This is a genomic window from Nocardia sp. NPDC059691, assembly GCF_042733915.1.
GTDB classification, from domain to species: Bacteria; Actinomycetota; Actinomycetes; order Mycobacteriales; family Mycobacteriaceae; genus Nocardia; species Nocardia sichangensis.
Map to the genome: position 1 here is coordinate 57,672 of NZ_JBHWFB010000010.1, position 52,916 is coordinate 110,587.

Annotated in this window: 48 protein-coding genes and 2 pseudogenes (1 of these 50 only partly in view); 29 read left to right on the forward strand and 21 right to left on the reverse strand. The window is 67.4% G+C overall.

Going from position 1 to position 52,916, the window contains the following annotated elements; translation table 11 throughout:
- From ACFV2O_RS22180 to ACFV2O_RS22230, 11 genes are all read left to right on the forward strand, one after another.
- Positions 1-1,036: the 3' portion of an ABC transporter substrate-binding protein gene (locus tag ACFV2O_RS22180; protein ID WP_379253430.1), read on the forward strand. The gene continues 620 nt to the left of window position 1, outside the view; the window shows 1,036 of its 1,656 coding nt (coding positions 621-1,656); the start codon falls outside the window, past its left edge; its stop codon occupies positions 1,034-1,036.
- A gap of 3 nt (positions 1,037-1,039) precedes the next feature.
- Positions 1,040-2,044, forward strand: a complete 1,005-nt coding sequence (locus tag ACFV2O_RS22185; protein ID WP_356967601.1) for an ABC transporter permease — start codon at positions 1,040-1,042, stop codon at positions 2,042-2,044.
- A complete protein-coding gene (locus ACFV2O_RS22190) occupies positions 2,041-2,892 on the forward strand; it encodes an ABC transporter permease (RefSeq protein ID WP_355074376.1) in 852 nt (283 codons plus the stop codon). The genes ACFV2O_RS22185 and ACFV2O_RS22190 overlap by 4 nt, the downstream gene beginning before the upstream one ends.
- The gene (locus ACFV2O_RS22195) at positions 2,892-4,541 is read left to right on the forward strand and encodes a dipeptide ABC transporter ATP-binding protein (RefSeq protein ID WP_379253433.1); all 1,650 of its coding nucleotides are present in this window, start codon (positions 2,892-2,894) and stop codon (positions 4,539-4,541) included. The genes ACFV2O_RS22190 and ACFV2O_RS22195 overlap by 1 nt, the downstream gene beginning before the upstream one ends.
- Positions 4,542-4,635: 94 nt before the next feature.
- On the forward strand, positions 4,636-5,541 hold the full coding sequence (locus tag ACFV2O_RS22200; RefSeq protein WP_356967595.1) for a LysR substrate-binding domain-containing protein: 906 nt from the start codon (positions 4,636-4,638) through the stop codon (positions 5,539-5,541).
- Between the two features lie 287 nt (positions 5,542-5,828).
- Positions 5,829-7,025 (forward strand): acyl-CoA dehydrogenase family protein, encoded by a 1,197-nt coding sequence (locus tag ACFV2O_RS22205; protein ID WP_379253435.1) that lies wholly within the window; start codon positions 5,829-5,831, stop codon positions 7,023-7,025.
- Positions 7,022-8,362: an LLM class flavin-dependent oxidoreductase gene (locus tag ACFV2O_RS22210; protein WP_355074368.1), complete on the forward strand. Its 1,341-nt coding sequence runs from the start codon at positions 7,022-7,024 to the stop codon at positions 8,360-8,362. Before ACFV2O_RS22205 ends, ACFV2O_RS22210 begins: the two co-directional genes overlap by 4 nt.
- Positions 8,362-9,711, forward strand: coding sequence for an NtaA/DmoA family FMN-dependent monooxygenase (locus tag ACFV2O_RS22215; RefSeq protein ID WP_379253437.1), 1,350 nt, complete (start codon positions 8,362-8,364; stop codon positions 9,709-9,711). Before ACFV2O_RS22210 ends, ACFV2O_RS22215 begins: the two co-directional genes overlap by 1 nt.
- Positions 9,708-10,748 (forward strand): aldo/keto reductase, encoded by a 1,041-nt coding sequence (locus ACFV2O_RS22220; protein WP_355074364.1) that lies wholly within the window; start codon positions 9,708-9,710, stop codon positions 10,746-10,748. The genes ACFV2O_RS22215 and ACFV2O_RS22220 overlap by 4 nt, the downstream gene beginning before the upstream one ends.
- A complete protein-coding gene (locus ACFV2O_RS22225; protein WP_379253439.1) occupies positions 10,745-11,782 on the forward strand; it encodes an aldo/keto reductase in 1,038 nt (345 codons plus the stop codon). The genes ACFV2O_RS22220 and ACFV2O_RS22225 overlap by 4 nt, the downstream gene beginning before the upstream one ends.
- 61 nt (positions 11,783-11,843) lie before the next feature.
- Positions 11,844-13,064, forward strand: coding sequence for an acyl-CoA dehydrogenase family protein (locus ACFV2O_RS22230; RefSeq protein WP_379253441.1), 1,221 nt, complete (start codon positions 11,844-11,846; stop codon positions 13,062-13,064).
- A 231-nt stretch (positions 13,065-13,295) separates the two neighbouring features.
- Here ACFV2O_RS22230 and ACFV2O_RS22235 read toward each other — a convergent pair whose 3' ends face one another.
- Entirely contained in the window at positions 13,296-13,853 is a 558-nt protein-coding gene (locus ACFV2O_RS22235; RefSeq protein WP_356967581.1) for a WHG domain-containing protein, read from the reverse strand.
- A gap of 55 nt (positions 13,854-13,908) precedes the next feature.
- Complete coding sequence (locus ACFV2O_RS22240; RefSeq protein WP_379253442.1) at positions 13,909-14,706, reverse strand: alpha/beta fold hydrolase; 798 nt, start codon at positions 14,704-14,706, stop codon at positions 13,909-13,911.
- Between the two features lie 194 nt (positions 14,707-14,900).
- Here ACFV2O_RS22240 and ACFV2O_RS22245 point away from each other — a divergent pair, with 194 nt between their 5' ends.
- The 3 genes from ACFV2O_RS22245 (at position 14,901) to ACFV2O_RS22255 (ending at position 17,467) form a co-directional block, all read left to right on the forward strand.
- A complete protein-coding gene (locus ACFV2O_RS22245; protein ID WP_379253443.1) occupies positions 14,901-15,050 on the forward strand; it encodes a hypothetical protein in 150 nt (49 codons plus the stop codon).
- A gap of 1,161 nt (positions 15,051-16,211) precedes the next feature.
- Complete coding sequence (locus tag ACFV2O_RS22250; protein WP_379253444.1) at positions 16,212-17,018, forward strand: alpha/beta fold hydrolase; 807 nt, start codon at positions 16,212-16,214, stop codon at positions 17,016-17,018.
- Positions 17,019-17,068: 50 nt separating this feature from the next.
- Positions 17,069-17,467 carry a nuclear transport factor 2 family protein gene (locus ACFV2O_RS22255; RefSeq protein WP_355074351.1) on the forward strand — a complete coding sequence of 133 codons (399 nt, stop codon included), beginning with the start codon at positions 17,069-17,071 and terminating at the stop codon, positions 17,465-17,467.
- A 276-nt stretch (positions 17,468-17,743) separates the two neighbouring features.
- Here the strand turns inward: ACFV2O_RS22255 and ACFV2O_RS22260 are convergent, their stop codons facing one another.
- Complete coding sequence (locus ACFV2O_RS22260; protein ID WP_355074349.1) at positions 17,744-18,316, reverse strand: NADPH-dependent FMN reductase; 573 nt, start codon at positions 18,314-18,316, stop codon at positions 17,744-17,746.
- A 274-nt stretch (positions 18,317-18,590) separates the two neighbouring features.
- A complete protein-coding gene (locus ACFV2O_RS22265) occupies positions 18,591-19,625 on the reverse strand; it encodes a zinc-dependent alcohol dehydrogenase family protein (RefSeq protein WP_379253445.1) in 1,035 nt (344 codons plus the stop codon).
- A gap of 239 nt (positions 19,626-19,864) precedes the next feature.
- Between ACFV2O_RS22265 and ACFV2O_RS22270 the strand changes: the two genes are divergently transcribed.
- Together ACFV2O_RS22270 and ACFV2O_RS22275 are read left to right on the forward strand one after the other, a co-directional pair.
- A complete protein-coding gene (locus tag ACFV2O_RS22270) occupies positions 19,865-20,014 on the forward strand; it encodes a hypothetical protein (protein WP_379253446.1) in 150 nt (49 codons plus the stop codon).
- Positions 20,015-20,311: 297 nt separating this feature from the next.
- Positions 20,312-20,707: a hypothetical protein gene (locus ACFV2O_RS22275; RefSeq protein WP_379253447.1), complete on the forward strand. Its 396-nt coding sequence runs from the start codon at positions 20,312-20,314 to the stop codon at positions 20,705-20,707.
- On the opposite strand, the gene ACFV2O_RS22280 is transcribed toward ACFV2O_RS22275, so the two are convergent.
- On the reverse strand, positions 20,669-21,076 hold the full coding sequence (locus ACFV2O_RS22280; protein ID WP_379253448.1) for a hypothetical protein: 408 nt from the start codon (positions 21,074-21,076) through the stop codon (positions 20,669-20,671). The two genes, ACFV2O_RS22275 and ACFV2O_RS22280, sit on opposite strands and share 39 nt — an antisense overlap.
- Before the next feature lie 55 nt (positions 21,077-21,131).
- Here ACFV2O_RS22280 and ACFV2O_RS22285 point away from each other — a divergent pair.
- Positions 21,132-21,218, forward strand: a pseudogene (locus ACFV2O_RS22285) (IS5/IS1182 family transposase); the annotation flags it as partial.
- 114 nt (positions 21,219-21,332) lie between these two features.
- Here ACFV2O_RS22285 and ACFV2O_RS22290 read toward each other — a convergent pair.
- Positions 21,333-21,872 (reverse strand): hypothetical protein, encoded by a 540-nt coding sequence (locus tag ACFV2O_RS22290; RefSeq protein ID WP_379253449.1) that lies wholly within the window; start codon positions 21,870-21,872, stop codon positions 21,333-21,335.
- A gap of 936 nt (positions 21,873-22,808) precedes the next feature.
- Between ACFV2O_RS22290 and ACFV2O_RS22295 the strand changes: the two genes are divergently transcribed.
- The gene (locus ACFV2O_RS22295) at positions 22,809-23,012 is read left to right on the forward strand and encodes a hypothetical protein (protein ID WP_039798023.1); all 204 of its coding nucleotides are present in this window, start codon (positions 22,809-22,811) and stop codon (positions 23,010-23,012) included.
- Between the two features lie 112 nt (positions 23,013-23,124).
- Here ACFV2O_RS22295 and ACFV2O_RS22300 read toward each other — a convergent pair whose 3' ends face one another.
- Positions 23,125-25,269: a hypothetical protein gene (locus ACFV2O_RS22300; protein WP_379253450.1), complete on the reverse strand. Its 2,145-nt coding sequence runs from the start codon at positions 25,267-25,269 to the stop codon at positions 23,125-23,127.
- Positions 25,270-25,682: 413 nt separating this feature from the next.
- On the opposite strand from ACFV2O_RS22300, the gene ACFV2O_RS22305 reads away from it, so the two are divergent.
- Genes ACFV2O_RS22305 through ACFV2O_RS22315 form a run of 3 tightly spaced genes read left to right on the forward strand, consistent with a single transcriptional unit; the run spans position 25,683 to position 27,009 of the window.
- Positions 25,683-26,348, forward strand: a complete 666-nt coding sequence (locus ACFV2O_RS22305; RefSeq protein WP_379253451.1) for an FAD-dependent monooxygenase — start codon at positions 25,683-25,685, stop codon at positions 26,346-26,348.
- A complete protein-coding gene (locus tag ACFV2O_RS22310) occupies positions 26,345-26,845 on the forward strand; it encodes a hypothetical protein (protein ID WP_379253452.1) in 501 nt (166 codons plus the stop codon). Before ACFV2O_RS22305 ends, ACFV2O_RS22310 begins: the two co-directional genes overlap by 4 nt.
- A gap of 14 nt (positions 26,846-26,859) precedes the next feature.
- Positions 26,860-27,009: a hypothetical protein gene (locus ACFV2O_RS22315; protein ID WP_355074340.1), complete on the forward strand. Its 150-nt coding sequence runs from the start codon at positions 26,860-26,862 to the stop codon at positions 27,007-27,009.
- A gap of 154 nt (positions 27,010-27,163) precedes the next feature.
- On the opposite strand, the gene ACFV2O_RS22320 is transcribed toward ACFV2O_RS22315, so the two are convergent.
- Positions 27,164-27,841, reverse strand: a complete 678-nt coding sequence (locus tag ACFV2O_RS22320; protein ID WP_379253453.1) for a TetR/AcrR family transcriptional regulator — start codon at positions 27,839-27,841, stop codon at positions 27,164-27,166.
- A 113-nt stretch (positions 27,842-27,954) separates the two neighbouring features.
- Between ACFV2O_RS22320 and ACFV2O_RS22325 the strand changes: the two genes are divergently transcribed.
- Both ACFV2O_RS22325 and ACFV2O_RS22330 read left to right on the forward strand, forming a co-directional pair.
- Complete coding sequence (locus ACFV2O_RS22325) at positions 27,955-29,544, forward strand: MFS transporter (RefSeq protein ID WP_355074338.1); 1,590 nt, start codon at positions 27,955-27,957, stop codon at positions 29,542-29,544.
- 38 nt (positions 29,545-29,582) lie between these two features.
- Entirely contained in the window at positions 29,583-29,978 is a 396-nt protein-coding gene (locus ACFV2O_RS22330) for a transposase (protein ID WP_379253657.1), read from the forward strand.
- A 102-nt stretch (positions 29,979-30,080) separates the two neighbouring features.
- Here ACFV2O_RS22330 and ACFV2O_RS22335 read toward each other — a convergent pair whose 3' ends face one another.
- The 4 genes from ACFV2O_RS22335 to ACFV2O_RS22350 all read right to left on the reverse strand — a co-directional run bounded on the left by ACFV2O_RS22335 (position 30,081) and on the right by ACFV2O_RS22350 (position 34,607).
- Entirely contained in the window at positions 30,081-31,247 is a 1,167-nt protein-coding gene (locus ACFV2O_RS22335; protein ID WP_379253454.1) for an FxsB family cyclophane-forming radical SAM/SPASM peptide maturase, read from the reverse strand.
- Positions 31,248-31,338: 91 nt separating this feature from the next.
- Complete coding sequence (locus tag ACFV2O_RS22340) at positions 31,339-33,132, reverse strand: HEXXH motif domain-containing protein (RefSeq protein ID WP_379253455.1); 1,794 nt, start codon at positions 33,130-33,132, stop codon at positions 31,339-31,341.
- A 15-nt stretch (positions 33,133-33,147) separates the two neighbouring features.
- On the reverse strand, positions 33,148-34,386 hold the full coding sequence (locus tag ACFV2O_RS22345; RefSeq protein ID WP_379253456.1) for an FxsB family cyclophane-forming radical SAM/SPASM peptide maturase: 1,239 nt from the start codon (positions 34,384-34,386) through the stop codon (positions 33,148-33,150).
- Between the two features lie 68 nt (positions 34,387-34,454).
- Complete coding sequence (locus tag ACFV2O_RS22350) at positions 34,455-34,607, reverse strand: hypothetical protein (RefSeq protein WP_354957206.1); 153 nt, start codon at positions 34,605-34,607, stop codon at positions 34,455-34,457.
- 1,465 nt (positions 34,608-36,072) lie between these two features.
- Here ACFV2O_RS22350 and ACFV2O_RS22355 point away from each other — a divergent pair.
- Together ACFV2O_RS22355 and ACFV2O_RS22360 are read left to right on the forward strand one after the other, a co-directional pair.
- Positions 36,073-37,863, forward strand: coding sequence for an HEXXH motif domain-containing protein (locus ACFV2O_RS22355; RefSeq protein WP_379253457.1), 1,791 nt, complete (start codon positions 36,073-36,075; stop codon positions 37,861-37,863).
- Positions 37,856-39,094, forward strand: a complete 1,239-nt coding sequence (locus tag ACFV2O_RS22360; protein WP_379253458.1) for an MFS transporter — start codon at positions 37,856-37,858, stop codon at positions 39,092-39,094. The genes ACFV2O_RS22355 and ACFV2O_RS22360 overlap by 8 nt, the downstream gene beginning before the upstream one ends.
- A 627-nt stretch (positions 39,095-39,721) precedes the next feature.
- Here ACFV2O_RS22360 and ACFV2O_RS22365 read toward each other — a convergent pair.
- Together ACFV2O_RS22365 and ACFV2O_RS22370 are read right to left on the reverse strand one after the other, a co-directional pair.
- A complete protein-coding gene (locus tag ACFV2O_RS22365; RefSeq protein WP_379253459.1) occupies positions 39,722-40,777 on the reverse strand; it encodes an alpha/beta fold hydrolase in 1,056 nt (351 codons plus the stop codon).
- 587 nt (positions 40,778-41,364) lie between these two features.
- Positions 41,365-42,231, reverse strand: coding sequence for a LysR substrate-binding domain-containing protein (locus ACFV2O_RS22370; RefSeq protein ID WP_379253460.1), 867 nt, complete (start codon positions 42,229-42,231; stop codon positions 41,365-41,367).
- A gap of 80 nt (positions 42,232-42,311) precedes the next feature.
- On the opposite strand from ACFV2O_RS22370, the gene ACFV2O_RS22375 reads away from it, so the two are divergent.
- A complete protein-coding gene (locus ACFV2O_RS22375) occupies positions 42,312-42,794 on the forward strand; it encodes a cupin domain-containing protein (protein ID WP_379253461.1) in 483 nt (160 codons plus the stop codon).
- Between the two features lie 196 nt (positions 42,795-42,990).
- On the opposite strand, the gene ACFV2O_RS22380 is transcribed toward ACFV2O_RS22375, so the two are convergent.
- The 4 genes from ACFV2O_RS22380 to ACFV2O_RS22395 form a co-directional block, all read right to left on the reverse strand.
- Positions 42,991-44,415: a wax ester/triacylglycerol synthase family O-acyltransferase gene (locus tag ACFV2O_RS22380; RefSeq protein ID WP_379253462.1), complete on the reverse strand. Its 1,425-nt coding sequence runs from the start codon at positions 44,413-44,415 to the stop codon at positions 42,991-42,993.
- A 2-nt stretch (positions 44,416-44,417) separates the two neighbouring features.
- On the reverse strand, positions 44,418-44,888 hold the full coding sequence (locus tag ACFV2O_RS22385) for a CoA-binding protein (RefSeq protein ID WP_379253463.1): 471 nt from the start codon (positions 44,886-44,888) through the stop codon (positions 44,418-44,420).
- Between the two features lie 440 nt (positions 44,889-45,328).
- A complete protein-coding gene (locus tag ACFV2O_RS22390) occupies positions 45,329-46,855 on the reverse strand; it encodes an amidase (RefSeq protein ID WP_379253464.1) in 1,527 nt (508 codons plus the stop codon).
- 270 nt (positions 46,856-47,125) lie between these two features.
- Positions 47,126-47,794: a TetR/AcrR family transcriptional regulator gene (locus tag ACFV2O_RS22395; RefSeq protein ID WP_379253465.1), complete on the reverse strand. Its 669-nt coding sequence runs from the start codon at positions 47,792-47,794 to the stop codon at positions 47,126-47,128.
- A 97-nt stretch (positions 47,795-47,891) separates the two neighbouring features.
- Between ACFV2O_RS22395 and ACFV2O_RS22400 the strand changes: the two genes are divergently transcribed.
- Both ACFV2O_RS22400 and ACFV2O_RS22405 read left to right on the forward strand, forming a co-directional pair.
- The gene (locus ACFV2O_RS22400) at positions 47,892-49,331 is read left to right on the forward strand and encodes an MDR family MFS transporter (protein ID WP_379253466.1); all 1,440 of its coding nucleotides are present in this window, start codon (positions 47,892-47,894) and stop codon (positions 49,329-49,331) included.
- 59 nt (positions 49,332-49,390) lie between these two features.
- Positions 49,391-49,477 (forward strand): annotated as a pseudogene (locus ACFV2O_RS22405) (FAD-dependent monooxygenase); the annotation flags it as partial.
- 182 nt (positions 49,478-49,659) lie between these two features.
- On the opposite strand, the gene ACFV2O_RS22410 reads toward ACFV2O_RS22405, so the two are convergent.
- Positions 49,660-50,316, reverse strand: coding sequence for a helix-turn-helix domain-containing protein (locus ACFV2O_RS22410; RefSeq protein WP_355074313.1), 657 nt, complete (start codon positions 50,314-50,316; stop codon positions 49,660-49,662).
- Positions 50,317-50,528: 212 nt separating this feature from the next.
- The gene (locus ACFV2O_RS22415) at positions 50,529-51,656 is read right to left on the reverse strand and encodes an NADH:flavin oxidoreductase (RefSeq protein WP_379253467.1); all 1,128 of its coding nucleotides are present in this window, start codon (positions 51,654-51,656) and stop codon (positions 50,529-50,531) included.
- Between the two features lie 111 nt (positions 51,657-51,767).
- Here ACFV2O_RS22415 and ACFV2O_RS22420 point away from each other — a divergent pair, with 111 nt between their 5' ends.
- Entirely contained in the window at positions 51,768-52,235 is a 468-nt protein-coding gene (locus ACFV2O_RS22420) for a MarR family winged helix-turn-helix transcriptional regulator (protein WP_379253468.1), read from the forward strand.
- A gap of 323 nt (positions 52,236-52,558) precedes the next feature.
- Here the strand turns inward: ACFV2O_RS22420 and ACFV2O_RS22425 are convergent.
- Positions 52,559-52,916: tachylectin-related carbohydrate-binding protein (locus tag ACFV2O_RS22425; RefSeq protein ID WP_379253469.1), on the reverse strand; the 358-nt coding region annotated here is incomplete at its 5' end.

Consider the following 52,916-nt stretch of genomic DNA (forward strand, 5'->3'; position numbering starts at 1 on the left):
CACCGGGCCTTTCACCGTCACCGAGCACGTCTACCAGCAGAAGACGGTGCTGAAGAAGCGTTCCGGGTACAACTGGGCGCCTGCCAGCCGTAAACACAACGGCGAGGCGTATCTGGACGCGGTGGAGATTTCGGTGATCCCGGAGGCCGGTGTGCGCACCGGAGCGCTACGAGCGGGCCGGGTGGACGCGATCCTGGATGTGAACAACACCGACGAGGCGCCGCTGACCCGCGAGGGCTACCGGATCGTGCCGCAGCTCATTCCCGGTCGCGACATCGCCTTCGACTTCAAGACCGACCTGTTCCCCACCAACGACCGCGCGGTGCGCGAAGCGGTCAAGCTGGCCTGGAATCGTGACGCGCTGAGCAAGACCGTGCTCACTTCGAGCTACAAGGTGTCCAGTTCGGTGCTGTCCGAACGGGTGCCGGGCTACGTCGACTTCTCCGGCACACTGAAGCAGGACCAGCGTAGGGCCGAGCAGATCCTGGAGGACGCGGGCTGGCGCAGGGGCGCCGACGGCATCCGCGTCGACCGCGACGGCCGCAGGCTGGAACTGGCGCTGATCGGCATCAACAACCTGGTGAACAACAAGCCTGCCTACGAGCTGATCCAGCAGGACCTGCGCAAGATCGGCGTCGACCTGAAGCTGAACGTGCTGCCGATCCCGGACTACCAGGCCGCCATCACCCAGCCGCAGCGCTGGAACATCCAGGTGGCCAACCAGAGCCGCGCGGACGTCGCGGTGCTCGAACAGGTGTACTCGCCGCAGTTCGGCAACATGGCCAAGCTGGCCCAGGGCGATCCGGTCTACCAGCAGGCGATCGACACGCTCGGCGCGGTCAGCAAGACCATCGACCCGCAGCGGCGGGCGGCCGCGGCCCAGGCGGCGCAACGGTTCCTGTTGGAGGACCAGGTGCTCACCGTGCCGGTGTACAACCCGGCCCAGGTCACCGCGGCGAATCCGAGGGTGCACAACGTGGGCTACGAGGCGCAGTCGCGCAACGTCTTCTACGACACCTGGATCGAGCCGAGGTAACCGATGTTCCGCTATGTGCTGGCCAAACTCGGCCAAGCGGTGTTCGTGGTGTGGGGCGCGTACACCGTGACGTTCGTGCTGCTTTACGTGCTGCCTTACGACGCGGTGGATCTGTTGTTCGACCCCACCCAGGGTGACCTCGTCACCGAGCAGGACAAGCAGAACGCGAGGGAGTACTACGGACTCGACCACGATCTGCTCGGCCAATACCTGAACCGGCTGTTCGCGGCCGCCCGCGGTGACTTCGGGGCATCCACCCGCACCGGCGAGCAGGTGTGGCCGCTGATCATGTCGGTGCTGCCGCAGACCGCGCTGCTCGCCGCCTGCGCGCTGGTCCTGGCGGTGCTGCTGGCGCTCGCGGTCACGTTGATCTCCGCCTACACGCGCGTGCGGTGGCTGAGCGGCCTGTTCGCCGCGCTGCCCGCGGCGGGTGTGTCGGTGCCGGTGTTCCTGGTGGGATCGGCGATCCTGCAGGTGTTCTCGTTCCAGCTCGGCTGGTTCCCGCCCATCGGCAACGACGGCTTCGCGGCGCTGGTGCTGCCAGCGGTGACCCTCGCCATCCCCGTCGCGGCGCCGATCGCCCAATTGCTGCTGGAGAACGTCACCGGCGGCCTGCGCTCCGGTTACGTGACCGTGTCGGTGGCCAAGGGCGCGACGCGGCTGTGGGTGCTGGTGCGCGATGTGCTGCGGAACGCGGCACTGCCCGCGCTGACCATCGCGGGCGTGACCTTCGGCAATCTGCTCGCGGGCGCGGTGATCGTCGAGACGGTGTTCTCCCGCTCCGGTCTCGGCAGGCTCACCGAGACCGCGGTGCGCACCCAGGACGTGCCGCTGGTGCAGGCGGTGGTGGTGTTCGCGGCGCTGGTATTCGTCGCGGTCAACTTCGTGGTGGATTTGCTGTATCCGCTGCTGGACCCGCGCCTGCGCAGCCGGTTGCGCCCGGCGGCGCGCAGGGCGCAGGCCCCGGCGTCCACCGCGCGGCCGAACGGGCAGGAGGTGACCGCATGAGCGCGCCGACCGCAACGGCTCGCACCGTGACCCGGTGGCCGCGGCGGCTGCTGCTGGCCGCCGCGGCCGCCCCCGGGCTGACGCTGGCCTGGCTGGTCGTCGGCGTGGTGCTGGCCTGGGCGGTGCTGCCGTCCTGGTTCACCGGGCACGACCCCCTCGAGGGCGACTCGTCGGTCAGCTTCGCCCCACCCGGCCCGGCCCATCCGTTCGGCACCGACCGGCTCGGACGCGATCTGCTGGCCCGCGCGATCTACGGCACCTCCACCACGGTGAGCGCGACGCTGCTCGCCGTCGCGCTCGGTTTCCTCATCGGCGCCGCGATCGGCCTGTTCAGCGGCTTCGTCGGCGGCCGGATCGACGCGGTGATCATGCGCTGCGTCGACGTGCTGCTGGCCATCCCCGGCCTGCTGCTGGCCATGACGGTGGTCACCGCGCTCGGCTACGGCACAGTGAACATCGCCGTCGCCGTGGGTGTTTCGGCGATCGCGGCGTTCGCCAGGGTGATGCGGGCGCAGGTGCTGAAGGTCGCCGCCTCCGACTATGTCGAGGCCGCCTACGGGTCCGGTGCGGGTTTCGGGCGGGTGGTGCTGCGGCACGTGCTGCCGAACTCGGTATCGGCGGTGCTCGCGCTGGCCGCGCTGGAGTGCGGCTCCGCCGTGCTGGCCGTGGCCGCGCTCGGTTTCCTTGGCTACGGCGCGCCGCCACCGCAGCCGGAGTGGGGTCTCGCGGTGGCCGAGGGCCGCGACTACCTGGCCACCTATCCGTGGATTTCGATCCTGCCCGGCGTGCTCATCGCCGTGGTCGTGTTGTCGGCCAACAGGATCGGCCGATCGTTGGGAGAATCGTGATGGGCACGAACGAACCGCTGCTGCGCGTCGACGACCTGCGGGTGCGCTACCGGTCCGCGCACGGCTACGCCGTCGACGGGGTGTCCTTGGCCGTGCGCCCCGGCGAATTCGTCTCCATCGTGGGCGAATCCGGCTCGGGCAAGAGCACCACCGTGCACGCCGCGCTGCGGCTGCTGCCGGACTCGGCCCTGGTTCGAGCGCGGGCGCTGGAACTCGACGGCCAGGACGTCGCGCGGTGGCGGGAACGCAGGCTGGCGCGGCTGCGCGGCCCGTTCGTCGGATTCGTCCCGCAGGACCCGGGCACCTCGCTGAACCCGGTCAAGCGGGTGGGGACCCAGGTCGGCGAGGCGCTGCGGCTGCATCGGCGCGTCGACGGCGCCGCGGCCCGCGAGCTGGCCGTCGCGAAGCTGGAACTCGCGGGATTGTCCGATCCCGAGCGGGTGTACCGACAGTATCCGCACGAGCTGTCCGGCGGCATGAAGCAGCGGGTGCTGATCGCGATCGCCCTCGCCAACGACCCCGCCCTGCTGGTGGCCGACGAACCGACCTCGGCACTGGATGTGACGGTGCAGCAGGTCATCCTGGACCATCTGGCGCGATTGCGCGCCACACTCGGGCTCGGGGTGCTGCTGGTCACCCACGACCTGGGCGTGGCCGCCGAGCGCTCGGACCGGTTGATCGTGATGCGCGATGGGCGCATCGTCGAGGAGGGCGCGACCGCGGGCATCCTCGCCGCGCCGAGCACCGCGTACACCCGCGAGCTGGTCGCCGCAGCGCCCTCCCGGCACAGCGAACCGCTCACGCCGACCGGCGCCACGGCCCGCAGGACACCCGACCGCGGCTCGGTCGTGCTCCAGGTGCGCGCGGTGGCCAAGACCTTCGGCGGGCAGGTCCGCGCGGTGGACGACATCTCCCTGGACGTCGTCGCTGGATCGACCCACGCGGTGGTCGGCGAGTCCGGCGCGGGCAAGTCCACGCTGGCCCGGATCGCGGTGGGACTGACCGCACCGGACACCGGGGAGGTCCTGTTGCACGGCGAGCGGATCAGCGGATTGTCCCGCAGGCGGTCGCGGCCGATCCGGCGCGAGATCCAGTTCGTCTACCAGAACCCGTATTCCTCCCTGGATCCCAAGTTCGACGTCGAGACGATCATCGCGGAGCCGCTGGTATCGCTCGGGCTGCTGTCCGACCGTGCCCGGCGACGACAGCGCGTGGCCGAACTGCTGGACGCGGTGGCGCTGGACCGCTCGCACCTGCGTCGCAGGCCCGCCGAACTGTCCGGCGGGCAGCGGCAACGGGTGGCGATCGCCCGTGCCCTGGCCGCCGGACCGCGGATGCTGGTGCTGGACGAGGCGGTCTCGGCGCTGGACGTGTCGGTGCAGGCGCAGATCCTGCAATTGCTGGTCGATCTACAGCATGAGCAACGGCTCACCTACCTGTTCATCACCCACGATCTCGGCGTGGTGCGGCTGATCGCCGACGACGTCACGGTGATGCGTGGCGGGCGAATCGTGGAAACGGGTCCGGTGGCGGCCGTTTTCGCCGAGCCGTCGGCGGAATACACGCGGCTGCTGCTGGCGGCGGTCCCCGGGGCGCCCGCGCGTAAGCCGGAAACCCCTTTGCCCGTGGGCGCGCTGTCACCGACTTGATCCCGCACAGAATCGTTCTGATCGTAAGCATTTCCTCCACCGTTGCCGAGGCCGATGATCATGATCCGGAACAGGCAGCGAAAGCGAGGCAGTCGTGTACGACATCCGGCGTCTTATCCTGTTGCGGGATCTGGCCGAACGCACGACCATGACCGCGGTATCGGAGCTGCACGGCATCACGACCTCGGCGGTGTCGCAGCAGTTGCGCATCCTCGAGGACGAAGTGGGCACCGTGCTGACCCGCAGGGAGGGCCGGGTGCTGCGCCTGACCCCGGCGGGCCGGGTGCTGGTCGACCACACCTCGCGGATCATCGCCGCGCTGGAGGAGGCCGAGAGCGCGGTGGCGGCCACCGCCGAGAAGGTCACCGGGGTACTGACCCTCGCGACGTTCCGCACCGCGCAGTCGCGGCTGGCGCTGCCCGCGGCGGCGCAGTTGCGCGCGGAGTACCCGAATCTGCGGGTGCGGGTGGTGGACCTGATGCCGGTGGACTCGGTGCCCGCGGTGCGGCTGCAGGAGGTGGATCTGGCCATCACCTACGCCTATTCCTTCCGCGCCCGCGACCTGCCGCTCGGCCTGAGCTCGGAATTCCTGTTCGGCGACCCGCTGGTGCTACTGGCGCCGGACGGAGTACGGGAGCGGGTCCGCCAGCACGGACTCGCGGCGGTCCGGGACGCGGACTGGATCGCCGCGCGCGACGGCGCACCGTCGATCGTCTCGGTGCTCTACGCCTGCCGCGAGGCCGGTTTCGCACCCCGCATCGAGCACCGCAGCGGCAGCTTCGCCGGAATGGCCGAGATGGTCGAGTACGGGCTGGGCGTCACGATCGTGCCGGAGATGTCGGTCGACGACGAGCACCGCCACCTGATCGCCTGCACGGTGGCCAACGGGACACGGCAGATCGGGGTCACCTACCGGCAGGCGTCGCTGGAACGTCCCGCGGTCGCGGCCGCCATCCGCGCCCTGCGCACCCTCGCCAGCCCGCAGCGATTGGCGTCGTGAACCGCGTCCGGACCGTCGAGAAAAACTAAACAATTCTCGTAGGACGACTGCCTTGTTCGCCGGTTTCACGCTTCCGATACTGGGATCGCAGGCGGCGCGAACGAAAGGAGTCCCCGTGACAAAGTATGAAACACGTTGGGGCACAAAACGTTCAATGCCGTTCCGCTGTCGCCGGTGACGCCGGAATTCCGTCACCGTATTCCATTCCTGGCCCTTGCGGCCACGCCTTGCGAACGAGTTTGCCGAGAAATCATGAATTGTGTGCCACCGCGCGCCGCGAGCGCGTCATGACCGAAATATTGCCAACGACCGCCGATACCACGCCGACCGGCCTGGACGAGCACGCGCTGACCGGCGTGCTGGCCACGATCGCCGCGCGCGCCGAGGAACACGACCGGGCCGGGACCTTCCCGTTCGCGGCGTTCGAGGCGCTGCACGCCATCGGCGCGCCCGCCTTGACCGTCCCGGTCGCCTACGGCGGGCGCGGCGCGGGCATCGCCGAAGCGGTCGAACTCATCGAACGGGTCGGCGCCGCCGACCCCTCGGTCGGTCTGATTCTGCAGTGGAACTTCACGAACCACCTCGGCATGCTCCACCCGGACAGCCCGTGGCCGGAGGAGTTGAAGGAGCTGGTGCTGCGGTCGGCCGCCGCCGACGGCGCGCTGATCAACGGTCTCGCGGTGGAGCGCGAACTCGGCAGCCTGGCGCGCGGCGGCGTGCCCGCGACCACCGCGACCCGGCTGCCGTCGGGCGACTGGCGCATCGACGGCGAGAAAGCCTACGCCACCGGCATTTCCGGTCTGACTTGGTTCACCGTGACGACCAGCACCGCGGAGCCGCAGCCGCGCATCGCGACCTTCCTGCTGGACCGGTCGGTGACCGGCTGGCGAGTGGAGCGCACGTGGAACCACCTCGGCCTGCGGGCCTCCGACACCCAGTCGGTGATCTTCGATGCTGCCGTTGTGCCGCAGGCCCGGCTCGTCGACCTGCGCGATCCCTCCACCGGCACGGCGAAGGTGCGCCGCGCGGGCCGCCAGGCGCTGCCGCTGCTGCTGGCCGCCAACTACAACGGCGTCGCGGTCGCCACCCGCGACTGGCTGGTGCGCTACCTGCACACCAGGGTGCCGACCGCGCTGGGCGCCTCCCTGGCCACCGTGCCGCGCTTCCACGACCGCGTCGGGGAGATCGAGGCGTGGATCCAGACCAGCCGGGCGCTGCTGCGCCACGCGGTCGCCAGCCTGGCCTGCGAACCGGCGGGCGCGCTGCCCGCGCTGGCCAAACATGTCGCGACCACTACCGCCATCCGGGTCACCGAGTCCGCGCTCGACTTGACCGGAAACCCGGGGCTGGATCGCCGCAACCCCCTCGAACGCCACCACCGCGACGCCCTGGTGGGGCGAATCCATTTCCCGCAGAGCGATTTCGTGTTGGCCGACCTGGGTCGCACGGCGCTGGCGGCGGGCCGAGCAGTGGAGCGACCATGAGCCGACGGCAAGTGCACCTGAACGTCAATATCCTCAACGCCGGCGTCTTCGGCGGCTCCTGGCGTTTCCCGGGGACGGACCCGGTGGCGAGCTTCGGGCTCGACCATTACGTGCGGATCGCCCGGCGGGCCGAGGAGGCCCGGTTCGACGCCGTCTTCCTCGCCGACGGCCCTGCCATCCGGGAGGACATCCGGTACCGGCCGTTCAACAGCTTGGAGCCCTCGGTGATCCTGGCCGCGGTGGCCGCGGCCACCAGCCGCATCGGGTTGATCGCCACGCTCTCCTCGAGCTACAACCACCCCTACGACGTGGCCCGCCGCTTCGCTTCGCTCGACCTGCTCAGCGGGGGCCGCTCCGGCTGGAACGTGGTGACCACCGCGGGAGCGGACGCCGCCCGCAACTTCGGGTTCGACGAGGAACCCGAGCACGGGGCCCGCTACCAGCGCGCCGCGGAGTTCGTCGCCGTGGTGCGCGCGTTGTGGAACAGCTGGGAGCCCGGCGCTTTGGTCGGCGACAAGTCCGCGCACCGCTTCGCCGATCCGGACAAGATCCATCCCGTCGATCATCGCGGCACGCATTTCCGGGTGGCCGGTCCGCTCAACGTGCCGCGGTCCCCGCAGGGCGAACCCGTGGTGGTGCAGGCGGGCGCGTCCAGCGACGGCCGCGGGCTGGCCGCCAGGGTCGGCGAGGTGATCTTCACGGCGGCGCAGACCGAGGAGGAGGCCGGTGAGTACTACCGCGACGTGAAATCGCGCGCGGTGGCGCTGGGCCGCCGCGCGGAGGACGTGCTGATCCTGCCGGGTCTGTCGACGGTGCTCGGCTCGACCGAGCGGGAGGCCGCGCAGCGACGGGAGCTGCTCGACGAACTGGTACCGCCGGACTACGCGCTGAACCGGCTGGCCGCCCAGCTCGGCGTGGACCGCGAGGCGCTACGGCTGGACGCGCCGCTGCCGTGGCATCTGCTGCCCGAACCGGACCGGGCCGGCGGCTCGCAGACCTTCTACAAGATCGCGCTCGGGCTGGCTCGCCGGGACAACCTCACCGTGCGCCAATTGCTGCGCGAGCTCGGCGGCGGCGCGGGCCACCGCATCGTCACCGGCACACCGGAACAGATCGCCGACGCGATTGTCGACTGGGTGGACAAAGGCATCGCCGACGGCTTCAACCTGATGCCCGACGTGCTGCCGGACGGATTCGACGATTTCGTCGACGGCGTGGTGCCCATTCTGCGGCGGCGCGGCGTGCTGCGCACCGAGTACGAGACCACCACACTGCGTGGGCATCTCGGGTTGCCCGTCCCCGGACACACCCGCCCCCACGCGGAAGGAGCCGCCTGATGACCCGCACCCTGCACTTCTTCGTCAACGTCGGCAGCTCCGGTTACCACCCCGCGGCTTGGCGCGAGCCCGGCCTGCCCGCCGACGCGTTCATCCGGCTCGAGCACTATCAGCACGTGGCCGCCGTCGCCGAGCGCGGCGCGCTGGACGGACTGCTGTTCCCGGACATTCCCGTGCAGCAGCCGGGCATCGCCCGCGCCCCCGCCGCGACGCTCGACCCGATCCTGGTGACCTCGGCGCTGGCCGTGTCGACCGAACGGATCGGGCTGATCCCGACGGCGACCACATCGCTGAACCTGCCCTACAACCTCGCCAGGCGCATCCTCTCGCTCGACCACGCCAGCGGCGGACGGGCGGGCTGGAACGTCGTCACCACGTTCGAACCGAACGCCGCCCGCAATTTCGGCATCGAGTCCCTGCCCGAGCGCGACGAGCGTTACCGGCGGGCCGCGGAATTCGTGGAGTTGACCCAGAAGCTCTGGGACAGCTGGGAAGCCGACGCCGTCATCGGGGATCAGGCGGGTGGCCGCTTCGCCGACCCGGACAAGGTGCACGCGGTGGACCACCGCGGCGAGTTCTACGCCGTCGCCGGTCCGCTGAACGTCACCAGGTCGCCGCAAGGACGTCCGGTGCTGGTGCAGGCCGGCGCGTCGCCGCAGGGCAAGGCGTTCGCGGCCGCGCACGCCGAGGCGATCTACACGACCCAGTTGAGCGCGACCGCGGCCAGGGAATTCGTCACCGGGGTACGGAGCGCTGCCGCTGCCGCGGGCCGGGACCCGCGGGCCATCCGGATTCTCCCGGGACTGGTGCCGGTGCTCGGCGCGACCGAAGCGCAGGCACGCGAACGCTTCGACGCGCTGCAAGAGCGGTTGCCCGCGGACAGCGCGCCGGTACGCGCACTGGCCCGCTGGCTCGGCTACCCCGACGAAGAGCTGGATCTGGACGCGCCGCTGCCCGCGCGGCTGACCGCGCTGCCCGATGGCCGCATCGGCCCGCAGGGCTTCTTCGAATCGCTGACCCGCTACGCCACCGAGACCGGTCACACGGTGCGCAGGTTGCTGACCGAGTTCCTCGGCGGGCACCGGGTGGTCGCGGGCACCCCCGTCGCGGTGGCCGACCACATCGAGCGGTGGTTCCGCGAGACCGGCGTCGACGGTTTCACCATCATCCCGGCCGTGCTGCCGAGCTATCTGGAGGAGTTCGTCGATCAGGTGATCCCGGAACTGCGCGCCCGTGGCCTGTTCCGGGAGGGCTACGAGCACACCACCTTGCGCGGTCATCTCGGCCTCGCCGAACCGGCGAATTCCTTCGGCCGTACGCACTACGAGAAAGTGACCACCCCACGATGACACTCCGCTATCTCGGCCGCACCGGTGTGCTGGTCAGCCCGCTCACCCTGGGCGCCATGAATTTCGGCGCGTGGGCCAACCGCGACCACGACGACGCCGCGCGCATCATCCACCGCGCGCTCGACGCGGGCATCAACGTCGTCGACACCGCCGACGTCTACTCCCAGGGCGAAAACGAGGAGATCGTCGGCAAGGCCCTCGCGGGCCGCCGCGACGAAGTCGTGCTCGCCAGTAAATTCCACGGGCAGATCGGCGCCGACCCGAACTCGCGCGGCAACTCCCGCCGCTGGATCATCCGCGCCGTCGAGGACAGCCTGCGCCGGTTGAACACCGACCATCTCGACCTCTACCAGGTGCACCGCCCCGACCCGGACGTGCCGCTGGAGGAGACGCTGCGCGCCCTGCACGACTTGGTCGCCGCGGGCAAGATCCGCTACTACGGCACCACCACCTTCGAACCGCACCAACTGGTGGAGGTGCAGTGGGTGGCCGAGGACCGCAATCTGACCCGCCCGGTCAGCGAACAGCCGCCGTATTCGATCCTGGCGCGCGCGGCGGAGCGGGCCACGCTGCCGATCGCTCAGAAGTACGGGCTCGGGGTGCTCACCTGGAGCCCGCTGGCCGGTGGCTGGCTGTCGGGGCGATACCGGCCTGGGACGGACGCGCAGCCGTCGAGCAGGCTCACCAGGCAACCGCATCGGCACGATCCCGCGCTGGCGGCCAACCAGCGCAAGCGCGCAGCCGCCGAGGAACTGGCGAAGCTGGCCGACGACGCGGGACTCTCACTGGTGCACGTGGCGCTGGCGTTCGTCCTCCAGCATCCCGCGGTGAGCAGCGTCATCATCGGGCCGCGCACCCTCGAGCAGTTGGAGGGACAGCTCGGCGCGGTGGACGTCCGGCTCGACGCCGCGGTGCTCGACCGCATCGACGAGATCGTCGCACCCGGCCTGACCATCAGCCCCGCCGACGAAGGCTATCTGCCGCCTTCGCTCACCGACTCCGCCACCCGCCGCATCGTCCGAGGAGCCCACTCATGAGCCTGTCCGATCTGCGTGTCCTCGGCCGCACCGGGGTGCGGGTCAGCCCGTTGGCCCTCGGCGCCATGAACTTCGGCGCCCGCGGCCGCACCACGCACGAGGAGGCGATCGCGGTGATCCACCGCGCGCTGGACGCGGGCATCAACATCGTCGACACCGCCGACACCTACTCGCGCGGCGAATCGGAGACCATCGTCGGCAAAGCGCTGCGCGGCCGGCGCGACGAGGTGATCCTGGCCAGTAAGTTCCACAACGCCGTCGACGACGACCTCACCCACCGCGGCAACTCGCGGCGCTGGATCGCCCGCGCCGTCGAGGACTCGCTGCGCAGACTCGGCACCGATCATCTCGACCTCTATCAGGTGCACCGGCCCGAATCGGTCACCGCGATCGAGGAAACCGTCGCAGCGCTGGATGATCTGGTCCGCGCCGGCAAGATCCGCTACTACGGCACCTCCGTGTTCTCGCCCGGCGAGTTGATCGAGACCCAGTGGGCGGCCGATCGGCGCAAGCTGAATCGGCCTGCCACCGAGCAGGTTCCGTATTCGCTGCTGGTGCGCGGCATCGAACGCGAGACGCTGCCGATCGCGCGTCGGTACCGGCTCGGCGTGCTCACCTACGGTCCGCTGGCGGCGGGCTGGCTGTCCGGCAAGTACCGCGCGGGCGCGGCGCAACCCGAGTCCTACCGCGCCGACCTGATCCCGGGTCGTTTCGACATCGCCGCCCCGGCCAACGCCGCCAAGCTCGCCGCGGCCGAAGCGCTGGCGGTGCTGGCCGAGGAATCCGGGCTCACCCTGGTGCAACTCGCGGTGGGCTTCGTCCTGTCGCACCCGGATGTCAGCGCCGCGATCATCGGCCCGCGCACCGCCGAGCACCTCGACGCCTACCTCGGCGCGGCCGCGGTGACGCTGAGCGCGGACGTGCTCGATCGCATCGATGAGATCGTCGCTCCCGGAATTGTTTTCAGCGATCGCGACACCGGAGTGATCCCGCCCGCGCTGGCCGACCCGGCGTTGCGGCGCAGCGTCGCCTGAGCGCCCCGCGCCGAATCCGTCCTTCGCCGGTGGCGCACCGGCCCCTACTCCAGGAGTTCCGATGACCAGCATCGATACCGCCGCGGCCACCATCGCGCGCCCCGGTTCCCCCGAGATCGCTGCCTTCGTCGCCGAGGTGGCCGCGGACGCGGCGCGCCGACGCGCCGAGGGCGGCGACGAGCCACCGCACGCGGCGATCGCGGCGGCCAAACGGCTGCGTCTCGGCGCGGTCCGGGTACCCGCCGATCTGGGCGGCGGGGGCTGGCGGATCTCGGAGCTGTTCGATCTGCTGATCGACCTGGCCGAGGCGGACCCCGACGTCCCGCACATCCTGCGCATCCACTTCGGCTTCGTGGAGGAATTGTTCCGGTTGCCCCGCACCGGCAAGAAGGCGGCCTGGATCCCGGAAGTGCTGGCGGGCAAGCTCTTCGGCGGAGCGCTAACCGAATTGAGCAATCGTTCCGCGGGCAGCTGGACCTACGACAGCACTTTGACGCCAGCACCCGGCGGGGGCTACCTGCTCAACGGGCGCAAGTTCTACAGCACGGGCGCGTTGTATTCCGACTACGTGCGCATCAGCGCCGAGGTGCCCGGACAAGGCCTGCTCACCGCCGTGGTCCCCGCCGACCGGGCCGGCGTCGCCCATCTCGACGACTGGGACGGCATCGGCCAGCGGCACACCGGCAGCGGCACCACGGTGCTCACCGACGTGGCGGTGGCCGAGTCGGAGACGCTGCCGTGGCGCGGTTCGGATTCCGGCGTGCCGCCGCGTCAGGCGTTCCCGCAGTTGTACCTGCACGCCATAGCCGCGGGCATCCTGCGGTCCGCGGCCGCCGACGCCGCCGAGCTGGTGCGCACCCGCAGGCGGAACTTCGTGTTCGCCAATACCGAAGAGCCCCGCCACGATCCGCAACTGCTCGAGATCATCGGCACGATCTCCGCCACGGCCTTCGCCGCCGAATCGCTGGTGCGCGCCGCCGCGCTGGCGCAGGATCGCGCCTTCGACGTCGCCCGCGCCACCGGGATCGACGCGGACCTCGAACACGACGCGGCGGTGCTGGCCGCCAAAGCCAAGGTCGCCATCGAGGAGCCCGCACTGCGGGCGGCGGGGCGCATCTTCGATGTCGGCGGCGCCTCGGCCACCCGCGCCTCCGCACAGTACGACCGGCACTGGCGCAACCTGCGCACCCTGTTCTCCCACAACCCCGCGGTGTACAAGGCCCGCGCGCTGGGCGACCTCCTGGTCAACGACACCCCGCTGCCCGAAGCGGGTCACTTCTGAGGCCGGAGTCATCGCTCGGAAACATCAATACGGCATGCAACGCCGAAGCTGCGCGCGACGGCTGGGTGCACACGGGTGACATCGGCAGGCTCGACGAGCACGGCTTCCGCTGCGTCGTCGACCGTAAGACGAACTGATCGTCAGCGGTGGCTCACTGTGTTCCCCCGTCAGGTGGAGGACGTGCCCGGCGACAGCGACGCGAGCAGCCTCGCGCGGTCCGCGGTTTCGGGTTCACCGTGACGGCAGCGCGCTGAGCACCATGCGGGTCAGGGTGGCGAAGGATGTCTCGATGTCGTCGGCGAGCTGGAAGCCTCCTTGGGACTCCAGGGTGGCGAAGCCATGTCCGGCGGCGCGGATGCAGCGGGTGAGGTGCACTGCGTCTGCGCCGGTGACGCCGCAACCGGTCAGGACAGCGAAGATGGTGTCCATCAGGCGGTGGCTGGCGGTGTCCCAGCCTGGTGTCGCGCGCGGGTTCTGGGGCAGCATCGCGTACCGGTGGGGGTGTTCGACGGCGTAGTTGCGGTAGGCGCGCAACAGAGCGCCCACCGCTTCGGGGCCGCCGAGCCCGACTACCGATCGGGTCACCCGTTCGGTGAGTTCGTCGAGGACGCGCACGCCGACGAGGTCCACCAGTTCGTCCAGGTTCTTGACGTGCTTGTACAGCGACGGGGTGGCCACGTCGGCGCGGGTGGCCACCGCGGCGAGGGTCAGGGCGCGGGGCCCGCCCTCGTCGACGACGGCGACGGCGACGTCCACCACCGCGGTGGGGGAGAGTCCTGCGCGTGGCATCACGGCTCCTTCGCGGCGGAGGTCGAGGCGACGGGGAGGTGTCCCACGTGGGGCATCACAGCTCCTTCAGGAACGTCGCGAGGGTGTGCGCGACGAATTCCGGGTTGTCGGCGTGCGGGTAGTGCCCCGATCCGTCCACCATCGCGACCCGGGACGGTCCGGAGACCTCGTTCGCGATCCGCTGCGCCTCGGCGGCTGGGTCGGCGAAATCGCCGTCCTTGGTTCCCATGACGATCAAGGTCGGGGCGGTGATGTCCGACAGGTCCAGGGCCGGGTCGGCGGGCAGCGAATCGGTGAGGGCGCTCAAGGCTGCGAGGTGTCCCTTGCGGCGCAGCATCGCCTTGTTCGCGGCCAGATATTCGGCGAAGTCGGCGGGCTTGGTGCCCGGGTACAGCGTCTTCAGGAACATTGTCCACAGCGAAGCATTGCCGGTGACGAGTCTGGCGGCCAGCCCCATGACGAAGCCGGGCTTCTCGTGCCGCACCGCGGCACCCACGAGCACCAGCCCGCGCACCAACTCGGGTTCGCGGACGGCGACCTGCCCGGCGGACTTCGCTGCGAACGAGTGGCCGACGATCACGGCCGGCCCGCCGAGATGACCGATCACGGCGGCGATGTCGTGTCCGACGGCGGTGGGATCGTACTGCGGCCAGTCGGCGCTGGAGTCGCCGTGACCCCGGATATCCATGACAGCCACCCGGTTTCCGGCTTCGGCCAGCGTCGGGGCCACGAACCGGAAATCGGCGCGGTTGACGCCGACGCCGGGGACACACACCACCAGAGGCCCATCGGAGGGGCCGATGAGCTCGTAGGCGATGGTGCCGTCGGAAAGCGAGAGGTACTGAGTGGTCATGCCGATGCACCACCTCGTCCCGGCGACCGCCGCGACACCAACCACGACAGCACATTCCGTCGGCAGATCACCGACACAAGTGGCGCGACTTTTCCTGGTCGTCCGCAATCCCGATGCCGGGATCCGCGTCGGCACGCACGAGCCGCTTGTCATGGCCGTCCTCAGTTACCACCCGGGCCGTCCGAGCGCTCCTGGTGCAGCTGCGCCATGTCGCGGCGCTGCTGCGCGGAGTGCACGACGACATCGACGCCGAGGATCCCTCGACGGCCTATCTGCTACAAGACATCATTTGCCGCGTCGAGAAACACGCGTGGACGCTACGCGCGCAGATGCTTCCGGCATAGACCACGCCGCAGTCGGGCTCCCCGATCAGACCGGGTGCCCACATTCACGGTACGGACAGCTGCCATCGGTGCGGTCTCGCGTTCGGACCGCACTCTCCGGCGCCGGGTGTTCCGCACGACAGACGTTCGCGCCGCAGCACTTCCGATGGTTCGTGTGAAACGCCTACGCGAACGACTGAGCCGGTCGGACCCCCGCGAGATACTGCGGGAGGAAAGCCGTTGGTTCCACGGCACCGAACCCACCTGGACGCGCGTCGAAGCGCGCGGTGTCGCCTCCGTCGGCCGAATCCGGGTCACCCGCACGTGGACCGACGCACACCAGTAACGCCATCTCGACCTCGAGCCGGTCGTCTATCGGTCGACCCCGCCGCTCGATCGCTCGCGGTGGCTCGTACTTCACGGAATTGAAATGGCTCGGGCCATGTCACCACCCAGCAGCGCGGCACCGCTTTACCACCGCAGCGAGGCCCGGTTGACGATCGTCACCCGGATCACCGGGGGACAACCAGGCCAGGCGGCACTCGCTGCGCGGCGGGCTATCCACGTGCCAATGGGCAGCAGGTCGATCACGATTGAGCTCATCCATCCAACCGGCGAATATTGACACGGTTACGCTGCAGGTTGAAGCTGAAGACCGGTGTGAGCAGTAGTCTCGTACAGCGGGGAGGGCCGCTGTGCACCACGACGGACCATCGGCAGCGTAGAGGCGATGGTTACGTGTCGGGATATCTTTCCCCGCTCGGTTCATGCGATGCGAAGCCTTGAACGCAGGTTCGGCTCCCCACCGATCGTTCTGATCCACGGGCTTCGGATGACGCCCGCAACTGCAACCGCTGGGCGGAGCGCTACGCTCTCGCATCGGCGACGAGCCCCGCGGGCGCGTGGGCAGGGCCGACCAGCGACCTACCTACAAGGTGGTCGTCGCGGATGTCCCGAGTTCCATGGAACTGAGCGGCGGCTCCGGTCGGCGCCGGGCTTCGTTCAGGTGATGACGAGTTGCTGCCCAGCGCGGGCACGAGCCTCGCACAGACGCGATTTTCGGAGTGGCTGACCCGCCGGGTGCCCCAGTCGTGCGGGCGGCAGCGTGCCGCCCGCACCGAACACAGGCCGCTGTCGGTCCGGATCCGGCCTGAGACGTCCTGCACAGCGAAGGAGCACACCATGAGCTTTGTTCGATTCGCCCGAACCGTGCTCGTCACGATCGCCCTCGTCGCCGCCTCGGCCGCGACGCTGGCCGGCCCGGCCGCTGCCCGAGGATTGCCCACAGTCGTCTTGGTGCACGGCGCCTTCGCCGACACCACCAGTTGGGACCCGGTCGCCGCCGAGTTGCGCGGCCGCGGCTACACCGTCGCCGTCCCCGACAACCCCCTGCGCGGACCCGGCTACGACGCGGCCACCGTCGAGAAGACCCTCGCCGGGATCTCCGGGCCCGTTGTGCTCGTGGGCCACTCCTACGGCGGCGCGGTCATCAGCAACATCCACAACCCGAACGTGCAGGCCCTTGTCTATGTCGCCGCGTTCGCGCCGGCAGAGGGGGAGCCCGTCCAGCTGGGACTGGATCCGATCCGATTCCCCGGTAGTCAGCTGCTCCCGCCCGTCTTGCAGGTCAAGCTCGTCGACGACGCGCACGCGATCGGCGGCAGGAACCTCGACGGCTACATTGCCTCGGACGCGTTCCACCGGGTGTTCGCGCCGGATGTCAGCGATGCGACGGCCGCGGCCATGCTGGCTCACCAGCACTCGATCGCGCTGTGGGCCAACCTGGAGCCGTCCGGGCCGACGTCCTGGTCGAACACTCCGAGTTGGTCGCTGATCCCCACTGGCGACAACATCATCCCGCCCGCTTCGCAGCGCTTCATGGCCGGCCGCATCGGGGCGCACACCACCGAGATCGCCGCCTCACACGCCGTGCTCGTATCCCAGCCCGTCGCCGTCGCCGACGTCATCGTCACCGCCGCGGGCAGCTGACCGGGGGCAGGTCGAACTACAGCCACCCGCATGAACGGAAAGGAATCGCGATGACCAGTTCCCCCGCCGACCTTATGCGACGCAATCTTCTGGACGTCTTCAACGAACCCGACCCGGCTCGCCGGGCCGCGGCCATCGCCGAGACCTATGCCGAGGACGTGATCTGGCACGAACCGGACCGAATTCTGCGCGGACGCAAGGACCTCGAGCGCCGGGCCGAGGAGTTGCGTGCCGAAAACCCGGACTGGACCTTCCGGCCCTTCGGTCCGGTGTCGGAACTCGACGACATCGGCCACCTCGGCTTCCAGTACGGCCCCGTCGACCGACCTCCGGTGATCAGCGGCATGGATATCGCTCGTACCGAGGACGGCGTCATCATCGAGCTCTACACCATCGTCACCGAGACTACGGCGGCGACGGTGCTGACGGCCAACCTGTACCGCGGCTGACCGTTCTCGAGCGCTGGTCCGACGGCACCATTCGGCTGTACTGGGCAAGCGAACTCATGTTCGTACCGCCAGATGATTCCGGGCAGGATCCCGGGCGCCCCGATAACGGTGGAGACGCCTGGGCACTGTTCGATCTGGCCACTACGCCGCCGTTCCGGCGATGGCGAGTTCGACACTCGCCCGCGAACTGGTGACGACGCTGACGGAGTTCGCGGACACTGTGGCGATTCGGCGCCGGCGGAGGCGACCCACGTGCCACGGGCCGGGAAGATCGGGTCAGCCGAGTTGGGGGACCACGCTGTGCACGCGGGTGATGAAAGTGGCGAAATCCGCCATGAACCGGGTGAGGAATCGCTTCGTCGAGTCGTCGAGGACATCGCCATCAGGGGTGAAGACGTCCGGGTGGAATTGGATGTAGGCCTCAGGGGAATTCATCTGCGGGGAATTGCAATAGCCGAGCACGCTGCGCAGACTGAGCTGAGCGAGCGCGGTGCCGAGTTTGCCCGGCGAGGCGCCGATGACGGCGGACGGCTTGAGCGCGAACGAGTTGTCGCCCCATGGGCGGCTGGCCCAGTCGATGGCGTTCTTCAGCGCTCCCGGGATCGAGCGGTTGTATTCCGGCGTCACGAACAGCACAGCGTCGACAGCGGCGATGGCCGCCTTGAGTGCGCGGCCCTCCGGCGGGTAGTCGACGTCGTAGTCGCGGTTGTACAGCGGCAGATCCTTGATCGGAATCTCGGTGAACGACAACTGGGTCGGCGCCAGCCGGATCAGAGCCTTGGACAGGATCCGGTTGGCGGATTCCCTGGAAAGACTGCCGACGATGTAGCCGACCGTGTAGGTACTCACGCGTTGCCTCCTGACCAGAGAGGTGCCCGGTGCTGTACGAAGCGCCGAGCGTCGTCGACGCGCGGCGGTTTCACGAGACTGCACGGACAACGTAGCACTTCACAGCGGTCGCGGCGCCCGAGAAACGGACGCCGCCGGTCGGCGGCGGTGTCGCGGTAGTGGATGGACCGTCTGTGGCTGAGCCGTTTGCTGAAGTGAGTGCGGTCCAGCTTCATCTAGTGCGGTCGTTGCTCATCGGATTGATCAATGGCCTCGGCCGATCTCGGCTTGAAAGTCATGGAACGCCCCCCTCTTCGAATACGAAAAGGGGTTTGCCCCCGTGTGCGGGTGTTTCGGCGAGCGAGACGGCTTCGGTGAAGTGTTCGAGCGGGAATGGCTGACCTGGGGGAATGTTCAGCACTTCGTCAGCGACGAGATCGCGAACCTCGGACAGCGCGCGCAGCGCATCCTGAGGTGAGGTAGTGCCGAGCCAGTGGTAGAGCCAGAAGCCACGGACCACTTTGGTTTCGTAGATGATCGAGCGTGCCAGCAGCGGGATCGTCAGCGCTGCCGGGTCGGCTTGGCGGTGGGTGGAGAGTGCGCCGTAGACCACGACCTCTCCGCCCGGAGCCAATGCCTGGGATACCCGGGCACCTACCTCGCCCGCGACACAGTCGATGGCCTTGCGCACCCCGGGCGGTCCTGCGATTTCGGTGACACGCTGCAATAGGTCCTCATCCGCGGTGCAGATGACCTCCTCCCCTCCGAGCGTCTTGATCTCCTCGACGGCATCGCGTCTCCGCACGACGTTGATCGTCCGAATACCCAAATGTCTGGCCAGTTGGATGACGAGCCGGCCGACAGTGGAGCCCGCGGCCGTCTGCAACATCCATTCACCCGGCCGTACGTCGAGTTCGTGAGTCACCAGTAACAGCGCGGTCAACGGATTGACCGCGAGCTGGCAGGCACTGGAATCGCTCAGATCATCGGGGACCGGCAGAAGCCTTCCTGTATCGGCGACGATGTATTCCTGCCACGTGCCGGTTACACCGACGGTCACCACGCGCTCGCCGATCCGCAGTCCCTCGGTATCCGGACCGAGCGCCTCGATTCGGCCCACGCATTCCATACCCACCACGGTGGGAAACTCGGGGGAGAAACCGTAGCGGCCACGCAGCATGTGCAGATCGCTGGCGTGGATCGGTGTCGCTTGCACGCGGATCAACGCCTGACCGGCTTCCGGCGTGGGAACGGGCCGTGATTCCAGCCGCAGGACGTCGGTTGGCTCGCCGATTTTTCCGGCTACGAGCGCGCGCATGGATTGTGGCATGAGCGAACTTTCGGCTCTCGGCGCCCGACCAACTCGGGCGTTCTGGACAGGAACACGCCGGTGTCGACGTCGGCGACTGGGCTCCGGACCTTTCTTTTCGATGGAGCAAGACCCATGCGCACGTTGCCGTCGGCGTCCGGTCAATGCAGGCCGATGATCACCCGCTCACACCGGCCGATTACCGGCCGTTTCGCCTCTACAGCCCCAGGTATGACGCCAGAAGTTACCCCACAGCAACTGTGCTGGACGGTCGACTCGCCGATCCGATGCCCAGCTACCGGGTGAGCGAGGTACTCGGCGATCTGGCCATCGACAACGACAACGAGAAGCGGCTGCGGGCGACATCGCGGATTTCCCTGCGCACCGGATCGAGCGGGGACGACCGATAGACGACGACCGCGCTAGAGGTCGAGATAGCGTTGCTGGTGTGGCGAGTGGTACGGGGCGCCGCGTTGCGCCGGGACCCGCCGCAGCTCTTGTCGTCGTGACAAACGTCCGGTGAGACTTCGTACTCTCGGGACGATGGCGCGATCTGCGCGCCGATCTACTGTTTCGGCGTCGATCTCGAGCGAACCGCACAGCAGCGCGGCGGACCCATCCAGGAGAAAGATTTGATTGTGTTCATTCCGACCGAAGAACCATCGTCACGATCGGATACTCCGGCCGCCAACGATGCCCACTCGGCGATGAACAGCGCCGAGAATTCTCTCTCGCCGAATACCGAGCACGCATCCGACGATATTCTCCCGCTCGGACCGCCCGCACTGGTTCTGGGCATCGTGCTGCTCGGCGTCGGGTTCGCCGCGCTGCTACCGGCTCGGAGTTGGTCACGCGACTACGGCTCGCTGGTCCTCCCCGCCTATGTTCTTTACATCAGTCTCGCCGGTTCGCTGAGCGTCTGGGGTCTCCGGCTGGCCCACCGGCAGCACGTCCGAGCGCTTCGCAGCGCGACCGACCAGCGGAACTCCGCGGCGAGTTCCGTCGCGCAACGCGCTCGCCCGAGCGCCGAAACCCATCCCACGTTCGTGCGGCAAACGCAGCGATCAGACGCCGGGATCGGTGGCCGCGCGCAGGACCGGTAAGGCCCCCATCGCTAGGGTCTGCGTGACGATGGGCGCGATGACAGGCACGAGCGCGCGCAGCGCAGTGGGCATGTTGCGCATCTGGAACGCTTGCACTATGACTGCTCGAATCCCGAGCGTGTCGTCATGACGACCATCGACTCGAACGTATGGGGCGGCCATTCCGGTCACACCTACACCTTCGAGCGCAGGCCCGGCGGGAAGACCGATGTGGATGTCGTCATCGTGCGCGAGGGCAAGAACCTCAAGGGACGGGTCCTCGAAGTCATGGTCGGGACTGTCGGCAAACGCGTCCTGCGCCAGGCCCTCGACAAGACGGTCAAGGCTATCGAGACCCGCGACAACGACGGGGAACGGCGAAACAGTCATGATGAGACTTGTTCGTCGATGTTTGGTTGTGGAGGATGCGTTGTCGCTGCGGCTGGTGCCGGACGCATTATGTGAGCTGGCCGAGCCGTTGTTGCCGAAGTTCACGCCGCGGCCGCAGGGTGGCGGTGCCGCGCCAGCGGACCACTGTCAGCCCGATGGGGAAGTGGGCGGAGTATCCGGCTGTGTTGGCGGTGGTGTTTCCGAGTCCTTCGAACGACCGCGCTGGCCCGTGTTGTAGCCGGTGCGCTGGTTGCGGTCAGTTCAGCGCGTGAGCGAACCAGCCGCCGGGTGCGAGATCCGGCCGCGGGGAGGACGGCGGGCTCCATGTAGAGGTGGGTTGTTCCGGCCACAGGACCTGTGCCCGTTCGGCGGCGCTGCGGAAGGGTTCTGCGTCGAGTTCTACGCGGTGCTCGCCGATTCCGGCGGCGGGCCAGGCGACGATTATCGACAAACGTCCAGGTGGCGGGACGGGTGTCAGGTAGTAGGTGTAGCTGCTGAAGTCGGGGCTGCCACCACCCCCACCCGACATCAATACCGCCGTGGTGCTGTTGTCATCCGCGGCGGAGTCGTCGATGTTTGTCGCGGTGCGGCCGTCGGCGAACTCGACGCCGAGCAGATACTGGTCGCTACCGCCTCCGTGAGGTCCTGCCATAGCCCCGATCGCCGACACAGAGCCGGGCTGGCGAACGTGCAACCGGAAAAACAATTCGATTCCCTGGGTGTAGGCGCGTGCACCGCTGAGCGCGATCGCGATGTCGTCGGTGCGCACGAGTGCAGCATCAATGCCCACGGTCACGGGAAGCTCGTTCGACGGTCTGGTACGCCTCCGAAAGCCGGACGCCTGTTGCCCAGTGGCGGAGAGCCTTTCGTCCAATGATGCCTCCTTCGTCTTATCGCCCGTTTCGGTGCAGGCGCGTATCAGGCAACGGTAGCGTTCCCTCCGACAGCCTTGGTGGCGCTGGCTCTACGCAATGGGGCTTTCTGACATAAGCGGAGGGGCCAGAACTGCCCGGCGTTCAGCCGCCGGAATGGTCGTGTGCGGAAACCAGCCGACTACACGTGGTGGTTGCACTGGTCCAGTACGGCCGCATGGTCTCCACCGGAAGAGTATCCTCATCGAGCCTCGGAATCCGCTCTGTGTCAGGTTCTGGCTCATCTCTCCGATCAGGTGTTTCGTGGTCGGGGTGGTTACCCGCAGCGGGCGCCGATCGGCAAGCACCAAAGCCCGTAGTACAGGGCCAGCTCGATGCTGCTTGTTCTGGTCTATGAACCGCATTCGGTCCTCCGAGTCCATCGGCAGGCTTGGGCACGCGACGACCGAGTGCCCTGGCGGACGCATCGCGGCCTTTGGCGATGAGGTGGACGAACCGGGCGAGATAGGTTTGAGGGCGCGGCCGCCCACTGCGCTCGTCGTGCGAGCCGGTCCGATCACCAGGCTCCGGCCGCGTACACGATGCCACCACGCCGATCGAGGTGTACCGGAGGCGCCTCCAGCAAGTTTGGCAGCAATGACCTTCAGAATCAATGCGTGTCTGCGGTATTCGGCTCAGCACGTCTAGCGTGTGCTGGTGAGTCGCAGCTGGTCGCAGCGAGTTTCTGGTGTGGATGCCTTTGGTACCGGGTGCCGAGACGAGGGGGCCGGCCGTTTACAGCGGCGCGGTGGTGCTATTCGGTGAAGGACACGACATAGTGCCTCGACAACGGCTTCGACAACACGATCAAGGAGGTTCACGTGGCCGAGAAGAGCTACCGCTCCGCCGATACCGGCGAATACGTGAGCGAGGAGACCGCAGCGGAGAACCCGAAGACCACCCTCGGTGAGGATGAGCCTCACGACGGGGACAACCGGCGCGACCGCTCAGCAATTACTGGACATTTCGTCAAGCCTGACACCAGCCGCCGTCACCCCGACACCACCGTGACCGAGAACGGATGACGCATCGAGTCGCGCCACCGTTTCGAGGCGGCGGCCAGTCCGGCATTCGATGGGAACTGCTCCGCGACAACGGCGGTTCGGTGTTTTTCGGTCACCCGGTGTTCGGGCGTGTTCAGCAGGGCGGCCGATAGGGACGGCCGTGTAGGTAGAGTCCCCAGTCGCCTTCCCAGAGCGGCCCGCTGACCTGCGCGCAGATGCGGGGGATGAGTTCGTCTGGCGTGGCGTCCCACGATATAGGTGGGTGATCGTCGTATTGGGCGTGCACCCGTCCGCGCTCGTCGAACCGAAGCGCGCGCAGGTGGACGGACAGCTCGGCGGGTAGGGACCAGGCGAACAGTTCCTGCGGTGCGGAGCGGTCGCGCAGGTCGAACAGTCGAACCGAACGATTGTCGCCCACTGCGAGCACGGTCGCGTCCGAGGACAGGCCAATGGCATACGTCGAGAGACCTGACGGGCTGCCGATGGATGCGGTCAGCCGCGCCTTGTCCGGATGTGTCAGATCGAATACCCGTATTCGGCCGTCCTCGTCGCCGAATACAAGCACACGACCGTCGCGGCTGAGGGTCGTCGCGGAGACCCGGTTCTTCTTGTCCGGGTACGTGGCGACGATCCGGGGAGTTCGCGGGTCGGTGGCGTCTACGATCGACATGCTGCCGTCGCCACCGGCGATGAGAATCAAACCCCGTTCGACGGCCTCCACCCGGCTTATTCGGAACTCGCTGTCGAGCGTGCCCAAGGGCACCGGATGGGTTCTGTCACCGACATCAAAGATCTCGAGTCCGTCGGGTACGCCAATCGCCAGTTCGGTACCTGTTGGGTCGAACGACAGCGCTGCACTGAGCGCGGTCATACTGTTGCATATGTTCACGGTCCCGACTTGCACCGGGGCAGCCGGATCGCCTACATCCCAGAGGAACACGGAGGTGTCGTAGCCGCCGACGGCCAACGTGCGCCCATCAGGGCTGAACGCCAGTGCCACGCCGGTAGCAACAGGCAGGACGGCGGTCACCACTGGTCGGTCGACATCGACGAGATCCCGGAGCACCACCTCTTGGCTGCTGCCGGATGCCAGCAGCCGTCCGTCCGGACGCACCGCGATCGCGGCGGCCTGGTCCGTCAGATCGGTGAGCGCGGGGCCGTAAAGACGCCAGGTACGGACCCGCCCGCCGAAGGAAGCGGTCACGACATCGCGGCCGTCGGCGGTGCAAACGGCCCCTGACACCATGTTCACGCCGTCGTCCAGAACCTTCTCGATATGAATCCTCGCCAGGTCCGCGGTGTTCCACAATCTGGCGCTGTCGCGGCTCGCGGTGACCAAGTGGTGACCATCGCGACCGAAGACCGCAGTGCATACAGGACTCTCGTGCTTCTTCACTATCGCAGGGGCGGCAGGACCCGCGAAATTCCATACCGCCACCCGGCCGTCGTTACCGCCAGCCACCAGGGACCGTCCATCCGGTCCGAAATCCGCGACGCACACTCCTTCCGGACGGCCTGACAGAACCGCGCCCGGCGCCGGGGAGAGGGGGTCGGCCACGTTCCACAGGCGGATCGCGCCGTCGGGAGCTTCGACGGCCAGCATGCGCCCATCCGGGCTGAAGGGGATCGACAGAACACCGGATACACCGTCGGTGATGCTGCCGGCCCGGCTCGGATGCGCGGGATCAGCGATCGACCATAGGTCAACCCGCCAGCCCTCGCGCCGGATCTGCCCGCCGACCGCCAATGTGCGGCCGTCTGGACTGAATCGAAGTGATACGACAGGCGGGCCGACGAACTGCGCGACAGCAATTGGGTCGGCCGGATTCGTAATGTCCCACAGACCAACGGTGCCGTCGAGACTGCCGGTGGCCAGCAGCCGGCCGTCCGGGCTGAAAGTCACCGAATAGGTGAATCGAAGGGCCAGCCTGCTCAACGCGTTGGACCTGTCCGCAGCGGTCAGATCCCACAGTGTGACGGTTTGTGACTCGCCTGCGGTAGCCAGCAGCATCCGGCCGGAATTGATCGCCGCCACGGAATCGGTGAAACCGAGGTAGGTCTCCCGTGGGGTGGCGACCGCGGCCAGCAGTCCGGACCACGCTTGGGAGGTCGGCGCGTACCGGTAGGCCAGAATGTTCAACTGCCTGGCGAGGTTCTGCTGCGTCGGTCGAACCCCCGCGGCATCCGCCGCGAGCCGACGCGAAAGCGCAATATCGCCCTGGTTTCTGGCTTCCAGCAGCTGCTGTCCCGCGAAGACCACAGCCACCACCGTCGCCACGGTCGAAAAAACGACGATGACGAGGGCCGCTCGGCGCAGCCTCAACCCTCTGCGATCCGCACTGTCGAGGTCGTCCGGGCTCCTGTCGTGCACGGGTGCGGCCAGTTTGCATATCGCGGACCGAAATGGACTGTTGCGCGACGTGAGCCGACGGGAATCGAGGTCGCGCAGGTCGACCCACAGCGGCTCACCGCGGAACCATCCGTCGAGCTGCGGTGGTAGCGCCGTGGTGCGCGATCGATCGAAGTCGCCGAGCCGCTCGTCCCAGTGGATCTCACCGGCGGCTACGACTATCAGGAATTTCTCCGGCGTGCCGATCTGCTTCCAGAACTCCACCTCCCGCCGCACCCCCTTGGACGCGGCGGCCTGCGGGGAGGCCAGCAGAATGAAGAACTCGGACTCTCTACCCGGGCGTGACACTGCGGGGCGGCGCGGAGGTCACCGCTGTTAGGGAGAGAATCGGCTGCGTCGAAGTGGATTTCGACGACAAGACCACCGGGAGGGCCGAGTCCGTTCGAGCGCGGTACGTCCGGGGTTGCGACGGGGCGAACAGTCTGGTGCGCGGTGCGATCGGCAGACGCATGCAGGATCTGCGATTCGACCAGCGGTGGCTGGTGGCCGACATTGCCACGACGGCCGACCTGGGTCATTGGGAGGGCGTACAACAGATCTGCGATCCGTCGCGAGCGGCCACCTTCATGCGCGTCGGAAGAACTCGATACCGGTGGGAATTCCGATTGCACCCGGCTGAGACCGCGACCGACTATCGGGATCTCCTCCAGCTTCGGCCGTTTCTCGCCCCGTGGCTCGACGAAGCAGCCTACGAGCGATCCGAACTGGTGCGGGTCGCGGAGTACACCTTTCGTGCTCAGCTCGCCGACCGGTGGCGCAGTGGGCGAGTGTTCCTGCTCGGGGACGCCGCCCATCTCACCCCGCCATTCATCGGGCAGGGGATGGGTGCGGGTTTGCGTGATGCCGCCAACCTCAGCTGGAGTTGGCCGGAGTGCTGCGCGGTGAGCTGTCCGAGGGGGTGCTCGATACCTACGAAGCCGAACGAAAACCACATGCACGGGCCATGATACGGCTGGCCAAGTTCACCGGCCTGACGATGACCGAAGGCGGAGAACTGGGTAACCGCCTGCGTAACCTCATCGCACCGCGACTGCGCGTCGTGCCCGGCCTCACCGGCATGGTCACCAGCGGAGAGTCCCCGCCCCTCCGCCGTTCCTCGCTGGTGGAGGCGCCGCGGATGCGTAGAGGTCTGACCGGCCGGCTCGTCCCGAACGACCGCTTGGCCGATGGGCGGCGCGTGGACGACGTCGTTATAGGGCGATACGCCATCATCACCACGGCCGAATTATCGCCAGGTGATCAGGCGATCGTGAAACAACGCGGCGGTGTCGTGCTGCGCCCCGAGCCGCATACGGATCTGTACCGCTGGATTCGCCGCGGCCACGTGAGCGCGCTCCTGGTCCGGCCGGACGGCATCGTGCAGAGCTGCCGGGGAAGCCTGCCTGCTCTGTGCGCGTCGCTCCCGCGGTTCGCGCCGAGTATTCCGCGGACACGTGCGAGCTGAACGTCGCGGCCAAGGTGACCGAGCAGCAGGTGACCGGCCAGATCGAGCAGGTGATGTCCGGACTGAAGGGGTTGTCACAGGTCGCCGCCATCGTGGATCCATACAACTGTGGTCTAGGGCTCGCCGAGCGTCGTCCGATCACGCTTTCGTCATCCTCGAAGTAGCCACCGGTTTCCACCGCCTCGCGCCGCACTCTGATCAGTGCCCGATGCCGCTCGTTGCGCCGAAACCTTGCTCGGTGTCTAGCGCATCGGCGGCGATATCGACCCGTTCGATTCGCGATCCAGCCGTGCGGTGATTTCGGGGTCGGTCGATGCTCTACCGCACGTCATCGGCGACATCAGGCGCCGATGACGAGTGAGCGTTCTCCAAACCGGCTGCGATGACGGCGATTTCGCCCGCCTGTCCCGGTGGCACGCCGAGTGCGACCAGGCAGGCGCGGGCAGCCGCCACGTCGGGGTCGGCCTCGGTCCAGCTTCCGTCGGTGCGCGCCTCGAGCAGTGCCAGAACCAGCCCGGCGAGCGCGCGGGACAGCGCTTGGGCGGGGAGGTGATCGGAGTACACGCCGAGCTGCTGGCCGTGGCGCAGCATGGCCGCGCCGTGCTCGTGCACAGGCGCCAGCCGCGCCTCGATCCGCGCGCCCAGGTTCGTCTCGGTCAGCTTGAACAGCAGGCGGTATTTGTCGCCGACCCGCCAGAGGGCGATCGTGCACCGGGCCGAGGTCACCGTCACCGGCTCGTCCGGGTCGAGCGAGCGCAGCGTGTGTGCGATGTCCTCTGACGCCAGGTCGAGGAGGCCGTCGATCAGTGCCTCCCTGGTCGGGAAGTGGCCGTAGAGAGTTCTGCGAACGACGCCTGCGGCCGAGGCGATCTCCTCCATGCTCGCCGCGGGATTGCGGGCCAGTTCGGCTGCCGCGATATCGAGGATCCGCTTCCGATTGGCCCGCGCTCGTGTGCCCGGGGTCGTCGAGGAAGTCGTGCTCCTGGTCGCTGTCATGTGAGTCCCTTCACGTCGAAGCCTTCCACAGTTGCGCATCGTTGTGCAAATTCTATACATTGCACAGCAATGTGCAAATGCACAGTGGTGTGCAGATAGTGAGAGGAACGGATGTGTCTCTGCTAGTCACCTCACCGGTGGAACCGGGTGCCGTATACAGCCGCCGCTGGGCCGCGCTCGCCGTGTTGTGCCTGAGCGTGCTGATCGGCGTCATGACGAATACGTCGCTGATCGTGGCCGCTCCCGATATGACCCTCGACCTAGGTTTGTCCAGCCAGGACCTGCAGTGGGTCGTCGACGCCTACACCATCCCGTATGCCGCCTTGATGCTGCTCATGGGTGCGATCGGCGACAAGTACAGCCGCCGCGGCATGCTGATCCTGGGTCTGGCCGTCTTCGCGGCCGGCGCGGTGCTGGGCTCGACCGTCGACAGCGCCGACTGGGTGATCGCCGCGCGGGCGATCATGGGGACCGGGGCGGCGATGATCATGCCCGCGACGTTGTCTTTGCTCGTGGCGACCTTCCCGAAGCGGGAACGCGCCGTGGCCATCACGATCTGGACCGCTACCACCGGCCTCGCGATCGCGGTCGGTCCGTTGGTAGCGGGCTGGCTGCTCACCGACCACGGCTGGGCGTCGACCTTCCTGATCAACGTTCCCATCGCGGTCATATCGATAGTCGCGGCGCTGATAGTGGTCCCGCCGTCGCGGGCGCACACGACACAGCGATTGGACCTCATGGGCGGCGCACTGTCGGTCGTTGCGGTCGCGGCGCTGGTGTACATGATCATCGAAGGTCCGCGCAACGGCTGGCACACCTCCGCGGTGCTCGCCGGTGTGGTGGCCGCTTTCGCCGCGGCGGGGTTCATCGCCTGGGAACTGCGGCATCCCAACCCGATGCTCGATATCCGCAAATTCCGCGATCGTGCGTTCGCGGGTGCGAATCTCGCTGTGCTGCTGTTCTTCCTGGCCGCATTCGGCGCGATCTACTACGTCACGCAGCATCTGCAGTTCGTGCTCGGATACGACGCCCTCGCCACCGGCGTGCGGCTGCTGCCGCTGGCGGGCGCGGTCTTCGTCGGCTCGGCGATCACCGGCGTGCTGACGCCGCGCCTCGGGCTTCGGGCGATGGTGGTGGCGGGCATGCTGCTCGGCATCCTCGCCTTGGCGGCGTTGACCCAGGTCGACGCCGAGTCCGGCTACTCGGCGTTCGCCGGGCCACTGGTGCTGATGGGCCTGGCTATCGGACTGAGTGTCTCCCCCGCCACCGACACGATCATGGATGCCTTCCCGGAACGGCTGCTCGGCGTGGGTGGCGCGGTGAACGACACCTCGGTGGAACTGGGCGGCACGCTCGGCATCGCGATCCTCGGCTCACTTCTCGGCACCGCCTACGGCGACGAGATCGCACCGATCGTCACCGGCCGCATGCCCGCGGAAGCCGCCGGCGCGGTACAGGACTCCATCGGCGGCGCGCTCGTTGTGGCCCAGCGGCTCGACGAAGCCGGGATGCACCAACAGGCAGCCCAGTTGGTGTCCGCCGCCGATGCCGCCTTCGCCCACGCCGTGTCACACACCAGCCTGATCGCGGCGATCGTGCTGGCGGTCGGCACCCTCGCCGTCGCCGCACTGCTGCCCGGCGGGCGCAAGAAGGGGTCCGTCGCCGCTTCGAGTGCGGTCAAGGAAGAGATCACGGTCGGCTGACGCGGTCTGCGCTCCAACCGCACAGCGTGGGCACGCAGATGCGTGCCCACGCTTGCGCTGTCGGTGGAGAGGGCGTCTCTGTAATCGGTTCTCACAGCTGTCGGGGATTGCATGTGTCGATCTCCGATCCGGCGACGTGGAACGACCTCAGGTCGGGTGTCGGTGACCAGGATGGTGGCGGTGAAGTGCGGCGATCAGCGTGTCCGGCGAACCCCAGCCCCGGTTGGTGCCGTCCAGCGCTTCGGCTCGGTCGGGTCGGGTGGTCCGACGCGTTGGATTGGCTGTCGTCGGGCACGAGCAGCGCATCGCGATGTGTCACAGATGAAGGTCGTCGGGTTGCCGACGTCGCCCGCGCCCCAGGAGTCACCGAGGCCACCCTGTACCGCTGGAAGCGGCAGGCCCTGGTCGACCGTGGTCGCGCACCCAGCGGATGAGCGTATCCGTGGGTGTGACCGGCGCGGTTTCCAGACGTTCGGCAAGGTCTGCGTGACGCTCGCACCCAGCCTCCGACGATGATCCATGCGCCCTGGCAGTGGTCACCCGTGGAGTGCCGTGGCGACGTCGGCGCGCATTCGCGATTCGATGTGGCGAATCAATTTGGCCAGGTCGGCGCAATACACCGAGGGATTACGGAAGCCGTCGCCCTCACGGTATCGCGTGACGTAGTGACCACCGCCGCACACGGTGTGTATCGAGCAGGCGCGGCAGGTGTCGCTGAGCGCGTCCGCGCCGATCTGGCGCGCCACGATCTCGGGTACCAGCATCGCCTGGTCGAGCGGATTGCGTTGGCCGGAAGGCAGTTTGGTCGCACCCGAGAAGGTCGCCTTCAAGTCGTCGATCTGCGCTACACTTCCGTCGGTTTCGATCACCGCTATGCGGGTGGGGCCGAGGCCCCATACCTCTGATTCCACGGTCCCGCCCAGTATCAGGTCCATGATGTTCTCGAACATTCGGATCCGCGTGTCCAATTGCGGCGCGCCATACCAGCGGTCGAAGATCGGGATCAGCCAGTCCGCATACGGAGTGGCTCCGGGATCTGCGGATAACCCAGGCGGCGGCGTCGTCCAATTGCCCAGTGGAATCTCGAAATTGACTTTCGGGGGCTGAAACGCGAGTAATCCTTCGTAGGCCTGCAAGGGGTCGTTTGCGAGGTCGATGACGCAGAGCAGACCGTTGAGCAGATGCCGCCGATCGCCGATCCTCAATTTCTCGAGGGCGGCAGCGACCCGGGAGTAGCTGCCCGCGCCGCGGCGGTCCCGGCGATGGCGGTCGTGACTGCGCTCATCGCCGTCGAGACTGACGGTGATGCCGATGTCCCAGTCGTCGCAGATCCTGAGGAACTCGTCGTCGAGCAGCACGCCGTTGGTCTGCAGAGTGAGGTTGACAGCGGTAATCGGCTCCAGCGCCGCCCGCGTCTGCGATGCGAAATACTCGAGATCGGCATGACCCGCCATGAGCGGTTCGCCGCCGAAGAAGACGAGACTCACCGCGGGTGGGCCGAACCTGCGAACGTGATCGGCGATTGTTCGCAGCGCGTCGTCGAAAACCTCCCGGCGCATAGCCTTCGGCTGCTCCCGCCAACTCTGGTCGGCCATTTCGTAGATGTAGCAGTAATCGCACGCCAGATTGCATCGACTGTGAATCTTGAGGAGAAACTCCGTAAACGGAAGCGGCTCGAATCCGTTGCGCTGCAATTCGGCCACGTCGAGTCCCGTCTCGGGCCATGACTTCCGCACTGTGGGCAGCCCCAGTGCCACCGATGTCGGTTCCATTGTGTGCTCTCGATTCCTGGTTTCAGATATCGGTGCGTGGGCGGTCGGACAACCACCGCACCAGCTCGACGACGTCGGTCTCGGTGCCGTCGGACAGCAGCCGCTGGTACAGGCGCGCCGCCACCTCGGCCCGATCGTTGAGAACGCCGAAGTCGGCGTCGGGAAACAGTTCCGGCAGGCTCGAGGCCAGACCAGCCCAGAGCTGCGGGAGCAGCGGGTCGACGCGCAGATCCAGGGCGTACAACTCGACGGCCTCGGCAGGCTCGCCGGCCAGGTAGGCGCGAGTGCCGCGGGGCAGTTCCGCGGGCGCGACGCTCGAAGCGGCGGCCGGGTCGTGCATCCTCAGCCGTACCGGAATATGCAGATCGCGGTGGCGATCCGGGATCGTCTCCTGATCCACGTACCGTATGGACGGCAGTTCCGCGGGAGGTTCCGCTCGCGCGACCCACAGCTCCGCCAGCTCGGCCAGCTCGGCGTCGTCGGATGTACGATTGCGCACCTGCCAAGAAGTGCGATGTGCCACCAGAATCTCGGCCACCGCGTCGCGAGCCTCCGCCGGCACGTCCTCGTCGGCCCACGGCCGGACGCCTGCGGTCAGCGCGCTCAGGAACTCCTCTCCACTCTCGGTCAGCAGGCCAGAACCGGATGCCTGCTCCATCGCGGTCGCCAGTTGTGTACGCCCGCGCTCGAATTCGATGTGCGCACGCATCGATCGGTGGCAATCGGCATGCCGGTGTACCCGCCAGAAGTCGGTGACCCCGAAGAAGGCGTAGATCCCGTGCAGCAGACCGAGGATCGGCCGTGGATCATCGCGCCACGGCGCGTAGAAGCGACACGTCGGGTCGGGATCCACGATCAGCACCTGATCGGCGAGCATGGCGAGTTTGCTGTGCTGGATTTCGTGAATCAGCGACACCGCCATTTCGCAGGAGTCCTTCGGGGCTGTGGTGTACACACAGCCGGTCCCGCTGAAGGCGGTGTGGCCGACGGTCGCCGCCACCGGTCGCGCGGTGAGCGGCGTCAGTAGCCGCAGGCAGGCACGCATCGGCGTCAGATAGCCGGGGAAGTCTCGTTGCAGGACGTGCCAGGCCTGCGCGAAATCCTCTCGCCAAGTGTGGAATTCGTCGGTCGTCAGCCGCGGTGCCGTACCCGAGGGCAGGTCGCGGAACGGGTCGAGATCATCGAGGACGACCTCCGGTTCGCCGTTTCCGCCGTGCAACCGCCGCAGCGGCAGCCACGCCGGGTCGGACTCGTCCGCAGGCGACGCCACCGAGATCGGGGCGCTGTCGTCAGCGACGATGCGTATCGCGCCATCCCCCCAGTTCAGCATGCAGTGGCCGTAGTCGCCCGCGGATCCAACCCGCGCCATCCCGATCCCGGGCAGCATGACTTCGCCGTTGCGTACGACAACCCGCATCGACCCGCTGGGCAGATTGGTGACCACGGCGGCCGCTGCCAACCAGCCGAGGTAGCCGCAGTCGGCCCACAACGGAGTTGGTTCCCGATCGTCCGAGGCGTTGCGCAAGCGCTGGAGCACGCGGCCGAGCCACACCCCGGTGTGCGGGTAGGCCAGCAGTGCCTCGACCGCGCCCGGATGTGACTCCTCCAGCTCGGTCAGGACCCGATAGGCATCGGAAAGGCCGGCGGCGTCGTCGATTTCCGGGTGGTGAGCGGTGACTTCGGTGATGAGCGCGCGTAGTAGTACGAGTCGTATGGTCAGCATGTCCGAAGTCATCCGGACGACGGCTGCCTCCGTGCCGTAACCGGTGAACAGCTCGGCCGCTGCATGGTCGATACCGATGGTCGGGGCGGACATGGTGCACTCCTGTCGTCAGTGATCTGCGGCGGCGGCGAGGTCGGTGCGGACCCGCGCTCCGATGTGGTGGATCAGCTTCGTCAGGTCCGCGCAATACACGGAGGGATTGCGGAAGCCGTTATCGGCGCGATACCGGTGCACGTAGTGCCCGCCGCCGCAGACGCTGTGGATCGAACATGCCCGGCAGGTTTCACTCAGGGCATCCGCGCCGATCTGACGAGCGACGATCGCGGGTTCCAGCAGTGCGAGGTCGAGCGGATTGCCCACGTTCGCGGTGCGCAACTTGGTGGCCCCAGCGAAGGCCGACTTCAACTCGTCGACCTGCTCCAGAGTGCCGTCGGTTTCGATCACGGCCAGCTGTATGGGGGCCAGCCCGAGTAATTCGGATGTCACGGAGCCGCCCAGCAGCAGGTCGATGATGTCGTCGAAGATCCTGACCCGGGTCTCCAGCTCCGGAGCCCGGAACCAGCGATCGAACACCGAAATGAGCCAGTCGGCGTAGGGGGTAGCGGTGTGGTCGGCGGTCCGCGCCGGTGGTGGCGTCGTCCAAGTGCCGTGCGGAAGCAGAAAATCGACCGCCGGGGGTCGACAGGCCAGCAGCGCTTCGTAGGTCCGCACCGGGTCGTTGGCCACATCGATGGTGCAGAGCAGGCCGGCGAACAGGTGCCGGTTCTCGTCCGCAGTCAGTTGCGTGATCCCGGCCGCGACGCGCGTGTAGCTCCCGGCGCCCCGCCGATCCCGGCGATGTCTGTCGTTACCGCTCTCGTCGCCGTCGAGGCTGACTCCTACGCGAACATTCCAGCGCGCGCAGATGCGCAAGAACTCCAGGTCGAGCAGCACGCCATTGGTCTGCACGCCCAGCCGCACCTCGGTGATCGGCTCCAGTGATTCGCGCGCCGACCGGGCGAAGTATTCGAGATCGCGATGTCCGACCAGCAGCGGTTCGCCACCGTGGAACACAAGATCCACCGCGGGCAGCTGGAAGCGGCGAGCATGATCGGCGATCATCTGAAGGGCCTCGTCGAAAACCCTGCGGCTCATGGTCTTCGGTTGATCGCGCCAGCTCTGATCGGCCATCTCGTAGACGTAGCAGTAGTCGCAGGCCAGGTTGCAACGGCTGTGGATCTTGACAACGAATTCCGTGAACGGCAGCGGCTCCCAGCCACGGCGGCGCAGCCCGTCGACATCCAATCCAATTGCGGGCCAGGACGGTTGCACCACGGGTACGCCCAACGGCACCGGGCCGGACTCCATATTCGCTCCCCTCGAGCTGCGGGAACGGCCACGGGCGCGCTGCTACCGAGTCGCCCGTGGCCGCGTGATCACTTGGTGGGGTTGATGAACGACTTGAATCCGCCGGGGGCCCTGTCCTGCGAACCCTTGGCGTAGCGCTCGAGGGCGGCTCGCATGGCCGGAGTGCAGTGGGTGGCCAGCTCTTCCGTGTTGAGTGCCGCGAGTTCATCGAGTCTTCCCATTTACGGGACCTCCTTTTCTGTATTCCCGTAACGGCGCAGCAAATGCCAGGCGTTGCAAGAATTGATCGGCTCGACAATGCCGACAAGTGAACGGGATATCTACCAATGGGTGACGATTGTCGTCCCGAGAGTGATCTTAATCGCGCGGAACGTACGATCGCTCACGCCTGTCCCCGTTGTTGGGAAGGACATCTCGCACTCGCGCAACAGCTATTCACGGCGATGGGCGAGTGCGAGGTCGTATGGAGCTCGGATTTGCAGGGGGCCGTTGGGTCAGCTCTTGATGTCGCTTTCAACTCGAACCCGCTTCGCTGCAAAGATGCGTGCAAGCGTGAACCGGCCCAGTTCGACAGAAAGTCACATACCGCCCATTACGGACAATTCGCCAACTGGCGGCAATTCCTGCCGAATGCCCGCGCAGCGGCACGGTGTGCAGGTTGATGGGTAGCCGTCAATTCTGTGGGGCGAAGTCCGCGAGTGCGCCCCCGATCATCTCGCGCAACCAAATCCGCCGGTTCCACCTCGAAGGTCGCGGTCTGCTCCATGGCGCTGCACAACTTTCGTGTCACCGTGGCCAAGGCGGCTCCGAAAGTCGCCGATAACACCGAAATAGCAACCGACGCGGCCGTCACAGTGACGTAACTCGCTGCCATGGCGGGCAAGGTCTGGCAACTCCGCGACCCTGGCCGTCACGGTCGCACTCGCCGCGATGTCCAGCGCCTTCGCCACGCCCGGTTCAGGTCCGCCATATGCGGGCGTCTATGCCGCGACCAATTGCTCGTGCGAATGTCCTAGCAGACTCCACTCATATCCTTGATCGCACCGGTCACCGTGCCGCAGCCGGATCCCTTCCCTTGGATCAGGGCACTCGCTGCCGTGCCGCGTTCGCCGATGCTCTCCGGATACTCCCGATTCCCAGCCATGGGAGTTGCGATCGCCAGGAATCCCATTGTCTTGCAATAGACTTCAGTCAACGGGGCCGATAGCCTATGGCCCAGCGAAGGTAATCTCCCAGGACGGTCGATTGTCCGACTGCGCGATCGGCAATTTCACTATCCGTACACGGGAGTGAAAGAAGGAGGTATCTCGTGGAGCATCTTGCCGAACCCGCCCGACAGGAGCGGCGCAGTTGATGGTAAGTAGTCCGGCGATATAGAAATCGACCACGGGTGGTCTGGTGCAATGCTACCCGTGGTCGTTCACGCAGGTGGACAGAGCAAGAGATTTGCCGTTGCCTGTATCGATAGGACATTTCCGGGAGCAACCCTTCTGGTCCGCGGCGGGATTGGATGCCACCCGGCTATCTTGGAAACCGGCGTGTGATTCTTCGGTGACCTCATCGATCTTCTGCTCGGCGGACATCCGACATCGGAATCCGCTGGACTCACGCCCATCTGATTTGCCGTGATCTCGTGTCGGTACGGACCCCGACTCTGCCATCGACACCTAGCGACGGGACACCCATATGCCAACGACAGTCACCGGGATCGACGATGTCACGGCCAGCTCGAGTCCCGGCTACGGAACCGAGCCTGCTATCGCGACGCTGACCGAAGGCGCGCTATTGATGCGGCTGATCCTGCTGCGAACTCTCATCGCCGAAACCACGTCGCGGCCGGAAATCGCCGACGCCGCAGGCCTTTCCCTTGCCTACCAGACGCTGGCCGAATTGCAACGATCCCATCCGGCCGAGGTCGCTACGCTGTTGTCGTACCCGCACGTCGGCCCGTGGCTCGCCCAGGTCCTGCAGCGCCTCCATGCCGAGCCCGACGACGCGCCGACCCCACTGTGGGCCGACTGTGGCTACCTGGGCTGGCTCGCCGCGGCAGGCGCCATCGCCTGTCTGCCCGAAGGTTCCATCAACCTCGTAGTGCGGAACGGCGTGGTGATGTTGCCCGGGATCGGCAGGGCCGAGCTCGGCCCTGCCGAGGACAACGGGCACTGCGAACTGCACTGGACACGGGACGGCGCGCTGCGCTTCACCCGGGGAGCCAGCACAGTTCTCGTCCCGTCCCAGCATGACGAGTCCGATCCCGCCTGGCTGCCGCTGCGGCGATTGCGGGGGGCGGATGCGGAACGGGAGGTGTTCCTGGACGACCTGGACCCGTTCCGATACTTGCTGGACGGTCAGCAGCCACCGCGGCTCACGACCGCCCAAGCCGGCACATGGCAACAGGATTTCGCGGCGGCCTGGGAACTACTGCGCCGAGACTTCGACCGGTACCTCGTGCCGATGCGCAGTTGCTTGCAGTCTTTGGCGCCGCTGAGTGCACAACCACTCGCGGCGAGCACGAGCCACACCGCATTCAACGGAGTCGGCTGCGTCTATACCACGGCCCCCGCGGACCCATGCCAGCTGGCGCTCACGCTGATCCATGAGGTCCAGCACACGAAGTTCACGCTGCTGACCGATCAGATCGTGCTGTTCGATCCCGACTCGGTGTGCCGCTTCTACGCGCCGTGGCGCGACGACCCGCGTCCGATCATGGGCCTGCTGCACGGGATCTACGCATTCTTCGGAGTCACCGACTTCTGGCGAATACATCGTCACGCCGACTGCCACCGATCGATGGAAGCGAATGTCGATTTCGAATTGTGGCGTCTACAGGTGGAAGGTGCCGTGGCGCAGGCATCGACCTCGAGTCTGCTCACGGAGGCGGGTTCGCAATTCCTGAACGCGCTCAGCGCTGAAATGCGCCCGTGGGGAGAGGAGGACGTGCCCACGGCGGTCAGGGTCGCCGCGTCCGAGATGGCGATAGCGCATCGGACGTTTTGGCAGGTGCGGAACCTGACACCGGACGTCGCCGGCATCGCCGAGCTGGCCGTGCGCTGGATCGCGCGGGCGCCACGGCCCGACGGCCTGCCGCCCGCGGATCAGGTGGACCAGAGCACCGTGCCGAACGATCATCGCCGCCTGCACCTTCCAGCGCAGCTGAAGCTGCTGGACCACGCCGCGGCCGAAGCTCTGTCGATCCCCGAGCAGCCGCGCGGCGACCGGGCCTATCTGGCGGGTGACATGGCTGCGGCGGTCGCGCTGTACACCGAGGAGCTGCGCGTCGACCCGCTCCGGCCACAGTTGTGGGCGGGCTTGGCGCTGGCGTTGCCGAAGCTCCACCCGGACGATGACTTCAGCGTTCTCGATGACAGGGCCGAGGTCGCCGCCCACCTGTGCCAGGTGCTGCTGGCGGATGCCGAAGGTGTCGAGATCGTCGATCTGGTGCGGTGGTTGTCGAGGTATCCGCGCACTCATGGGTAGATCGGGAATTCACGCCAACCGGAACTTCCTGCTGCTGTGGTCCGGAAACGCGACATCGCTGGTGGGCTTCCACGGCGTCCGAATCGCCTATCCGATGCTGGTTCTCGCGGTGACCGGCTCGCCCGCCGCGGCGGGATGGGTCGGTTTCGCGTTGAACCTGCCGAGTCTGATCTTCCAGATCCCGGCAGGCATCGTCGCGGACTATTCCAACCGGATCCGGACCCTGGTGATATGCCAGATCACCGGGTTGATCGCGGCCTGCCTGGCTGCCGGAGCGGTCGCTGCCGAGCTCTCGAGCCTCGCGCTGATAGTCGGTGTCACGGCGTTCATCGAGGGCAGTGTCTACGTCTTCGTCGGCCTCAGTGAGCTGGGCGCGATCCGCGACGTGGTGTCACATGCGCAGCGACCCGCCGCGTTCTCGTTCCTCGAGGCCGAGCAACCGATCGCCATCCTGGTCGGACGGGCCGCAGGTGCGGCGGTCTACGGCGTGGCCCGCTGGCTGCCGTTCATCGCCGACGCCGTGTCGTATCTCTACTGCCTCGTCGCACTGTTGCTGATCCGTCCGGACTCGACAGCACCGCGGAAAGCCGCCGAGCCCGAGCGTCATTCGGTCCGGCGTACGATCGCCGATGGCTTCCGTGTCGTTTGGACCGAACCTTTCCTGCGGACGTCGACGGCGATGATCGGACTGTCGAATATCGTCATTCAGCTCGTCTTGCTGCTGATACTGGTGGAACTGAAGAACGGCGGCGGTCCCGCGTGGACCGTCGGCGTGGTGCTCGGCGCCGCGGGCGTCGGCGGAGTAGTCGGCGCCGCCGCGGCAGCGCGGCTCACCACTCGCTTCCCTCCTCGGAGTGTCTATCGGGGCGCGCTGTGGGCATGGACGGCGCTGCTCGTTCCGATGGCGCTCAGCGCCGAACCGTTTGTGCTGGCCGCGTGTTGGTGTGGCATCGGCGGCGTGGGGGTCGTCAGCAACGTCGCGTTGACGATATCCCGGCTCGATGTGATCCCCGAACAGACGCTCGGTCGCGCGGTCGCGACGATGGCACTGTTCTGCGACGGCGCGGTCGCGCTCGGCGCGCTCGGGGCGGGCTATCTGTTGTCCACAGTTGGCGCCGTCGCCACGCGATGGTTGGCACTCACGGCCATGTTCACACTCGCCGCATACGCAAGTACTCGCACCACCCGCTCTCGCGATCTACCGCTTGCGCTGACATCACCCGATTCCTGAGGCGCGAGCCTGCTCGTCCCAGCGGGGCAACAGTGCCGCGCTCGGGCAGCGCGATCCATGATGAATTTCTGCTGTCTGCCCTCCATACCGGCAGCCCGCCACGGTGGCGGACACCGACTTCCGGGGTTGTGTCGCAGGCCTCGGCCTACGACACAGCACGGCCTCGGCGCTGCTCGTGTACTGGCCGTCGCATGTTCCGTCGGCGCCTTCCTGCTCTGCAACTACGGCCTACGCCGGATGGCCTCGAGCGTCGCGGTGAACATCCTCAACCTGGTGCCGGTGTTCGGTGGCTCGGTGCCGTGGTGATCAATGCGGAGACGGTCCGGCCGGCGCAAGTCTTCGGTGGGGTCATCATCATCGCCGGGGTGACACTCGGATCGGTCGAGCACCGCTCGCCCGCCGGGAAAGTCGCAGTTCCCCGAACCGACCCGGCCACCGAGTGCGTGCGAACGAGTTCGTCCTGCAGGGTTGCGGTCGAGTCGTCGTCGGATTCGGCCCCGTCAGTGATCGACGAGAGGATGCGCCTGAATCGGCAGGGCAGTGGGCTTCAAGATCACGATCGCGTTTGCTCGGTCGACTGTGCCCGAATGTCCGTGGCTCCCTGCCTCGTCGGACCTCGACGCCGAGCTACCGAGTGAACCGAGCGATGTCCTCGGCAACGCGCTCTGGTGCTTCGAAGGGGAACGCGTGACCGAGCCCGGGGTAGATCAGCAATTTCGAATTGTTGATGTAGCGATGTAGCACGATGGAGTTGGCGGCGGGTTCTTGCTCGTCGTTCTCCGCGCCCAAGATGAGGGTGGGCAGCTGCAGGGCCGGCAAGCTGCTGATGACGTTGGTGGTGGGGTTGATGAGCCAGTCGGTCATCGCGGCGCGTTGACGGTTGAGGCCGGTGAGGTTCGTCCCGATCCTGTTGAGGCGCAACCCTGTTCGTCGACGCCACGCTGACAGAGCGTCGGGGTGGCCGCTGAAATACAGTGGAATGACCTGGTCGGCAGGCGCAAGCGGGTCGAACGCGGGCAGGCCTCGGACCAGACTGGGCAGATCGGGCAGCACCTGCTGTGTTCCGCCGGGGCCGGTTCCCATCAGGACCAGGGCGCCGACGTCATCGGGATGGTCCACGGCCATGCGTTGCGCGACGAATCCGCCGAGGGAGAAGCCCACCACGGTGGGGCGGTCCACGTGGAGTGCCTGGATGAGGGCTGAAGCCTGATCGGAGAGCTGAGGGACAGTCGAGATGGCCGAAGAGCCGGCCGGGGTTCGTCCCACGCCGTCGGAGTCGAAGATGACGACGTGATTGGTCATGGCGAGGCGGTCGAGCAGTGCCGGATCCCAGTCGTCCATGCTGAGTCCGAGACATGGGGTCAGCAGCAAGGTTGGTCCATGTCCGAAGCTGCGGTAGGCGATCGGCAGCCCCGCGACGGTGACGACGTGCGTGGGTGCCGTCAGCGACGGCGACCGGTCGAAGTGATCGGCCGTTGTCGACTCGATGTCGGTATGGGCAGGCGGGCGGGCCGTAGGGGCGGCGTCAGCGGCGGTGGGCGCGACCAGCAGCATGCTGGTTGCCAGTGCGGCCACGACGGCCGAGGCGGGCGCCGAGCGTCGCGAGACGGGTCGCCCACGGTGGGGCATCGGCCCGCTGCCGGGTGTTGCCGGAGTTGGCTGCAGTGGATGGTGGGCGGACATGCGGGCTCCTTACGGTTGCGGGATGGACTGTGTGGATGTGCTGTGATGGGCGTAGGCGTGCTGTTCGGACATACGTCCACTGCCTCTTCGGGTCTGAATGGGCGTCCCCGCGTATAGGAGATGCCGGGGGCCCGAAAGGATTCACAGCTGTCATCTGCCAAGAGGCGAAGCGGCGACCACGAGATCGTCACCGATACACCGCGTCATCGGCGACAATCCGAGTCGGCCGGCGTACTCCGGTGCGACACCTGCGAGGCAAGGGCAATTTCGTCGCGCTGCTTCTCACATTCGATGCGCCACGTTCTGCGACATTCTGCCGGTTATGAGCAGCGCGGCGCGGCCGCGCCAGGACAGCGTCCCAGATTGCCTGGGCTGGGTGCGCGCCGTATTGAGAATTCCCTGATCCCACGGGTGAGTCTTTACGCCCGAGTTCGGAAAACGACGGCGCACCCCCTCGAACGCACTGAGATGCCGCCGGTCGATCGATTGACTCGGTGATCGGCTGTGGCGCAGGACATCCGCTCGAGTAACCGATTCCAGTGCGTCTCGAGCCGAGCTTTAGTTCCGGCTCGTGGACCGAGTCGCCTTCACGGCCGAGGTGGGGGATCGAGGTATGCGATCGTGGCTATCTGCACGAACGATCGGATCAGGGGGTTGGTGTCACCCTCGTTCCAGGCGACCACCACTCTGCTCGGTGCCATGTCGATCAGTGGGACCGTGCCCAGTCCCTCTGGCACACTGTGCCCGAGCGGGGTGATGCCGACGGTGCCGTTCCAGAGCACGGCCTGCACACATTCCTGAACGACCCGCACTACCGGACCTCCGCGTGTCCGGCCTCCGTTCCAATATGTCTGCCAGGTGGGATCGGTACCGTCGGGGAACTGGAACCAGCGGTGGCCGGCCAGGTCGGCCAGCGTCAGGTGGTCGCGGCGGGCCAGTGGATCGTCGGCGCGCAAGACGGCCCCGACCGGGTCGGCACGCAGTTCATGCACGGTCAGGGCGGTGTCGTCGAACGGGGCCCGGGTCACGGCGACGTCGACCAGGCCCGCCCGCAGTCCGCAGGTGGGGTCGGTGAGATCGGTGTCGCGGATGCGGATGTCGACCTCGGGATGCTTGTGGCGGTAGGCCGCGGCAAGCCTGGTGACACCGGGGTCGGTGCCGTCCCCCAGGATGCCGACGGTGAGATTCGCGGTTCCGGCCGCGGCGGCGACCCGCACGGTGGCGCGCTCGGCCTGATCGAGCAGGGCGCGCGCCTCGTCGAGCAGCACCGTCCCGACCCGAGTGAGGCCGACACCGGTGGGCGACCTGTCGAACAGGGCCGCACCGACTTCCGACTCCAGTTGCCGGATGGCGCGGCTCAGCGGCGGCTGGCTCATGTGCAGCCGGGCGGCGGCGCGACCGAAATGGCGCTCCTCGGCAACAGCTACGAAGTAGCGCAGCATACGCAGCTCCACGCTGGCACGATACCCGTCCGGTATCGGCATCGCAGAACAGGTCTTGGACGCGCACGACAACTCGGCGGTGCAATCGAAACATGTCAGACGACAAAAACGACTCCGGCACAACCGTTTCGGTGGTGGGCCCGGGCGAGGGAGAGCTGATCATCCTGGGCGCCACGCGAATGCGCGTCCTCGAGGACGGCAGCAACACCGCGCACCGCCTCGGACTCGCCGAATCCATCATTCCCCCACACACTCCCGGACCACCGCAGCACCGGCACGCCCAGCACGACGAAGGGTTCTACATCATCTCCGGCGCGCTGCGGTTCACCGTCGGCAACACCGACTACGACGTGACAGCGGGCACGCTGGTGATGGTCCCGCCCGGCGCCCCGCACACCTTCGCCAACATCACCGATCGACCAGCCGTCATGCTCAGCACCTTCACCCCCGACCTGTACGTGCAGTACTTCCGCGACCTCCAGGACATGGCCGCCGACAGCCGGGGACTGACACCGCAGGTGAACATCGAGGTGATGAGCCGCTACGCCACCGAGCCCGCCACCGACTTCGCCTGAACCCCGGGTGCGCCCGCGGCCCGGGGCGGCGCAGTCGGAGTGCCGGTGCCGCGGTTCTCCATGGCCGCGCGGCGGGTGTACTTCTGGCCCGGACGATGGGCGCGGCGCTGGTCCGCACGGCGGCAAGCCGGGATCCGGGGGGCCTGTGCTGGTGAGCAACCTGCTTCGGCTGATCAACCTACGGGCCGTGGCCATATCACGCTGATGCCGGGCTGGCACCGGCCCGATCGCCCGTCTCGGACCCCAGGATCGGTTGCGCGAGGTCATCGAGTGCATCGCGTATCCCGCGGGCGAACACCTCCACGTCCGGGCAGTTGTCCTGGTCCGCGGCGGCAGTGAAGTTGAGCTGGCCGGCGTACGACAGGGCGGCGACGACAAGTGGCAGGTTGCCCATGGGCGGCAGCACCGGAAACACCTCCAACAGCGGCGCGCCGGCGAGATACAGCCGCATCGGCGGACCCGGGACGTTGCTCACGACCAGGTTCACTGACCGCTGTCGCGGAAACAGCCGGTACCAGAGGCGCTGGCCGGCAACGAATCTGAAGATTCCGCTGCCCGCCTCGGGGCGAGGCTTGTCCCTCAGTGCGCTTGTCTCTGCGGCGATCGATGTGAGCCGGCACAACGAGTCCGGCTCACCGACCGGCAGCGGCACCATCATCCATCCGGGCGTGTTGCCTTGCGCTTCCCCGGGACGCGCTTCGTGGTGGGAGATCGTTACCATCGCGCGCTGGACGAGCCCGTGGACATCCTCGCCGCGGCTTGCCAGCAGTCGGCGCAGGCCACCGGCAACCGCGGTCAGCACGACGTCGTTGACGGTGGCGTGATGGTCATGGGCGACATGTTTGATGGCGTCGAGGCGGCCGCGGACGATGGCCAGTCGGCGCTCGGCGCCTACAGGGTGGTTGAGGCTGGTTCGTGGGGCGGGCTTTTCTGTAAGCACCTCCCGCCAGGCCGGCAACGCACGGCGCGCGAGACGCAGTGTTCTGCTCGGATGGACAAGACCCGACCACCCGAGCCGTAGTTGGTGTCGGCGGCCTCGCAGGTTGTCGCGGAGCAGTTCACCGGTGGACGGGGCGGGTGTCGGACTCCACGGCGGTGCAGACCCGACCGGCGCGTCGGCGGTCCGGTCGAGCAGCGCCCCGAAGGCGGCCATCGCGGCCGGGCCATCGGCGAGGACGTGATGCAGCTTCAAGAACGCGCCGACCCGTTGTTCCGGCAGGCCGGGTAGCAGCCACAGCTCCCACAGCGGCCGGTCGGGATCGAACGGTCGCCGGGCCAGTTGCTGGCATATCTGCAACAACTGGTCCTGGTCGCCGGGCGCGGGAAGCGCATGGACGTGGATGTGCTCAGCGAGGTCGAAGTAGGGCGCGTCGATCCACAGCGGCCAGCCAAGCCCGAGCCGCGGCCGGCGCAGCAGTTGCCTGAAGCGAGGCACCGAATGCATTCTCGGCTCGAGGTGTCGCCGGACTGCGTCGAGCCGGACGCTGCCGTCCACGTCGAGCAGGCTAGTGCCGTCGAGGATGGCGAGCCCGCCGATGTCGGTGGACCAGCCGTAGTCCTCCCAGAGCAGCAGGAACAGGTCCGAAGCGGTCACCCGTTGCAGCAGACGGGTCTCGGTCATGACTACACGCTCTTCGGAACGTGACTCCGGTAGACCACACGCATGACCTTGTGGCCGAGGTCGGCGGTCGGTTCGAACATCAGCGGGCACCCTCCGTCGATCACAGTGATGCCGTGCCCACGCCCATAGTCCGTGGCCGTGTCGCTGACGCTGCCCACGCCGTAAGACCGATGCATCCATACGTGTTTGATCCCAAGTTCGACGCACTCGCGCATCGCGCTGTCGGCCTTGTCGGGCGCGGTGGCGATGACGACGGCGTCGACCCCTCCGGGGATGCTCTTCAAGTCGTGATAGCTGCGCTCGCCCTCGACCTCGTCGGTATTGGGATTGACCGCGAACACCTCGTACCCGCGGTCGCGCAGACGCTTGTAAACGACGTTGGATCCGTGCTCCTTGGGTTTCCGCGATACACCCGTCACCGCGATTCGCTTGTTCGCGAGGAACGCAGAAGCCGCTTCCTTTATCGTCGGCATCATCCACCTCCAGTCACTGCCCGCAATACCTACGCCGGCGCGGTGATCCGGTCTTCGTCGAGCCGGGAGTCTTTCGTTCGACTTCGATCGAGTAATCCGCGGCGAGCGCTCCGATTGCGGCCACCGTGAGTACCCCTCTTTTCTTCACATCGTCGTCTTCGGGACTACCTCGCGGCAGGGCCGAAGGTCCATCGCTCACCGAGCCGAACCGCCTTACTGCCCACACCCGATTCGCGACCCGTTGAGTGGTCCGGACCCGAGGCGACCGTCGCCGCCATCGAGGCGCCCGCATGCCCTCCGTGCCCATCCTCTACTCCCAGCTGCGCCGCGGGCGTGCATTATCGGCACTGTTTCGCCGTCCCGGTCGGTCCGACCGCGGGTGCCGCCAGGGGCCGGCCTGTGCGTTCGTCATCCGCTCGACCGGCACCCGGTAGCGCACCCTACTTCGGTGCCTGGAAGCCGCCGATCTTCTGCTCGAGCAGTTCGGCCAGCCGCAGCGGGGTGCGGTCCTCGAACATCGGACCGATGAGCTGCACTCCCACCGGCAGGCCCTCGGGTGAGCGGCCCGCGGGTATGGCGGTGGCGGGCAGGCCGGGCATGGTGGCCATACCGGCCCAGACGAGCTGGTCGAAGTACGGGTACTCGACGCCGTCGATGTCGATGTGCCGGTCCTCCAGACCTCCGTCGTGGTCGTGCGGGAACGCGGGAGTAGGCGTGATGGGGCACACCACGGCATCGAACTCGGCGAACAGCTGCCGCCAGCCGTGGCGGTGGAGTTCGCGACGGTTGTTCGCCTCGACCCAGTCGCGGTGGCTGAGCACCATGCCGCGAAGCCGCGCCGCATCGAGGCTCCGGTCGTCCGCGCTCAGTGCGGCGGCTTGGGTCTGCAGCTGTCGGTACACGTCGAGGGGAAGACCCGCGGCGGCGTTCGACAGCATCAGTTGCATATAAAGCGTCGCCGCTTCGATCGGATCGGGCAGCAGCGGGCTGTGCCGTTCGACGCGGGCGCCCTCGTCGACGAGGGCCTCGGCGACCCGGTTCACGCCCGCCCGCACCGCCGATCCGGTCGGAATGAGCGGATGTTCCTCGATGATCAGGACACGGAAGTCGGCCAGCCGTTCGTGGCGCGCGGGCGGCAGTGCGACGTCGTAGGCGACGCCGTAGGTCAGCGGGTCCGGTCCGGCCATCACGTCGAGCAGGAGCGTGAGGTCGCGGGCGGTGCGCGCCATCGGACCGACAACAGCGAGGTCGAGATCGACCGGCAATGCCGGCGCCGGCGGCGCGACCATACCGCGGGACGCCACCAGTCCGAGTGTCGGCTTGTGCGCGTAGATGCCGCAGAAATGCGCGGGGGTGCGCAGCGAACCGGCGAGGTCGGAGCCGATGGACAGCGCGCCGAATCCGGACGCCAGGGCCGCCGCGGAACCGCCGGACGACCCACCCGACGTGCGGCTGTGGTTCCACGGGTTGTTGGTGGTTCCGTAGATCTCGTTGAAGCTTTGGATATCTCGCAGCGTCAACGGCACATTGGTCTTTCCGAGCAGCACCGCGCCTGCGGCCTTCAGCCGCGACACCTGTACCGCGTCCTCGGCAGGCACATAATCCTTGTACTGCGGCATGCCCCAGGTCGTGGGCAGTCCGGCGATGTCGTAGGACTCCTTGACCGTGACCGGAATACCGAGCAGCGGCCGATCCTCGCCGCGGGCGCGCGCCTGGTCGGCAGCGCGTGCGGCGGCCCGCGCATTATCGAAATCCGGTACGCAGATCGCGTTGATCGCCTTGTCGTCGCGCTCGATACGCGCGATCGCCTCGTCGGTCAGTTCCACCGATGTCACTTCACCGGCATGCAAGGCGGCCGCGAGTTCTTCCGCCGACTGAAAACTCCAATTCATGAATCCGACGGTATTGGCCTGCCGGACAGGACATAAAATGCCGCTTCGCGCAATGGAAAGTCGAGCGGACACCATGCACCGGTGAAGTCATGCGCTCGTTCTGCCATCGCCGGACATTCCACCCCAGGTCACAGCGTCGGCAGCGGGCCAACTCCATGAGCGCGGGGCATAAGAATGCCGCGCCGGGCAACGGGATATATGTCTCATATGCTCATCCGCGGTCAACGCGTTCGTAATCACTTCCGCCGACCTCTGGCTTAACGCACAAACCGACTGAGAGAAACCGCCGGAAAACACCGATACCGAGATTGGCCCGAGCGTCGCCGCGCCCAGGAAGAGCCCGGATCAGGCCCCTTCCGGTGATTCGGCCGTGCCGAGGCGGCGGATAAGGGCGCGGAGTTGAGTGCGATAGTACTCCTCGAATTCCGGTGAGCCGGGAGTCTTTCCGGTGGCTCGCAGGGCGGCCTCGGGGAGCATCAGGGGCGCCAAAACCATGCTCATGACGGCCATGCGGACGAACGCGGGATCCAGCTCCGGGGCTATCTGGCCGCGCTCCTTTGCTCGGCGGAGGTTGGCCAGATCGGTGTCGATGACCGTGGCGTCGTCGATGTAGTCGGATTCGGTGCCGCCCCCGGTCAACCCGCGCCAGATGACCAGGCGGGCCGGGCGTGGGTCCGCCAGCGCGGCGGTGAGGTAACGGGCGGCGGTCTCGTCGAGGGGGAGTGCCGGATCGGCACGCTCGGCCTCGGCCTCCGGCCAGTGCCGTTGAATCTCTTGATAGAGGTTTTCCTTGCCGCCGAAGTAGTAGGCGATGAGCTGTTTGTTCACCCCCGCGCGAGCGGCGATGTCCTGGACCCGCGCACCGTCGAAGCCCTTTGCGGAGAACTCATCCAGGGCCGCATCCAGCAGAGCCTGACGGGAGCGCTCGGCGTCGCGGCGGCGCTCGTCCGCGCTGGGGGCGCGGCGCGGACGGCGGGCCGGGCCTTCGGGCGTCGGATCCGTGCTGCGGGCCATGCGAACAGGTTACCGGTTCGGGTGACTGGTTCAACCAGTCGGATGCATTGTCATCCAATTGGTTGACAGAGTTTTCCGCGTGGATGACACTGCGAAGGTGACTGCTTCCAACGTTTCCGACGGCGTGACCACCGGGCTGAGCCCGCAGGCACGTCGGGCCGTGGTCGTCGTATTGGTCGGCGCGGTGCTCGCCTTTCTCGACGCCACGATCGTCAATGTCGCTCTGCACTCCCTGGCTACGGCCCTGGACGCGTCGCTGGACGCCATCCAGTGGGTCGTCACGGCTTATCTCCTGGTGCAGGTGGCGGTGCTGCCCGCCAGCGGCTGGGCTGCCCGCAAGATCGGGCCCAAGCGGCTCTATATGAGCACGCTCGGCCTGTTCACCGTCGCCTCGATCGCCTGCGGACTCGCGGACTCGGTGGGTACCCTGATCGTCGCCCGCGTCGCGCAGGGATTCGGTGCGGGGCTGATGATTCCCGTCGGGCAGTTGATCCTGATCGCCAGCGCTGGGCAGCGCGGCATGGCGCGAGCCATGGTGGCGGCGGGACTGCCGATGGTGCTCACACCCGTCATCGGGCCGACCATCGGCGGACTGTTGTTGCAATACGCGGGCTGGCAGTGGATCTTCCTGATCAACGTGCCATTCGGCGTGCTGGGCCTGGTGCTGGCGTGGCGACTGCTCCAGCCCGACGAGCCGAACGAAGCCGCGGGTCCGTTGGATGTCGTTGGACTGGCGTTGATTTCACTCGGAACAGTGGGCGTCACTTTCGGATCGGCTCGCGCCGGAGTCCGGAATGTGACCGATCCGCAGGTGCTGGTTCCGGTCCTGGCCGGCGTCGCCGTCATCGGCCTTTTCGTCGTGCACGCGACGCGATCCGCGCATCCTGTTCTCGATCTGCGGCTGTGGCGGGATCCGCTGTTCCGTGCTGGTGCGGTCACGACGCTGGTGCTGGGCGCGGTGACCTTCGGGGCGATGGTGCTGCTGCCTCTGTATTTTCAGGTGATCCGAGATCAGGATGCCGCGCACACCGGAATGCTGCTGGCCCCGCAAGGGCTGGGCGCGGCCGTAGCCATGGGGCTGTCGGCACCCATGGTCGAGCGGCTCGGCGGGCTCACCAGCGTGATCGGTGCGGTGATCGGTGTCGTCGCCACGGTGCCGTTTCTGTTCGTCACCGGCGACACGCCGTATTGGCTGCTGGCCGCCGCGATGATCGTGCGTGGGCTCGGCATCGGACTGGCCGCGACACCTGCCATGACGGTGGCGCTGCGCAACCTAGGCCCGGCTCAGATGGCGGACGCCACACCTCAGCTCAACATCATGCAGCGCATCGGCGGATCCATCGGCACGGCCGTGTTCGTGGTGGTCCTGCAGCAGGGGCTGAGAGACAGCGGGATCCAGCACTCGGAGCAGGCGGAGGCGTTCGCGACCACTTTCACCTGGGTGCTGGGAGCCGCACTGGTCGCCATTATTCCCGCGGCCGCGTTGGCCGCACGGGGCGGACGCGTCGACGCGGCCGATTACTCTCTCGGCAACTGAAGCAGACGCCGACGGGGCAGCGGTTTTCGTCCCTCAGGCGCGCGTTGCCCCCGATCGTAAGGGGGGTGTTCTTGCTCGGTGACGCGGCCCACCTCACCCCGCCGTTCATCGGTCAGGGGATGGGCGCGGGACTAACATCGACTGCCCGGTCTCGCCCGTGTGATATCCAGCGGCGAGATACCACCACTGCGCCGCTCGGCGCTGGAGGCCGCTCCACTGCTACGGCGCGGCAGGGCGTCTGTTGCCCAATGATCGCCTCGAGGGCGGGCGCCGCCTCGACGAGGTCACGGATAGACCTGCGCCACTGAGCATGACGATGCCACCGGAACTATGGATCAGGGACTAGCTGCGGCTGCGGCTGCGGGGGCAGGGGATGGGAGACGAGCTTCTGCGCCGAACGCTTGTTCATGCCGAACATGCGCAGCACATGGAAGGTCATCTCGTCGGTCAGCGCGCCCGCATCGGCCCCGGGTTGGGCGTCCAGGAGTTGCAGCAGGCCCAGCAGCGCGCCGCCTGCGGCCATGACGGCCATGTCCGGGTCCATCGGCTCGAACCGGCCCGCCTCCTGGGCGGCGATGATGTCGCGGCGGGCACGCGGGGCCAGGCCCTCGTCCCGAAGCAGCACCGGCATGCCGGAATTCAGCAGCACCCGCACTATCTCCGGCGCCTGCCGCTGGAGACGGCCGGTCATCCGGAAACTCACCGCGAATACCTCGGCCGGGTCGTCGTACAGCTTCACGATCTCGTCGCGCATCTCGCTGTAGACCTGCAACACCGAGCGGACGGCTTCGTCGAACAGCTCTTCCTTGGAGGTGAAGTGGTTGTAGAACGAGCCGAATCCCACGTCGGCGGCGTCGGTGATCTCTTGGATGCTCACCGCCGAACGTCCTTCCGCCAGGAACTTCCGTGCTGCGCCCAGCAGTGCGTTGCGGGTGCGTTCCCGGCGGCGGTCGATGCGATTGCGCACCACGGGGTCGGCGGACATGGATCCCTCTTCCATCGGCGAATGTCACCGTAATCGTATCTGATGGCTCCATCAGATACGATTACGGTGGTGACGGTCTCCCGGCGGTGGTCCATGCGCCGAACGCCAAGTGTCCTGGATGCGCTCGCCCGGCGTGGCTCGCTATGGATGCCCACGGTGCGCTCGATCCGCCGTTTCGCTCGGATCGACGACGACGGCCTGCTGAAACTCGCTTACCTCAGCGTCTTCAGTGCCGCCGCGTCGTACGGCTTCAGCTCGTCGATCCGCCCCGCCAGGACCTTGGACGCCCACTCCGGGTCCTGGAGCAGGGCGCGACCGACGGCGACCAAGTCGAATTCTTCGCGCTCCAGGCGATCGAGGAGGTTGTCGAGGCTGCCGAGTTCGGCGCCCTCGCCGGTGAAGGCACGGAGGAAGTCGCCGTCCAGGCCGACCGAGCCGACGGTGATGGTGGGCTTGCCGGTGAGCTTCTTGGTCCAGCCTGCCAGGTTCAGGTCCGAGCCGTCGAACTCCGGGAGCCAGTAGCGACGGGTGGAGGCGTGGAAGGCGTCTACGCCGGCTGCGGCGAGCGGAGCCAGGATCGCTTCCAGCTCCTGCGGCGTCTCGGCGAGCCGTGCATCGTAGGCCTCCTGCTTCCACTGCGAGTAACGGAAGATCACCGGGAAGCCGGGCGAGACGGCCGCACGAACAGCGGCCACGATCTCGGCGGCGAACGTTGTACGGGCCACGATGCCGCCGCCGTAGGCATCATCACGGCGGTTCGTTCGCGCCCACAGGAACTGGTCGAGGAGATAACCGTGAGCGCCGTGCAGTTCGACGCCGTCGAAGCCGATGCGCTCGGCGTCCGCCGCGGCCTCGGCGAAGGCGCCGATGACGTCGTCCAGGTCACCCTGGGTCATCGCCTTACCGAGACCCTCGGTGCCGTCGACGCGAATACCGGAGGGGCCGACGGCGGGCGCATCGGGGTAGGGCGCGTCCCCCTGGTTGCGGACCATGCCGATGTGCCACAGCTGCGGCACGATGGTGCCGCCTGCCGCGTGAACGTCCTCGGCGACCTTCGCCCATCCCGCCAACTGCTCTTCACCGTGGAAGCGCGGCACACGGTCACTCTGCCCAGCGGACTCGTGGCCGACGTAGGTGCCCTCGGTGACGATCAGGCCCACGCCTGCGGCGGCGCGGCGGGCGTAGTACGACCGCACATCGTCACCGGGAACGCCGCCGGGGGAGAACATGCGCGTCATCGGCGCCATCACGATGCGATTCGGGACGGTCAGGCCGTTCAGCGCGACGGGCCGGGAGAGGATCTCGGCTGTGCGCGAGGCGTCGGACGCGGTGACGATCACTGGGTACTCCTCGTTGGTACGACTTCGATGGTTGAGAACTTCAAGCAATGGCCACACACGGTAAGGGTAAATATTTGAGATAGTCAAGTTTCTCCGGATAGGCTGGTCGCCATGGCAGAAGCTCCCCGCGTCGACACGGCCCAGTTGATGGAGCTGCTCTCGGTGTCGCTCGGCGTCTACTACGGCGACTTCACCGTCGCGGCGGCGAGCGAGAACTTGACGGCGAGCCAGGGCAAGGCGCTGACCGTGCTGCGCCGAGGGCCCGTCGCGATGCGCGCCTTGGCCGAGACCTTGGCCTGCGACGCCTCCAACGTCACCGGGATCATCAACCGGCTGGAGAAGCGTGGCCTCGTGCGCCGAGAGGCCAGCGAAGCCGACCGGCGCGTCACCAATCTCGTCATCACGCCCGAGGGCGAACGGATAACCGACACGATCCGGGCGAAAATGCGCGCCACCCAGGACGGCCTGAACAGGCTCAGCGACCAGGACCGCGACTGTCTGTACGAACTGTTGGAACGGGTTTTCGTCTCCCGGCTCGTCACCCGAGCGGACTCGCCTGCGTCGGTCGCAGGTCGATAAGCGCCGGCACACCGACCCGAAAGAGCTGTTCCAGGCCAACGACCGACGTTGTCTGGAAATGCGACGAGCACGCCCCTCCAAGCACTACCGACGCCGCGGCGCTGCGCACCGACGGCCACGCCGGTCGGATCCAGCTCGGGTGGGGTGCTGAGTCCGGGCCGGTCAGGGTATGCGCTTCGGAGGACTGCGGGCACGTATGGACGGAACGTAATCGGGCGGCGGTCTCCGCCTCCTTTGGATGTAGACGCTCCCCCAGAGGCCTCTGGGGGAGCGTGCATCAAGCGGAGCCGCGATTCACAGGACATCGAATCTCGGATGGATGCTCAGACGAGGTGGAGGTAAGTGTCGCCACTGAACACCGAGCTGTAGATGTCCCAGCCACCACTGATCTTCTTCCCACCCGCACCGGCCGTCCACGTCGCCGTGCCGTCTCGCCACCCGTCGTGGCGGTACCAGTGCAGGTCACCGTTCGGCTTGATGCCGTAGATCGCGCCGTCGTAGCCGCTGAACACCTTGTCGTAGATGTCCCAGCCGCCACTGATCCGGTTGCCGCCCGCACCGGCGGTCCACCTGGCGGTGCCGTCCTGCCACCCGTCGTGGCGGTACCACTGCAGGTCACCGTTCGGCTTGATGCCGTAGATCACCCCGAGGTAGCCGCTGAACACCTTGTCGTAGATGTCC

Excerpts from the sequence above, each read along its gene's own strand:
- ACFV2O_RS22185 (WP_356967601.1), top strand. The coding sequence starts at position 1,040 with ATGTTCCGCTATGTGCTGGCCAAACTCGGCCAAGCGGTGTTCGTGGTG.
- ACFV2O_RS22190 (WP_355074376.1), top strand. The coding sequence starts at position 2,041 with ATGAGCGCGCCGACCGCAACGGCTCGCACCGTGACCCGGTGGCCGCGG.
- ACFV2O_RS22195 (WP_379253433.1), top strand. The coding sequence starts at position 2,892 with ATGGGCACGAACGAACCGCTGCTGCGCGTCGACGACCTGCGGGTGCGC.
- ACFV2O_RS22205 (WP_379253435.1), top strand. The coding sequence starts at position 5,829 with ATGACCGAAATATTGCCAACGACCGCCGATACCACGCCGACCGGCCTG.
- ACFV2O_RS22210 (WP_355074368.1), top strand. The coding sequence starts at position 7,022 with ATGAGCCGACGGCAAGTGCACCTGAACGTCAATATCCTCAACGCCGGC.
- ACFV2O_RS22215 (WP_379253437.1), top strand. The coding sequence starts at position 8,362 with ATGACCCGCACCCTGCACTTCTTCGTCAACGTCGGCAGCTCCGGTTAC.
- ACFV2O_RS22220 (WP_355074364.1), top strand. The coding sequence starts at position 9,708 with ATGACACTCCGCTATCTCGGCCGCACCGGTGTGCTGGTCAGCCCGCTC.
- ACFV2O_RS22225 (WP_379253439.1), top strand. The coding sequence starts at position 10,745 with ATGAGCCTGTCCGATCTGCGTGTCCTCGGCCGCACCGGGGTGCGGGTC.
- ACFV2O_RS22230 (WP_379253441.1), top strand. The coding sequence starts at position 11,844 with ATGACCAGCATCGATACCGCCGCGGCCACCATCGCGCGCCCCGGTTCC.
- ACFV2O_RS22235 (WP_356967581.1), bottom strand. The coding sequence starts at position 13,853 with ATGCCACGCGCAGGACTCTCCCCCACCGCGGTGGTGGACGTCGCCGTC.
- ACFV2O_RS22240 (WP_379253442.1), bottom strand. The coding sequence starts at position 14,706 with ATGACCACTCAGTACCTCTCGCTTTCCGACGGCACCATCGCCTACGAG.
- ACFV2O_RS22250 (WP_379253444.1), top strand. The coding sequence starts at position 16,212 with ATGAGCTTTGTTCGATTCGCCCGAACCGTGCTCGTCACGATCGCCCTC.
- ACFV2O_RS22255 (WP_355074351.1), top strand. The coding sequence starts at position 17,069 with ATGACCAGTTCCCCCGCCGACCTTATGCGACGCAATCTTCTGGACGTC.
- ACFV2O_RS22265 (WP_379253445.1), bottom strand. The coding sequence starts at position 19,625 with ATGCCACAATCCATGCGCGCGCTCGTAGCCGGAAAAATCGGCGAGCCA.
- ACFV2O_RS22275 (WP_379253447.1), top strand. The coding sequence starts at position 20,312 with ATGAACAGCGCCGAGAATTCTCTCTCGCCGAATACCGAGCACGCATCC.
- ACFV2O_RS22280 (WP_379253448.1), bottom strand. The coding sequence starts at position 21,076 with ATGACTGTTTCGCCGTTCCCCGTCGTTGTCGCGGGTCTCGATAGCCTT.
- ACFV2O_RS22310 (WP_379253452.1), top strand. The coding sequence starts at position 26,345 with ATGATACGGCTGGCCAAGTTCACCGGCCTGACGATGACCGAAGGCGGA.
- ACFV2O_RS22320 (WP_379253453.1), bottom strand. The coding sequence starts at position 27,841 with ATGACAGCGACCAGGAGCACGACTTCCTCGACGACCCCGGGCACACGA.
- ACFV2O_RS22330 (WP_379253657.1), top strand. The coding sequence starts at position 29,583 with ATGCGTGCCCACGCTTGCGCTGTCGGTGGAGAGGGCGTCTCTGTAATC.
- ACFV2O_RS22340 (WP_379253455.1), bottom strand. The coding sequence starts at position 33,132 with ATGTCCGCCCCGACCATCGGTATCGACCATGCAGCGGCCGAGCTGTTC.
- ACFV2O_RS22345 (WP_379253456.1), bottom strand. The coding sequence starts at position 34,386 with ATGGAGTCCGGCCCGGTGCCGTTGGGCGTACCCGTGGTGCAACCGTCC.
- ACFV2O_RS22350 (WP_354957206.1), bottom strand. The coding sequence starts at position 34,607 with ATGGGAAGACTCGATGAACTCGCGGCACTCAACACGGAAGAGCTGGCC.
- ACFV2O_RS22355 (WP_379253457.1), top strand. The coding sequence starts at position 36,073 with ATGCCAACGACAGTCACCGGGATCGACGATGTCACGGCCAGCTCGAGT.
- ACFV2O_RS22360 (WP_379253458.1), top strand. The coding sequence starts at position 37,856 with ATGGGTAGATCGGGAATTCACGCCAACCGGAACTTCCTGCTGCTGTGG.
- ACFV2O_RS22365 (WP_379253459.1), bottom strand. The coding sequence starts at position 40,777 with ATGTCCGCCCACCATCCACTGCAGCCAACTCCGGCAACACCCGGCAGC.
- ACFV2O_RS22375 (WP_379253461.1), top strand. The coding sequence starts at position 42,312 with ATGTCAGACGACAAAAACGACTCCGGCACAACCGTTTCGGTGGTGGGC.
- ACFV2O_RS22380 (WP_379253462.1), bottom strand. The coding sequence starts at position 44,415 with ATGACCGAGACCCGTCTGCTGCAACGGGTGACCGCTTCGGACCTGTTC.
- ACFV2O_RS22385 (WP_379253463.1), bottom strand. The coding sequence starts at position 44,888 with ATGCCGACGATAAAGGAAGCGGCTTCTGCGTTCCTCGCGAACAAGCGA.
- ACFV2O_RS22390 (WP_379253464.1), bottom strand. The coding sequence starts at position 46,855 with ATGGTGTCCGCTCGACTTTCCATTGCGCGAAGCGGCATTTTATGTCCT.
- ACFV2O_RS22395 (WP_379253465.1), bottom strand. The coding sequence starts at position 47,794 with ATGGCCCGCAGCACGGATCCGACGCCCGAAGGCCCGGCCCGCCGTCCG.
- ACFV2O_RS22410 (WP_355074313.1), bottom strand. The coding sequence starts at position 50,316 with ATGTCCGCCGACCCCGTGGTGCGCAATCGCATCGACCGCCGCCGGGAA.
- ACFV2O_RS22420 (WP_379253468.1), top strand. The coding sequence starts at position 51,768 with ATGGCAGAAGCTCCCCGCGTCGACACGGCCCAGTTGATGGAGCTGCTC.